Here is a 57,671-nt window from a genome sequence, read left to right on the forward strand (position 1 = left end):
GCAGCGTGTCGCGATAATTGAGCAATCCCTACCCAATTGACCCAGTAATCTGACTCGGCGGGCGGCGGGGTGCGGCGATTGTGGCGGGATTCCTCAATTTTCGGGGCAGCGTGTCGCGATAATTGAGGAATCCCTACCCAATTGACCCAGTAATCTGACTCGGCGGGCGGCGGGGTACGGCGATTGTGGCGGGATTCCTCAATTTTCGGGGCAGCGTGTCGCGATAATTGAGGAATCCCTACCCAATTGACCCGGTAATCTGACTCGGCGGGCGGCGGGGTGCGGCGATTGTGGCGGGATTCCTCAATTTTCGGGGCAGCGTGTCGCGATAATTGAGGAATCCCTACCCAATTGACCGGTAATCTGACTCGGCGGGCGGCGGGGTGCGGCGGTTGTGCGATGAATACCTTAGTCCTTTTCTTGTTTCTGATCCGGGGGGATGTACCCTGTGACATAACGGTTCGAGTATATGGCGGCGAGATCCCCCTCAGTAACCATTCTCTTTAGCCATCTTGATGCAGTTTTCCGGTCAATTCCATACCGCTTTGCTATTCGGGTCGCTCTGACAGCACCTTTCAAGCTTGCAATTGCAACAATCTCCCCCTTCTTCTTCAGCCATAATTGCTCGGGGTTAGAAATGTTATCCCTCCCGGAGATGACGAGGCTTTTCCCCACTGCTTGCATCAATTGTCTTCTGCAGAGCATTGGCTTTTTGAGGATCATACCTGCGGTAAAGCGAACCATCATCCATCCTCCGCTGATGATCAAGTCGTTTTGGCGTTCTTGGTGATCATCATATTGTTGGGTAGTGATCCCCTCAACATGGTATCGATACCCGTCAATTTCGATAATGAGTCGAACAGGTCCCGACTCGTAGTAAAAATCAATGAATCGGTTGGAATCAGTATAATCTTTAACTGGCAGTTGGGCGGTCAGCCCGCTGAAATGGAAAGCGAACTCAGGTCCAAAAACGTGCTGAAGAAACATCGTCTCAATTTCATTAATTCTTACGTTTTTATTAACCCGCTCCATTTTAGAATTGAATGAATCGATAAACTTCTTTACTTCCGTATGCACATTCTGTCCCCCTAATGGAAAATAAAAAAGCACACATGGCTCGAGAGACCATGTGTGCTTCACATATGTTGATTTTACACTGAAATATTATGAATCGTCTAATATTTTCTTTCGGGTGGCGGGTTCGCAACAATTGGGGAGTCCCCAGTAATTTGTCATGGCGGGCGGCGTGGGTGCGGCGGTTGTGGCGGGATTCCTCAATTTTTGGTGCGGCGTGGTGCAATAATTGGGGAGCCCCTCCCCAATTGGGGCAGTAATTTGACTTGGCGGGCGGCGGGTGTGCGGCGGTTGTGGCGGGATTCCTCAATATTTGGTGCAGCGTGGCGCAATAATTGGGGAATCCCTCCCCAATTGGCATAGTAATATGTATGTCTTGGCGGGCGGCGGTGGTGCGGCGATTTGTGGCGGGAATCCTCAATGTTTGGTGCAGCGTGTCGCGATAATTGGGGAATTCCTCCCCAATTGGGGCAGTAATTTGCCTTGGCGGGCGGCGAGGGTGCGGCGATTGTGGCGGGATTCCTCAATGTTTGGTGCAGCGTGTCGCGATAATTGGGAAGTCCCTCCCCAATTGACCCAGTAATTTGACTTGGCGGGCGGCAGGGGCGTGGCGGTTGTGGCGGGATTCCTCAATGTTTGGTGCAGCGTGGCGCAATAATTGGGGAATCCCTCCCCCCAACCCCCCCGATCTTCCCATCTCGGGGGGCGGGGTGGCGGCGATTTTGGGCGGGATTCCTCAATATTTGGTGCAGCGTGTCGCGATAATTGGGGAATTCCTCCCCAATTGGGCAGTAATTTGCCTTGGCGGGCGGCGAGGGTGCGGCGGTTGTGGCGGGATTCCTCAATTGTCGGGGCAGCGTGACGCGATAATTGAGGAATCCCTACCCAATTGACCCGGTAATCTGACTCGGCGGGCGGCGTGGGTGCGGCGGTTGTGGCGGGACTCCTGAATTATTGGTGCAGCGTGGCGCAATAATTGGGGAATCCCTCCCCAATTGACCCAGTAATTTAACTTGGCAGGTGGCGGGGGTGCGGCGGTTGTGGCGGGATTCCTCAATTGTCGGTGCGGCGTGGTGCAATAATTGGGGAGCCCCTCCCCAATTGACCCAGTACTACTTCCCCTTGGCGGGCGGCGGGGGCGGGCGGAACGACGAAAAACCGCCCCCAACACGGCCGAGAGCCGATTGGGGACGGTTGGAGCACCTGCTGCGGTCCGTTCCTCCTAATCCAATAGCCGAAAGCTGCCGGTGCCGATCGTGCCGAGCTTGCCGCTCGCGTCCTCCACCGACGCCTCGACCGTCAGCGTCGTGCGCGTCTCGTGCAGCACCTTAGCGGTCGTCCGGAGCGGGCCGGGGCCGAGCGACGCCACGAAGTGCACGTTCAAGTTCGTCGTCACCGTGCGCTTGTCCGGATAGGCGCTCATGACGGCGAGGCCCATGGCGTTGTCGAGCAGCGACGCCAAGACGCCCCCGTGCACGATGCCCATCGCGTTCAGATGCCGCTTCTCGGCGACGAGCGCGATGACGGTCCGCTCCGGGGACACGGCCTCCGCCTTGCAGCCGAGCAGCTCCCAAAACGTCCCCTGCGCGCGCTCCTCCAGCTTCTTCATCCATAAGCTCATATCCATGCGAAATCCCTCCGTTCGCCACCATTGTACCGCCACGGCGACCGATTTCCAAAAACGGCGAAGGACGCCCCGAGCGCATGCGCACGCGCGGGACGTCCTCGCCTTAGGCTTGCGGCGGCGACGGCGGCGGCCGCCCCTCGGCGGAGCCCTCGTCCGCGCCGGACGCGGCGCCCGAAGCCGCCTCCCCTCCGGCGGCCGCCTTCGCCTGCTCTTCCTCGATCAGCGCGCGGCGCAGCACCTTGCCGATCATCGTCTTCGGCAGCTCTTCGCGAAACTCGAAGTACCGCGGCACTTTATAAGCGGCCAGATGCTCGCGGCAGTACGCCTCGAGCGCCGGACCGTTCACCGACGCGCCCTCCTTCAGCACGATGTAAGCCTTCACCGTCTCGCCCCGATACTTGTCGGGCATGCCGACGGCGACGGCCTCCTTGACGGCCGGATGTTCGTATAACACCTCTTCGATTTCGCGCGGGTACACATTGTAGCCGCTGGCGATGATCATATCTTTCTTCCGGTCGACGATCGCGAAGTAGCCTTCCTCGTCCATCGTCCCCATATCGCCCGTGAACAGCCAGCCGTCCCGAAGCACCTTCGCCGTCTCTTCCGGACGGTTCCAATACCCTTTCATGACCTGAGGGCCGCGCACCGCGACCTCGCCGATCTGGCCGACGGGCAACTCCTCGCCCGTCTCCGAGTCGACGATGCGCGCCTCCGTATCGGGGAACGGGATGCCGACGCGCCCGATCTTCCGCTTCCCCCAGATCGGGTTCGCGTGCGTCACCGGCGACGCCTCCGTCATGCCGTAGCCTTCGATCAACCGCGCGCCGGAGAGCGCCTCGAACCGCTCCTGCACCTCGACCGGCAGCGATGCCGAGCCGCTGACGCACGCGCGGATCGACGTCATGTCGTATTCCTTGATGCGCGGGTGGTTGATCAAGGCGATATACATCGTCGGCGCGCCGGGGAACACGGTCGGCCGCCGCTTGTGGATCGTCTTCAGCACCGTCTCGGCCTCGAAGCGCGGCAGCAAGATGAGCTCGCCCGCCGTCAGCGCCGCTTGGCTCATCAGCACCGTCAGGCCGAACACGTGGAAGAGCGGAAGCGCCGCCAAGAACTTCTCTTGCCCTTCCCGGCATTTATGAAACCAAAGCTTATTCTGATACGTGTTCGCCGTCATGTTGAAGTGCGTCAGCATAACGCCCTTCGCCACGCCCGTCGTGCCGCCCGTATACTGCAGCACTGCGACGTCTTCCTTGGCGTCGACCGGCTCCAGGACCGGAGCGGCCGGCGCCGAAGCGAGGAACGTCTTCCACGGCGTCACCGTCTCCGTCCAATTCACCTTCACGAACTGCTTGCTTCGCTTCAGCTTCAAGGGATAGAGCCAGCTCTTCGGCCAAGGCAGCTGCTCGGCGACGGATGTCACGATCATGCGTTCCAGCAACGTATATTCGCGAATCGCCTCCACTCGCGGAACGAGCTGATCCAGCGTCACGATCGCCTTCGCGCCGGAATCGCCGAGCTGATGTTTCAACTCGTGCGGCTTATACAGCGGGTTCGTCTGCACGACGATGGCCCCCGTCAGTAGCGTGCCGTAATAAGCGATGACGGCCGCCGGGCAATTCGGCAGCATGATCGCGACGCGGTCGCCCTTCGCGATGCCGTGCGCGCGCAAGGCGTTCGCGAACCGGTAAGCGGCGTCGCGGAGCTCGGCATACGTATACCGGGTGCCGAGAAACTCGACGGCGGGATGCGACGGGTAACGGTCGGCGCTGTCCACGAGCAGCCGAGCCAGATTCATAGCCGGATAATCGTACGTCGGTGGAACTTCTGCAGGGTAGCTCTCGAGCCAACGTTTCGGTGTAGGCATATCGCTTTTCATCCCTTTCGCTTCGAATGAGCGTAAGCGATTCTCTCCCTCGCGCGGAAGTTCGGCCGCCAGGAGGCCGTTCCCGTCAGTCTACGTACTTCTCGCTATCGATGACCCTTGCCGCGATCTCGCGCTTGAGCGCCGTCGCGTTGATCGGCTGATGGCGCGCCAGTTTCTTCAGCGCCGACAGCATCGTCCGCAGCGCGTCGCCTTCCTCCATCGCCGCGAGCTGTCGCTTCGCGAGCCCCTCGATCGCGTCGAACGCCTCCTGGGCGTACACCCGCGTCATGGCGATCGCTTGTTGCGCTTTCGCCTCGCCGGCGGCGGCGATCCGCTTCTTCGTCCGCAGCAGCGCGCTCTCGGCCGCATACGTCAAAATCATCATGTCGGCGAGGGCGCTCAGCGCCTCCTGCTCCTTTTCCAAATGCATGCCGTACTTCTGCACCGCCGCGCCGCCGACGAGCAGGAACAGCTTCTTCATCGTACGGACGAGATGCGCCTCTTGCTCGAGCGCGCCCTCGAACGACGCCGGCGGCGAGTACGACAGCAGCTCGCTCTGGAATTGCTGCGCCTTCTGCAGCAGAGCAAGCTCGCCCTTCAGCGCTTTCTTCAGCAGCGTGCCGGGGATGAGCATCCGGTTAATTTCGTTCGTTCCTTCGAAAATGCGATTGATGCGGCTGTCCCGATAGATCCGCTCGATCTTGTACTCCTGCACGTAGCCGTAGCCGCCGTGAATTTGGACGCCCTCGTCCGCGACGAAATCGAGCGCCTCGGAGGCGAACACCTTGTTGATCGAGCATTCGATCGCGTATTCGGCGATGCCGCGCGCGGACTCCCGGCCGGCGTCGGGCGCGTTGTAATCGAGGTCCGCCAGGCTGTCGTGAATGAGCCCGGCCGTGCGATATACCATGCTCTCGAGCGCGTACGTGCGGACGTTCATGTCCGCAAGCTTCGCCCCGATAAGCGGGAAGCTCGAGATCGGGCGTCCGAACTGTTGGCGCGTATTCGCGTACGCGGCCGACAGCGCGATCGACTCCTTGCACGCGCCGACCGTGCCCGCCGCCAGCTTGAACCGGCCGATGTTCAGGATGTTGAAGGCGATTACGTGGCCGCGACCGCGTTCGCCGAGCAAATTTTCCACGGGGACAGGCACGTCTTCGAAATACAGCGGCACGGTCGACGAGCCCTTGATGCCCATCTTCTTCTCCTCGGGCCCGGTCGTGAAGCCTTCCATGCCGCGCTCGAGGATGAACGCCGAGAAGTCGGTGCCGTCGATCTTCGCGTAGACGATGTAGACGTCCGCGAAGCCGCCGTTCGTAATGTAGATCTTGCTCCCGTTCAGGATGTAGTGCTTCCCGTCGCTAGATAAGCGCGCCGTCGTCTTCGCGCCGAGCGCGTCGGAGCCGGAGGCCGGCTCGGTGAGGCAGTACGCCGCGATTTTCTCGCCGGTCGCGAGCGCGGGCAAATACCGTTCCTTCTGTTCCTTGCTGCCGAAAAAGACGATCGGCAGCGTGCCGATCCCGACGTGCGCGCCGATCGACAGCGCGAAGGAGCTCGCCTTGGCGAGGTGTTCGTTGATGATCGTGGAGCTGATCTTATCTAGGCCCAGCCCGCCGTACGCCTCGGGCACGTCGGCGCCGAGGAGGCCGATTTCGCCCGCCTTGCGCATCAGCTGGACGGTCAGCTCGTAGTTCAGCTTCTCGAGTCTCTCGTCGTGCGGCAGCACTTCGCTCTCGACGAAGTCGCGCGTCGTCTCGGCGAACATGCGCTGCTCCTCGGTGAAATCCTCCGGCGTCGCGACCGCTTCGGGCGGCGCGTCGTCGATGATGAAGCCGCCGCCCGCGAGATAAGGCTTGAGATTGCGTTCGGATACGGACATGGTCTTACCTCCTTGTTTGGTGAGATGAGGCTCCCGCTTCTCCGGCAAGCTCCCTATTCGTCTTCCGCGCTACGGCGCGTGCACCTCGAACACGCCGGCCGCGCCCATGCCGCCGCCGATGCACATCGACACGACGCCGATGCCGCCGCCGCGGCGGCGCAGCTCGTGGACCAGCGTCGCCGACAGCTTCGTGCCGGTGCAGCCGAGCGGATGGCCGAGCGCGATGGCGCCGCCGTTCGCGTTGACGCGGGCCGGATCGAGCTCGAGCGCGCGTACGACCTGAACGGCCTGAGCGGCGAACGCTTCGTTAATTTCGAACAGATCGACGTCCGCGATCGACAGGCCCGCCATGCGGAGCGCCTTCGGGATCGCCTCGACCGGGCCGACGCCCATGATCTCGGGGTCGACGCCGGCGAGCGCGAAGGCGCGGAACGTCGCGAGCGGCGGGAGGCCGAGCGCCTCGGCGCGTTCGCGGCTCATCGCGAGCGCGGCGGCGGCGCCGTCGCTCGTCTGCGACGCGTTGCCCGCGGTGACGGTGCCGCCGGCGGCGAACGCGGGACGCAGCACGGCGAGCGCCTCGAGCGACGTGTCCGGGCGGACGCCCTCGTCGACGTCGAAGACGAACTCGCGGCTGTACGGCCGGCCGTCGTCGCCGACGCCGCCGAGGCGCGCCGTCACCGGGACGATTTCGTCCCGGAACGCGCCGCGGGCGATCGCCGCCGCCGCCTTCGCGTGCGATTCGACCGCGAACCGGTCTTGATCTTCGCGCGAGACGCCGAACCGGCGGGCGACCTCCTCGGCGGTATGGCCCATACTCATGTAGGCGGCGGGCATCGCCTCGACGATCGCGGGATGCGGCGCGGGCTTGAAGCCGGCCATCGGCACGTGGCTCATGCTCTCGACGCCGCCGGCGATGACGACGTCCGCCGCGCCGAGCCTAATGCGCTCCGCCGCGAAGGCGATCGACTGGAGGCCCGACGAGCAAAACCGGTTGATCGTGATCGCCGGCACCGTCGTCGGGAACCCTGCGTACAGCGACATGATGCGGGCGAAGTTGAGCCCTTGCTCGCCCTCGGGCATGGCGCAGCCGATGAGGATATCCTCGACGTCGGCCTTGGCGACGCCCGGCGCGCGGTCGATGACGGCGTCAAGCGCGGCGACGCCGAGATCCTCGGCCCTCGTTTGGGCGAGGCTGCCCTTCTTCGCGCGGCCGACCGCGGTGCGGGCGATGGAGACGATGACGGCGTCGCGGCTTCGTGGAATAGCGTAGGTCATGTTCGGATCCAGCCTCCCTCTCGGATTAATTGCGCAGCGGCTTGCCGGTCGCCAAAATATGCTGCATGCGCGCCTGCGTCTTCGGCTCCCCGGTCAGGCTGAGGAACGCCTCGCGCTCGAGGTCGAGCAAGTATTGCTCGGTGACGAGCGCGCCCGCCGGCACGTCGCCGCCCGCCAGCACGTGGGCGAGCTTCTTCGCGATCAACAGATCGTGATCGCTGATGTACCCGCCTTGGCGCATCTGCAGCGCGCCCATCTTGAGCACCGCGGCGCCGTCCCGGCCGACGACGCGGATGCGCTGCCGCGGCTTGGGCGCATAGCCGGCTTCGTCTAAGGCGAGCGCGAGGCGCTTCGCCTCGTAGATGCGATGGTCGACGTTCATGACGACCCGATCCGTCGCGCGCATGTAACCGAGGTCGCGCGCGTTCGGGCCGCTCGTCGACGTCTTCGCGAGCGCGATCGTCTCGAACGCCGCGTTGATCGCCGGCTGCAGATCCGCCTCGGGCGAAGCCGCATCGGCGGAGATGCGCAGCGCCATCTCCTTGCAGCCGCCGCCCGCCGGGATGAGGCCGACGCCGGTCTCGACGAGGCCGAAGTACGTCTCGGACGAGAACAGGACGACGTCCGCCGGCATGCACGCTTCGACGCCGCCGCCGAGCGTCATCCGGTGCGGCGCCGCGACGACCGGCTTCTCGAGCGCCTTCAGCGACATCATCGCGTTCTGGAACATGCGGATGATGCGGTCGACCTCATCCCACTCTTCGTCCTGCGCCTCCATGAGCAGCAGCATCAGGTTGGCGCCGACGCAGAAGTTGCGCCCTTCGTTCGCGACGACGAGCCCGCGCCAATTCCGCCGCACCTCCTCGACGCTGCGCTCGATCATCGTCAGAATGTCGCCGCCGATCGCGTTGTTCGGCGAGTGGAACTCGAGACAGGCGATGCCGTCGCCGATGTCGACGAGGCTCGCGCCGGGGTTGGAGAGGACGACGCTGCCGGGCCGCTCCTTCAGCGCGCGCAACGAGATTTCTTCCTTAGGCGTCTCGACTTCCGCGTAGGCCCCGGCGTTCGCGTAGAACCGCTTGCCCGCGTCGGATGTGTAGAACGTCTCGTTCCCGGCCGCGAGCCACGCCTCCACCCATGCGGGAATCGCGCGCCCCTCCCCGCGCATCCGCTCGACGGAGCGGCGGACGCCGATCGCGTCCCACGTCTCGAACGGACCGAGGTCCCAGTTGAAGCCCCATTTCATGGCGTTGTCGATGTCCAAGGCGGTGTCCGCGATCTCGCCCAGCTTATCGGCCGCGTACAGCAGCACCGGCGCGAGAATGTTCCAAGCGAGCTGCGAGTATCGGTCGTTCGCGCCGAGCAGCGCTTTGATTTTCCCGCGCGCGCCCTTCGCCTGCTTCGCCGCTTCGATCGCCGCTCCCGCGGGCTTCCGCCCGACGCCGTACTCGAGCGTCTTCAAGTCGAGCGACTGGATGACGCTCTTCCCGTCGGCTCCCTTGATCTTCTTATAGAAGCCCTGCCCGGACTTCTCCCCGAGCCAGCCGCGCTCGACGAGCGTCCGAAGCGGCCCCGGCGCGTCGAAGACGTCCCGCTCCGCCGGATCGTTCGTTCCGCCGTGCACGTTCCCCGCCACGTGGACGAACGTATCGAGTCCGACGAGGTCGAGCGTGCGGAACGTCGCGCTCTTCGGCCGGCCCATCGCGGGGCCGGTAATCGCGTCGACCTCGTCGACGGTGTAGCCGCCCTTCTCCATCTCGCGAAGGGTGACCAGCAAGCCGTACGTGCCGATCCGGTTCGCGACGAAGTTCGGCGTGTCTTTGGCGACGACGACGCCCTTGCCGAGTCGGCGCTCGCAGAACGCGCGCATCGCGGCGACGACCTCCGGTTCGGTGTCCGCCGTCGGAACGATCTCCAGCAGCTTCATGTAGCGCGGCGGATTGAAGAAGTGCGTCCCAAGAAAATGCTTCCGAAACCCCTCGCTCCGCCCCTTGCTCATCGCGTTCACCGAGATGCCGGACGTGTTCGTGGAGACGATCGTTCGCGGCCCGCGAACCGCGTCGATCCGCTCGAGCAGCTGCCGCTTGACGTCGAGCTTCTCGGTGACGACCTCGATGATCCAGTCGACCTGCGCGAGCTTCCCTAGATCGTCGTCGATGGACCCGGGGGCGATGAGCTGGGCGTTGACGCTTCGAAACAGCGGGGCGGGATTCGTCTTCGGAAGCTTGGCGACGGCCGAAACCGCGTATTCCCGCTTCACGTCCAGCAGCAGCGTCGGAATGCCGGCGTTCGCGAGATGCGCCGCGATGCCGGAGCCCATGACGCCCGAGCCGATGACCGCCGCCTTCGAGAGGGTGAATGCCATAGTGGATAATTACCTCCTATAGATAAGTTCAATCGTCGAACACGGCCGCCTCCAGCAGCTCCGCCACGTCGCGCGCCTTCACGCGGTCCTCGGCGTTCATCAGCTTCGTGCCGTCCTCCACCATCGTCAGGCAATACGGGCACGCCGACGCGACGACGGTCGGGTCGACCGCGAGCGCCTGCTCCGTACGGGCGAGGTTGACGCGCTTCCCCTGCGTCTCCTCCATCCACATGCGCCCGCCGCCGGCGCCGCAGCACATCCCGTTCGACCGGTTGCGCTCCATCTCGACCAGCTCGACGCCCGGGATCGCCCGAAGCACGTCGCGCGGCGGCTCGTAAACTTCGTTATATCGCCCTAAGTAACAAGAATCGTGGTAGGTGACGCGTTCCTTCACCTCGTGCTTCGCCTGCAATCGGCCCTCCGCCACGAGCCGCGCCAGCAGCTCCGCGTGATGCAGCACTTCGACGTCCGGCGCCAGCCCGAACTCCGGATACTCGTTCTTCAGCGCGTTGTACGTATGCGGGCAGGCGGTGACGATGCGGCGGACGCCGTACTTTTCGAAAGTCGCGATGTTTTCCCCCGCCAGCTGCTGAAACAGCATCTCGTTGCCGAGACGCCGCGGCGTGTCGCCGGAGCCCTTCTCCTCGTTGCCGAGCACCGCGAAGTTGACGCCCGCTTCGTGCAGGAGCCGCGCCACGGCGCGCGACACCTTCTTCGTCCGGTTGTCGTACGAGCCCATAGACCCGACGAAAAACAGGATGTCGAAGTTCGGGTTCTCCTTGACGGTCGGCACGCGCGGCAGCGGGTCCGCCGACGCCGGCTGCGGCAACTTCAGCTCGTCGATCCACTTCGCCCGGTCGCTGCGGGAGAGCCCCCACGGGTTGCCCTGGCGCTCGATGTTTTGCATCGCGCGCTGCCCGTCGTGCGGCAGGCTGCCCTCCATCAGCACGAGATGCCGCCGCAGATCGACGATCTTGTCGACGTGCTCGTTGCCGACCGGGCATTGATCCTCGCAGTTGCGGCACGTCGTGCACGCCCAAATTTCCTCCTCCGTCATGACGCCGCCGACGAGCGCGACCTCCTCCGGCTTCGCGTCGGGTCGCAGCGTCCAGCCCGCCTGCTGCGCCTCCATCGTAGGGCCGATATCCGTCATCGGCGGCGGCGAGCCGGCGATCGCGGCCGGAACGGCCTCCGTCATGACGTGCGCGCCGCCCCCCGCCCCGCCGAACGCGGGCACCCAGGGGGATTTGGAGGTGACGGCGGAACCCTTTTCGATCAGGTGGTCCCTTAGCTTTACGATCATATGCATCGGCGACAGCAGCTTGCCGGTGTTCGACGCGGGGCACACGTTCGTGCAGCGCCCGCACTCGACGCATGCGTAGAAATCAAGCATCTGCTTCTGCGTGAAATGCTCCACCGTCCCGACCCCGAACGTCTCCGCGGTTTCGTCCTCCAGATCCAGCTTCGTCAGTCGCCCGACCGGCTCCGTCCGCTTCAGCAGCAAATTGAGCGGCGCGGTCAAGATATGGAAGTGTTTCGATTGCGGCACATACACGAGGAACGACAGCAGAATGAGCAGATGCGCCCACCAGGAGACGTAAAAACCGATCGACGCGCCGAGCTCGCCGACGCCGCCGAACGCCGACGCCAGCGCCGAGCTGATCGGCGCCGTCCAGGCCGCCTCCTCGCCGTGCCGCAGCCGGTCGAACGCGAGCGTGAAAACCACCGAGGCCATGAGCGAGTAGATGAACCAGGTCACGACGCTCGGCTTCCAGCCCCGCTTCAGCCGCTTCAACTTCTCCCCGTACCGGCGGTACGTCGCGTACCCCATCGCCAGCAGGACGAGCGCGACCGTCGTCTCCTGGAGCAGCTCGAAGACGGCGTAGCCGGGCAGCGGCGGCGGTCCGCCGAACAGTCCGCGAACGACGATGTCGAGCGCGCCGAACTGGAGAAGGATGAAGCCGTAGAAAATGACGATATGCATGACCCCGCTCCGCGCGTCCTTCAGCAGCTTCTTCTGCCCGAACACCTCGGCGGCGAACCGTTTCGTCCCACGGGCGGCTGCCTCGCGCAGCGCCTCGGTCAGCTCGCGCCCGCCGATCTTCCGGCCGAGCCGCAAATATTCGTACCTATGACGGACGACGCGAATAAACAACGCGAGCGCGCCTGCCGTCACCGCCAAAAACGCCAACCCATTGACCGTTGTCCAAATCATGGCGTACGCCTCCCCCTCTCCGTCGCGACTGTCCGGGACAAGCGTTGAAGCGCTTACATAAATCGCTTGCATCTCCGCGTAACCAATATACGCGCCCCCGCTGTCCCATTAGACCGGGAAATGTTCCTCGCGAACTGAATGAGCATTCATTCACTCGCCGGTACCAGCATATGATCAGCCAAGGAGGTTTCATTCATGACAAAACCCAATAACGATAAATATTCCAGCATCCTCCAAGGCGCCCTCCGCACCTTCGCCGAGCACGGATTTCACAAGTCGCAGGTGTCGAAGATCGCCAAGGCGGCGGGCGTCGCCGACGGGACCATCTATCTTTATTTCAAAGGCAAGGAACATATTTTGATCGCGCTGTTCCGGGAGAAGCTAGGCGAGCTCGTGGGCAAATTCCGCGAAAGCCTCGACGAGAACGCCGACCCGTTCGACAGCTTGCGGAAGCTGTGCGAGATCCATTACGGCGAGTTGGAACAGGACGTCGACTTCGCGGTCGTCACCCAGCTCGAGCTTCGTCAGAGCTCTCTCGAGCTCCGGAGAGAAATAGGCGACTCCTTCAAGCCATATATTGTATTGATCGAGGATATTCTCCGGCGCGGCGTCGAGTCAGGCGCCTTCCGGGCGGATCTCGACGTGAAGCTGACGCGGCTGCTCGTCTTCGGCGCCATGGACGAGGTCGTGACGAGCTGGCTCATCTCCGGGCGGAAGTATTCGCTCCGCGCGCAGGCGAAGGGGACGGCGGACTTTATCCTAAGAGGCTTGCAGGCGTAACGCATCGACGGTTGTAGAAAATGATGACGGGAGGCGCAACGCATGAACATCGTGGTGTTGGTGAAGCAAACGTTCGATACGGAGGAGCGAATCGTCCTGACGGACGGCGTCGTGTCCGAGGACGGAGTAAAGTTCGTCATTAACCCTTATGACGAATACGCCGTGGAGCAGGGCATTTTGATGCGCGACGCGGCCGGGGGCGGCAAGGTAACGGTGCTGTCGGTCGGCCCCGCCCGCGTCGCCGAGGCGCTGCGCGCCGCGCTCGCCATGGGTGCCGACGAGGCGGTATTGATCGACGACCCGCGCATCGGGACCGACGAGCACGCGGTATCGCTCGCCCTCGCGGCGGCGCTCGGGGGCGCCGACGGCGCCGGCGCTCCGACGCTCGGCGGCGCGCCGGTCGACGTACTGCTCGGCGGCAACTTCAGCGTCGACAACGGCGCGGGCCAGGTCGCGGTGCGGCTGGCGGCGCTGCTCGGCGTGCCGCACGTCGCGTCCGTCACGGCGCTCGAGGCGTCCGGCGGCGCGGCCCGCGCGGAGCGCGACGCGGAAGGCGACGTCGAGGTCGTCGAGGTGCCGCTGCCGGCGCTGTTCACCGCGCAGCAGGGGCTCAACGAGCCGCGCTATCCGTCCTTGCCGGGCATTATGAAGGCGAAGAAGAAGCCGTTCGCGACGCTGACGCTCGACGATCTCGGGCTGTCGCCGGACGACGTCGCCCCGAAGACGGCGCGCGTCGGCCTCGCGCTGCCCCCCGCCCGCGCGGCCGGCCGCCTGCTCGCCGGCGACCCGGCGGCGCAGGCGGCGGAGCTGGCGCGGCTGCTGCGCGACGAGGCGAAGGTGCTGTAGGCGAGGGTTTAAGCGCATTTTTGTGCATATCTCCGGGGGTTCCTGTAAGGACGGAAATATACGAATGACGAGGGGGAGTTATCATGGCAGCACCGAAAACTTGGCTCGTGCTCGCGGAGGCGCGCGACGGCGCGCTGCGCCAGGTGTCGTTCGAGGCGCTGGGCGCGGCCCGCGCCGCGGCGGCGGACGGCGACGCGATCGTCGCCGCGCTCATCGGCAGCGGCGTCGCGGCGCACGCCGACGCCTTGGCCGCGCGCGGGGCGTCGCGCGTGTACGTCGTCGACCGCCCTGCGCTGGCGGTCTATCACCCCGAGGCGTACCTCGCCGCCGCCCTGCGCATCGTGCAGGCCGCGTCGCCTGCGGGGGTGTTCCTCGGCCACACGGCGACGGGCCGGGATCTCGCGCCGCAGCTGGCGGCGGCGCTGCGCTGCGGCGCGGTCACCGACGTGACCGCGGTGGAGCCCGGCGGCGGCGAAGGCGCGCCGCCGGTGTTCGCGCGCCCGCTGTACGCGGGCAAAGCGGTGGAGCGGCGAACGGCGGCGGAGCCGTTCGTCGTGACGGTGCGCCCGAACAACGTGCGGGCGCCGGACCCCGCCGACGGCGCCGGGCCGGCCGACGTCGTCGCCGTCGAGCCCGAAGGCGCGTCGCTCCGGGCGATCGTGAAGGACGTCGTGAAGAAGACGTCCGGCAAGATCGACCTGAGCGAGGCGAAGGTCGTCGTCTCCGGCGGGCGCGGCGTGAAGAGCGCCGACGGATTCGCGCCGCTCCAGGCGCTGGCCGACGCGCTCGGCGGCGCGGTGGGCGCGTCCCGCGGCGCCTGCGACGCGGGCTACTGCGACTACGCGCTGCAGATCGGGCAGACGGGCAAGGTCGTGACGCCCGAGCTGTACATCGCCTGCGGCATCTCCGGCGCCATCCAGCATCTCGCCGGCATGAGCGGCTCGCGCGTCATCGTCGCGATCAACAAGGACCCCGAAGCGCCGATCTTCAAGGTCGCGGATTACGGCATCGTCGGCGACCTGTTCGACGTCGTGCCGCTGCTGACCGAGGCGTTCCGAGCCCGCTGACGGCAAGGGAAGCGAACGAAGAACGGCCCCCGGAGCCGCCGCCGTTGGGCGAGGCCGGGGGCCGTTCTTCGTTCGTCACGCCGCGCTCCGCGCGCGAGACGGCCAGTTCAGCATCGTCATGCCGACCGCCACGACGACCGCGCCGCCCGCGATGTACGCCGTCACCGGCTCGCGGTAAAACACGACCGCCCATAGCACGGTGAACAGGACGGGCAAATTGAAGACGATCGCCGCGACGGAAAACTTCACCGAGCGCATCCCCTTCGAGGACAGGAGGAAGCTTAGTCCCGTAATCAAGCCTAAGGCGACGGCGGCCGCCCACGCGCCGGGGACGAACGTCCCGCTCCAATCGGCGGCGGCGGGCAGCGGCAGCGCGCACAAAATCGCGGCCCAGAGAAATATCGAATAGTTCATCGACACGTCCTTCATCGCGTCGAGCAGCATCTTCTGGCTGAACAAGTGGAGCGCGGCCCCGACGCCGGAGGCGATGAAGACGACGGCCAGCCAGCCCTGTTCGCCCAAGGGCGCCGACAGCGGGCGCCCGTTCCACGTAATCAGCAGAACGCCCGCGACGACGATGGCCGCCGCCGTCCAGCTCCTCCCGGACAACTTCTCCTTGAACAAGAAGATGCCGAGCAGCAGCAGCACGACCGTTTGCGTCGGAAACACGAGCACGTTGCCGTACGCGAACCCTTGCGAGACGCCGACATTTTCGAACAAATAATTGACGCTCTTCCCGATCGCCCCGACCCAAATCCAGCGGTTCAGGACGGCGGGCTTCAGCGAATGCCGCGCCGCCAGCGCGAACCCCGCCAGCGCCAGCACGCCGATCGAGAAGCGCGCGAACGTAATCGTATAAGGATCGAACTGGAAGGCCGCCGTCTTGACGAGGACGCCGACCAAGCTCCAACTGAGTGACGCGATAACGAGATAGATCATTCCCAAGACAGTACACGTCCCTTTCGTTCCAGTCGCTTGCGGTCCAAGCCGATGTTACCACCCGATGGCCGCGCCGTCCGCCCGCGGATCGGTACCCCCGCGGCGGAAGCCTTCGTCGTCGATCAGAATCGCATGCGCGTGACCGACCTTGCCGTCGAACGCCGGCAGCTCGACGACGCGATGCCCCGCCCGGGCCAATGCCTCGCGAACGGCTTCGTCGATCCGGCGTTCCGTCTTCAGCTCCTGCGTCGCTTCGCCCCAGGTGCGGCCCCATACGAAGCGAGGCGCGGACACCGCGCTTTGCGGATCGAAGCCGTAGTCGAGCATGCGCGTGAGCAGCGCCGTCTGCGTCTGCGGCTGCCCTTCCCCGCCTTGCGTGCCGTACAGCACATGCGGCTTCCCATCCTTGCAAACCATGGCCGGCATGAGCGTGTGGAAGGTGCGTTTCCTCGGCTCTAACGTATTGACGTGATTCGGGTCCAGCGAAAAGTAAGAGCCGCGGTTCTGCAGCAAGATGCCGGTCGAACCCGCCGTCACGGCGGAGCCGAACTCGAAATACAAGCTCTGGATGAACGAAACCGCGTTCCCTTCCCGATCGACGACCGCGGCGTACGCCGTATCGTTGCCGATCGGCTCGGCGTTCGCTTCCCGGGCGAGATCCATGCGAATCTCCGCCGCGAGCTCGGCCGCGTACGTCTTCGAGAGCAGCCGATCCAGCGGAATCCGGGCGAAGGCCGGATCCGTCAAGTACGCGTCGCGGTCCCGGAAGCTCAGCTTGAGCGCCTCGACGAGCAAGTGGTAATACTCGAACGAGCCCTCTTCGACGGCGCCGGCAAGATCGAAGCGCTCCAGCAGGTTCAGCGTCATGATGCCCGTGAAGCCTTGCGAATTCGGAGGCGCTTGGTAGACGTCGTATCCTCTATAGGTACCGGACAGCGGCTCGGCCCAATCGCCTCGGTGATCGGCGAAGTCGTCCAGGGTCAACAGCCCCCCGTTCCGCTGCAAATACGCGACGATCTCCTGGGCGATCGAACCTTCGTAGAAGGCTTCCCTTCCCCTCTGCGCGATCTCCCGCAGACTATCTCCCAATGCCCGCTGCACGAACCGGCTCCCCTTCGGCGGCACGCGCCCCCCGGGCGCGTAGATGGCGTTCGTCACGGGCGAGACCGACAGCAGGTCGAACCGCGCGGCCGTATTTTCGTATTGATCGCCGGACAACGGGAACCCTCCCGTCGCATAGCGGATGGCGGGCTCTAACACTTCGCCGAAGGACAAGCGGCCGTACCGATCCAGCATGGCCGCCCAGGCGTCGACCGTCCCGGGCACCGTGACGACGCTCCGCGGGCCTCGCGCCGGGATCGCGGTCTCCCCTTCGAAGGCGGCCCGCGTCGCGTTCCGTCCGGATCGCCCGCTCCCGTTGTAAGCCCGAACCTTCCCCTCCGACGGGGTATACGACAGCCAGAACGAGTCGCCTCCGAGCCCCGTCATATGCGGATACACGACGGCGAGGCACGCGCTGACCGCCACGGCGGCGTCGAACGCGTTGCCGCCCCGCTGCAGCGTCGCCGCGCCCGCGGCGGAAGCCAACGCATGCGGGCTGACGACCATCGTTTCGGTACCGATCATCGATTTGAGCATTCCGATCGACTCCCTTCCCGTTTCCGAATGCATGCGCGAAGCCAAGGCCGGGGCCTTGGCTTACTCTATTTTATCGACTCTACCATGAAGTTCTGCTTTCGACTAGAGTTCGCGAACGATCGGATTCGCGAGCGGCGTCAATCCGTCGATGCTGCATTCCACCGTATCGCCGGCTCGAATGACGAGCGCACCGGGGGTGCCGGTCATGATGACGTCTCCCGGCAGCAGCGTCATGACGTTGGAATGGAAGGCCACCGTCTGCCACGGCCGGAACCGCATGTTGCGGACGACGTTGCGATGCATCGTCTCGCCGTTCAACGCCGCGCGAACCTCGATGTCCAACACGTCCGGATATTCGTCCGGCGTGACCAGCTCCGAGCCGAAGCTGAAGAACGTGTCGAAGCTCTTCGCTCGCGTCAAGAACCGGGGGTTCCGCCGGTGAATATCGTCCGCGGACATGTCGAACACGGCGGCGAACCCGGCGACGTACCGCTCCGCCTCTTCCTCCGGCACGTTCTTGCACGGCCTCCCGATGACGATCGCCAGCTCCGCCTCCGCGACCGTTCGCTCGGATTGAGCGGGGAGCCGAATCGGATCGCCCGGACCGATGAGCGCCGTATCGGGCTTTAAGAACCCGACCGGCTCCGCGTCCGGGTCCGTCTGCCGCAGCTCCTCTTCGTTCGCCGCGTAGTTAAAGCCGATACCCCAGATTTTCCGCGGCCGGCGATACAAGGGCGCGTACGCCGCCCGATCGAACGGGACGGCGTCCATCGCCGCGAGCGTCTCCGCGCCGCCCGCGCGGTGCCAAGCGGCCAGCTCGTTCAGCTGGCCCGATTCGATCAGATCGAACGGATCCGTGCGCCATCGAGCGCCCAGCTCGCGATTGATGCGGTCGACCAAGACGAATCCGCGGGGAGCGGCGATTGCGGCCTTCTCCGCGCCGTCGATCTTTAGAGTGGTTAGTTTCATGTAGAGCTCCTTATGGATTTCCTCGCGTCTCGGGCGGACAGCAGCGCTTCCGAATCGGCGACGAAGCCGTAGCATTGCTTGACGTTGTAGATCGTAGCCTCCATGCAGTAAGCCGGCGACGTCGTCGCGCTGCAATCCTGCAGCAGGATGCTGTCGTAGCCGAGGCAGACCGCGTCCTGGAGCGTCGCCATGACGCATTGGTCCGCGTTCACGCCGGCGAACAGCACCGTGTCGACGCGCAGATTGCGCAGAATGCTGTCCAGCGGCGTATCCCAGAAGCCGCTCATTCGGTATTTATCGACGTGAATATCGGTCGGCGCGACCGCGAGCTCGTCGACGATGGCGGCCCCCCAGCTTCCCTTCTCCAACACCTTCGACCCGTGGCCCGGCAACGAACCGCCGATCCCTATGTCGTCGCCCGCGGCATCGTACACGTGAAGGACGGACGGACTTAAATTCATACGGTCCGGCCGGTTGCCCCAATTCAGCCATACGATCGGCACGCCGTCCTCCCGAAGCGCCTTCGCGAGCCGATTGATCGGCTCGATGGGCCTGCGGGCAGGCGTATAATCCGCCCCGATATAATCGAGCCACCCCGACGGGCTGCAAAAGTCGTTCTGCATATCCACGATCACGAGCGCGCTTCTCGACAAGTCCAAGAAGAGCCACTGCGGCTCGGCCGCAAATTCGACGTGTATCGGATCTCGCGCCGTTCTTCGGAGATCGACATACTCCTTGGACACGGTCCAATGGTTCGCTGCATTCCCAAGTCTGTTCATTCGCGCTCCTCTCCGCCGATCGCATCGGCTGTGGTTTTATTGAAATGTCGTCGCGCCCTCGAAGGCGGGTCACGTCGACACCGTAATCGGCAGAAGCGCGGGCGCGATCGATTCCGCCCACGCCAGAAGGCGAGCGTCTTGCCCGGGTCCCGCGAGGAACGAGACGCCTACCGGAAGCCCGTTCCATTCGACGAGCGGCATCGTCAGCTGCGGCAAGCCCGCGAGGCCCGCCGCGCAGCACATCTGAAGCGTAGCCGTCCGCCGCTTCTCCAGCTCGGGACCGACCGTGTTGCGCAAGGGCGGTCCGGCCGGAGCCGTCGGCATGACGAGGATGCCGTCCCCGCCGAGCAGCGCCGCCATGCGCTGCCGGATGCGTTCCCGGAGCTCGAGCTCCGGCTCCGTCTCTTCAGGGCGAATCGTGCGCGCCCAGGCGAACCGTTCGGCGACGCCGGGACCGAAGCGGGGCTTGACGCGCTCCACCCAAGCGCCGTGCGTCCGCCAAATTTCCGAGCCCTGGAGCAGCCGGAAGCAGTTCATCCATCGCTCCAGCCCTTCCTCGGATACGGTGACGCCGACGGCCGGTTCGCGGAGCGCCTCGACCTGCTTCAGGACCGCTCTCGCGGCGTTCGCGACGGCCGGGTCGGCGGCGGCGAACGCATCCTCCGCCGCGAGCAGCCGCCGGAAGCCCGTCGGCGCTTCCGGCGGCGCGGGCAGCAAGGCGCCGCCGACGCGGCGAAGCGCCGAGGCGTCCCGCGCCAGCCAGCCGACCGTGTCGAACGACGGCGCGAGCGGCACCATGCCCGCGTCGGGAACGGCGCCGTGCGTCGGCCGAAAGCCGAAGATCCCGCAGTAGCTCGCCGGGATGCGGACCGATCCGCCGGTGTCGCTCCCGAGCGCGAAGTCGGCCTCTCCCGCGGCTACGGCGACGGCCGATCCGCTGGAGGAGCCGCCCGGAATATGGCGCGGCGCCTTCGGGTTCAAGGGCGTCCCGTAGTGGTAATTTTCACCGTTCAAGCTGTACATTAACTCGTCGGTGTGCGTCGTCCCGATCAGCTCGGCGCCCGATCGCAGCAGCCGTTCGACGGCTTCGGCGTGGTTCGCCGCCGGCTCGTGCGTGCTTCTCCATTCGGGGCTGCCCGCGCCGGCGACGTACCCGCGCAGCGCGAAAATATCTTTCGCCGCGAAGCGCATCCCGGACAACGGGCCTTCCGAAGTCGGCGCCAGCGTCATGCCGCGGTCGAAGAAAGCGTTCCACGCATCCCTCATGGCGGCTCCTTACGTTCCTGCGATCGCGCCGGACAACACCCGCTTGTCTTCTTCGTCCAACTCGGCTTTCGGACCCGCCTTGATCAGATCGGAGAAGTCCTCGTCCGGCACCATCGTCGTTAACGTGTACAGCCGGCTCGCGCCCGTATTCACCACTTGGTGCGTGGATTGCGGCGGAACGACCATGAAGGAACCCTGCTTCAGAGGTATGCGCGCGTCGTCGACGATCGCCACGCCTTCGCCGTACAGCACGTAAAAGTACTCTTGCGCCTCTTTATGAATATTCGGGGGCGTCTGACCGCCCGGCTCGAAAATTTCGATCACGGATACGAAGCCGGCCTGCGCTCCGTCGCACAAGAGCACGAATTTATTCGTGTCCGACGCCGAAATTTTATGCACCGCGCACGTCTCGAACGTTCCTGCCGTCATCTCTTTCATCGTCATCGCTCCTCAATTCGTATTGGATCTCGGGCGCGAGCGGAAGCTCCAGATAGGAGGATGTTCCGTTCGCGTAGACGGCGACCGTCGCCATGTGGAGCTGCTCCGGACCGAGGCCGAACTGCTCCGCGAGGCGCACGCCGTTCATATGTCTGGCGAAGAGGGGGAAGGCGCTGCCCGTCAGCTCCAGCCGCAGCCTCGCGCCCGCGGGCAGCCGCGCCGCGGTCATGCGCATCGGGACCGTCGCCTCGCAAGGTCCGTCGTCGGCCGGGCACGCGCCCGAATCGATCTCCGCGCGGCCGACCGACAACAAGCGCGCCTTGCCGTCCGCGTCGACCGCCGTCAGGACGGCCACGAGGTCCGTCGGTCCGCCCAGCGCTTGGCAGCGCACGGTCGCGATCGGCGCCCCGAGCAGCGAGATCGCCTCGGCCAGCGGCTCCCCGGTGTACACGAGAATTTCGTAACGTTCCTGCGCCTGGCTTCGATCGACGGGTAGATACGACTCCACCCGCATCGGAAGCCTGGCGTCGTAGACGAACACGTCGGGAGTATCGACCGACGGCGCGCCCTTCTCCGCATTCAGCCTGCCGCCGCCGAGCGCTCCGTTCGCCGGTCGCCCGTCGTTCCCTAAGTACAACGTGCGCTTCCCTGCGGTTACCGCGGCCGTCCCAGGCAGCGCGTCCGCCCGGCGCCAGACGCCGCTTCCGGGCTCGTAATACAGTACCCGAGGTTCGTTCGCGGGCAGAGCGTCTTCCTTGCCCTTGAGCCAGTAGTCGAACCACTTCAGCTGCTCGCGATGTACGTTCCCGTCGGCAGACGGCCCGTGATCGACGCCGCCCGCGAAGCGGCCCCACGGGATGTGGTCCCATGGTCCGATCAACAGCCGATCGCAGGGCGCCTCTCCCTTCTCTCCCCGGAGCCCCTGCAGCGTTTCGAAGCTCAGGAGCGTTCCGTCCAATATATAATCGTACCAGCCGCCGATCAGCAGCGCCGGCACCGTCGCGTTCGCACCTGGTTTCAACCAATTGAACTGTTCCCAATACGCATCGTATTCGGGATGTTCGACCCAATCGTAATAAGCCGGAAAATAGCGAGCGAGCGCGTCGTCCGCGTCGGAAATCGGCAGCTGCGAGGCTTCGCCCGCGCTTGCCATCATGCGCGCGCAGTAGGCTTCCGCCTCGGCGTCCCCCGCGCGGCGAGCCGTGTCCCTCGCTAGCTGGAACGCCCACGTCCGCAGCTCGCCGAGCGCGAAGCTCCCCCTCGGGTAGAACGCGCCGCGGTACATATCCGACGCGCACATCGCCGGCGCGATCGCCGCCAAATGCGGAGGCCGGAGCGACGCCGCCGCCCACTGGGTCGCCCCTTGGTACGAAAATCCGTACATGCCCACCTTGCCGTTCGAACGCGGCAGCTTCGCCGCCCACTCGACCGCGTCGTATCCGTCCGAAGCCTCGTGGAGGTAAGGGTAAAACTCGCCCTCGGACTCCCCCCGGCCGCGTACGTCCTGCACGACGACCATGTAGCCCTGGTTCGCGTACCAGACCGGATGCGCGCACACCACCGTCGAAGCCAGCGACTTGCCGTACGGCTGACGCATAAGCAGCACCGGCAGCGGATCCGTCCCGTTCGGACAATACACGTCCGCGTAGAGCTTAACGCCGTCCCTTAGGACGCACGGCACATTGCGCTGCAGCCGAACGCCTCCGAATTGCATAGGCGAATCCTCCTCTCCTGCGAAAATAGATGGGGCCGATCTAACTGTGAATCGGAGCCGGAGCCTCCAATCGGACGCCCGGCAGCAGCTTCGTCGTCCGCGCGTCGAAGACGAGCGTCTTGTCCGGGTCGAACCGCAGCCGCACGCGCTGTCCGACCTGCGGCGCGACCTCGTTCGGCGCGAGACAGCAGAGCGGCGTCTCGGAGAACGCGACGGCGACGTACGTCAGAACGTAAGCGCCTAAGCGCTCCACGATCTTCACGACGCCGGGGACGCCTTCCGTAACGGAGAGTCGAATGTCCTCCGGACGAATGCCGACGACCGCTTCCTTCGGCAGGGTAGACGCCGGCATCCTCTCGGAAGTCAACGCCCGGAACTCTTCGCCCAAGCGCACGCCCGGCCGACCGTCCTCCGTCTCTATCGCCGCGTTCAAGAAGTTGATCGGCGGATCGCCCAGGAACCCGGCGACGAACGCGTTCGCCGGCGCGTTGTACAGCTCCAACGGCGCGCCGTATTGTTGGATGACGCCGTTCTGCAGCACGGCGATCCGGTCTCCGAGCGTCACCGCTTCCTCCTGATCGTGCGTCACCATAATGGTGGTAATGCCGAGCTCCTGCTGCAGCGTCTTCATCTCGATCCGGATTTGCCGGCGAAGCTTCGCGTCCAAGTTGGACAGCGGCTCGTCGAACAACAGCAGCGACGGCTGGAGCGCCACGACTCTCGCGATCGCCACCCGCTGCCGCTGTCCGCCGGACAGCTGCGCCGGGTACCGCTTCTCGAGGCCCGTCAAGCCGACGAGCTTCAGCGCCGATCGGATGCGGTCCTTGACGACGTCGGACGGCAGCTTTCGCGTCTTCAGACCGAACGCGATGTTGCCCTCCACCGTCATGTGCGGAAATAACGCGTAGTCCTGAAAGACGAAGCCGAAGTTGCGCTTGTTCGGCGGCAGCTCTTGAATGTCCCGGCCATCTAGCCGCACCGAGCCCGAATCCGCGTGCTCGAAGCCGCCGACGATCCGCAGAATCGTACTCTTCCCCGATCCGCTCGGGCCGAGCAGGCAGATGAATTCCCCGTCCTTCACGTCCATCCGGATGTCGCTTAACACCTCGACGCCGCGGAACTGCTTCGTAACGGATTCTAACGTCAATTCGCTCATCGCTTCTCGCTCCCCCTGCTCTCCATCGATTAGAAAAACCGCGACCAACGGGCGACCTTCTCGCCCACGAACGACATGACGAAGATAAGCGCCGTGAACACGACCGACCAGGCCAGCACGATCGGATTGAGGCCTTGGATCTGCTCGGAATATACCCGTACCGGGAACGTCGCTTCCCCCGAGCCGGCGATGAACATCGTCAGCGTCACGTCGGTGAACGATACCAGGAAGCCGAAGATCGCCCCGACGAGAATGCCCGGCGCGACGATCGGCAGCGTCACCTTCCGAAACGTCCGCCATTTGCCCGCGCCTAAGCTGTACGCCGCTTCTTCCAGCCACCCGCTCATCTCCCGCATGCTCTGCAGGATGATCCGGAACACGAACGGCATAATCATGACCGTGTGCGCCAGGATGATGGAGAACGACGACCGGGAAAACCCGATCATGCCGTAAAACTGGATCAAGCCGAGCGCCCAGATGACCAAGGGGAAAAAGAGCGGCGCGAGCACGATCGCTTCGATCGTCTGATTCCCGTTCTTCTTGAGCGAAAGCGCCGTCGGCAGCGCCACCCCGACCGAGAGCAGCGTGGACACCGTCGCGATCTCGATGCTGCGCACGACCGATTGGCGGTATCCGGCGTGCGACGCCATCTCATGGAACCAATGCAGACTGAACCCCTTCGGCGGGAAGGAGAAGTATTTCGCCTCGCTGAACGCGGCGAGCACGAGCAGCACCGAAGGCGCGACGATAAATAGGAAGCAGAGGAAGCCCGCAACGACGTAGACGGCTTTGAGCAGCCACCCGAGTCCTTTCTCCGTGCCGGCGCTAAGCATGCTTTCTCCCTCCCATCACCTTCATGAACAATGCGAAGAACAGAACGAGCGACGCCAAGATCAAGATCAGCGCGACCGAGATGACGGAGGCGAACGACCAGTCGAAGATGCGCAGCGCTTGTTGATAAATGACGAGGCCGATCAGCTGCACCTTCGATTGCCCGATGATGACCAAGGTGGAGAAGGAGCCGATGACGCCCCCGAACACGAGGACGGAGCCGGCCATGATGCCCCCGCGCGTCAGCGGCAGCGTCACCTTCACGAACGTCGTCCACGAATCGGCCCCGAGGCTTCTCGAGGCTTCCAGCACGTTCGCCGGAATCGACCGGAGCGAGTTTAAGATGGCGAGCACCATGAACGGCAGGAAACCGTGCACGAGCGAAACGACGACCGCCCCGAAGGTGCCGAGGAAATTGATCGGCGCGTCCAGCCACCCGAGATCCAGCAGGATCGCGTTGACCGGTCCGTATCTCGCGAAGATGATATATAGGCCGAGCGATTGCAGAAGAACGCCGCTGAAGGAAGGCGTCAATACGAGCGTAATCAATCCGGTCTTCATTCCGGACTTCGACCGGTAGATGATGTGAGCGACGAGATACCCGATCGCGATCGTGATCGGGACGACGACGATCCCCGTCCAGATCGTGCGGAGGATCGACTTGACGAAATACGGCTCCGTGAAGAACCGAACGTAATTGTCGAACGTGAACGACTTCTCCCAGATCGACTTCTCGATTTCGTTGACCTGGAAGCTCGTCGTCAGCAAGATCAAGATCGGAATGAAGAAGATCGCGACGAAAAGAACGAGAGCGGGAGAAAGCAGCAGCAGGTTGGACTTGAATTGCCGCCTCGCCAGCCGCTTCGTCATGCTGTGTCGCGCGATAGGAACTTCCACTGGTTTCCCCCTCCTCCGAGAAAAGGTTCTCTCTCTAGTTCGGCGCGGCCCGAACCTTCCGTCCCGGCCGCGCCGCCTCCAACCTATTCAGTCAAGATGCGTTCGTTCCACATTTGCGTCCACTGCGCGCGCTGCTCGATGATGTAGAGCCAGTCGAGCGTCACCAATTGGTCTACGGCGTCTTCCCCGTATACGACCTTGGACGCCAGCTCGTCGTCCAACACGACTTCTTTGTTCGTCGGTCCGTAGAAGCCTATGGACGCCAGGTCCGCGAGCACGGCTTCGTCGAGGAATCGATTCACGAATTCCTTCGCGAGCGCTTCGTTCTTCGTTCCTTCCGCGATGACCATCGTGTTCTTCGCCATGATCGGACCCGGGTTTTCCGGATAGACGAACTCGATCGGCGCGCCTTGCGCGATCAGCAGGTTGGCGATGTAGTTGAACGTCGGCGCCGCCGCGACCGTGCCGTTCGTCATCTCGAGCGCCAGCTCGTCGACGTTGAAGTACGACATCGGGATCGGCTTCAGCTCTTCCAGCTTGGCGAAGTTGTCCTCGTAGTCCTGCTCCGTCTTGCCGAAGGCGAGGCCCGCCACCGACAGGAACGATTCCGCTTCGAAGCCCGGGAACTGCGGGAACGCGATCTTGCCCTTCAATTCCTCGGTCCACAGGTCGCTCCACTGCGTAATCGGCTTCGACACCATCTCCGGGTTGTACGCGATGCCGAGCGCCATAAAGCTGGAGCCGTACCCGTATTCCTGCGCCTTCGGGTACAGCTTCGCGAAATTCGGGATCGTCGGATCCACGTCCTGCGCGACGCCGTCTTCGATGACTTGTCTTGCTTCATATAGATTCAGGAAGGCGATATCCATGGTCGGGTTCCCCTTCTCCGCATACAATCTTGCGAAGCGGTCGCCGGTTCCGCCCAAGACCAATTCGATTTCGGCGCCCATTTCTTTCAGAGGTCCTTCGATGTGCTTCTTGATCACTTCTTCGTGCGGGCCGCCCCATACGCCGACGACGAGCTTCTGTCCGTCGAAGGGGCGATCGGTTTCCGCCGCGTCCGTCGTCCCGGTCGTCTCCGCCGGTTCAGGCGTCTCCGCCGGCTCGGGCGTTTCGTTCGTCGCCGCGCCGCCGCATGCCGACACTGCCAGCGCTAAAATCGTAGTCATTGCGAATCCAAAGTAACGTTTCCCTTTCATGGTTTCTTTCCCTCCCGATAATGGTTTTTTCTCTGTATCAATACGTCAATACATGATCATGCCGCCGGTCACGTTCACGGCTTGCCCCGTCATATACCGGGCTTCGTGCGTCGACAAGAAATACGCGACGTCCGCGACGTCGTCCGGTCGGCCCAGCCGGCCGAGCGGCGTCTTCTCGAGCCAGAATTCGTCGGCATGAGGCGCGTCGTGACCCATGTTCGTCTTGATGATGCCCGGACACAGGCTGTTCGCCCGAACGCGATACGGACCGAATTCCATCGCCATGATCTTCGTCAGCTCGATGACGGCCGCCTTGCTTGCGCAATAGGCGGATTCGAGCGGTTGGCCCCACTTCCCTCCCATAGACGCCGTGTTCAGAATCACCCCTTTCTTCGCGGCCATCATCGATCCGGCGATCGGACGGGTCACGTTGTAGATCCCTTTGACGTTCACGTTGAAAATCGCGTCGATGTCTTCTTCCGTCGTGTCGAGGAACGATCGCCAGCGGGAGATGCCCGCGTTGTTCAGCAGCACGTCGATGAAGCCGAAGGTTTCGAGCGCTTCGCGGACGGCGCGCTCGGCATCCGCCTGCTTCGCCACGTCGCAGGCGAAATATGCGCCGCCGCTCTCCGCCGTCACCCGGCTCGCCTCCTCGCTCGGCTCGGCCGAAAGATCCAGGATGACGACGCGGTCGCCCTCCTTCGCGAATTTGTTCGCCATCGCGAGGCCGATGCCTCGGTTGCCGCCCGTCACGAGCGCCGTTCTCTGATTCATCTCGTTTACGCTCCTTCCGTCCGGAGCTTCCCCGGATTCAATAACCCCAACGGGTCGTTCTCCCGCTTCTTCCGCTGCATGACGTTCGCCTCTCCCCGGCCGCCGTCTTCCAGGATCCAAGTGTGCGGATCGTAAATGACGACGCCGATCGATTCGCAGAACGCGATGATGTCGTACAATCGGCTCTCCGTCGTGTATCGGACGAGCGGCAGCGCGGTCGGGACGAGCTCGCCGGAGACGCGGATCCATTCGAGGTGAAGCAGCACCTCGTCGCCGAACGCGTCCTTCAGACGCCGCGCCTGCTCCGTGACGCGTTCCAACGCGAAGTCCGCTTGCAAATACGTGATCGTCGGTTCCGACTTCAGCGCCCATAACGTCGTATGATTCCATGTAAAATCGGACAGCCCGATGCCCTGCCGATACCGCTCCGGCGGGATGACGTGCGCCACCGCTCCGCCGCATACCGCCGCCAAGGAGCTCACCGCTTCCTCCGAGCCGGCTTCCGTCTCGAGCAGCGCGGCGGCGGCTCCTTGCCGGAGCGCCTTCGCGAGCGGCTTGAAGTAGGCGGGGATCGGCCATTCCACCGTTGACACGAGCCGCTTACGGATCGAGCCCTCGCCGGCCAGCGCTTGGGAGAAGGCTAACGCGTCGTCGAAGCGTTCGAACGAGACGACCGACTGCACCCACTCCGCCCGCGGCGCGAGCGGAATGACCACCTCCGTCACGATGCCCGTCGTGCCGTAGTTGTGAATATACGGGAGCAATTCCTCGCCCTTCACCGTCAGCCGCCGCGGCCGCTCCTCCAGCGTGTACACGGTCGCTTCGAGCACGTTGCCGTCCCACAGATTGCCCCAGGAGATGGACCCGATGCCGCCCGACCCGCCGCAGACGAAGCCGCCGACCGTCGCCTTCATGAACGTGCTCGGGTAGATGCGCAGCTCCTGCCCCTGCTCCCGGGCCTGCTTCTCCAATGCGCCCATGCGGACGCCGCATTGGACCCGCGCGTACCCGGGACCGATCTCGAGCACGCGGTTCAATCCGCTCGCGTCGAGCACGATGCCGCCCTCGAGCGGAACCGCTTGCCCGTAATTGCCCGTCCCCGCGCCGCGGACGGTGACCGGCAGCCGATGCCGGTACGCGAAAGCCAGCGCCGCCGCAAGCTCCCGTTCGTCCGTCGGCGCCGCGATCCCGTCCGCCAGCTTCTCCCGCAGCAGCGGCTCGAGCACCGGCGAATACCAGTAGTAATCCTTCGACAGCTTCTCGCGCGACGCCGGATCGAGCAGGAACCGCTCCTCGCCCAAGACGTCGACGGCTTCCTTCCGCCATTCCGTCGCCATGCCGCTCGCTCCCCTCGCGTATGCTAGTCTCCGGAGCGGATGCTCTTCATGTCGAAGGCCGCCATCTCGAGCAGCGCCTCGGCGATCATCCGCCCGCCCTGCGTCAGGAGCCGATCCCCCTTCTCCTCGGTCGCGATCGTCGCGTCACCCGTAATGCCGCTCGCGGACAGATCGTCCATCACCCAGGAGTACGCTTTGTTTTTCAAATCGAGATACCCTGTCGGGAAGTTCGGCACTTCGCGCGGAGCAAGCTCCATATTCACCCAAGCGCTCTTAATGCCGAGAACCAGAGAGGTTTCCAGATCGCCGCCGTGGAGACCGATGCGCCGTTCTTCCTCGTCGATGACGCCTTCGCCCATCTTGAGGCCGCCCGCGTCCATGCGGAACACCGTAAGCCCGCAATCGACCCGGATTTCCCGCGCCATCATGTTCAACAAATCCGCGTTGCCGCCGTGCGTATTGAACAGGAGCAGCTTCGCGAAGCCGGCCCGGCTCACGCTTCGGGCGACGTCGAGCAGCACGCGCATGAGCGTCTCCGCGGAGAGCGTGATCGTGCCGGGGTGGTTCGCGTGCTCGTTGCTCTTCCCGAACGGAATCGGGGGCAGCAGCCAGATGCGGGCGTCCTCCGGCAGCCGCTCGAACGCCTCCGTGAGCAGCGCTTCGCCGATCAACGTGTCGGTGAAGGACGGCAGATGCGGTCCGTGCTGCTCCGTCGCGCCGACCGGCAGCACGACGAGCGCCCCTTCCTTCGGCAGCTTCGGTACCTCGAGTCTGCTCAGCCGCGGCAAGAAGCGGGTATCCCACGCTTTGCCCGTGTAACGCGTCATTTTCGTAGACATGTCTCTTCCTCCTGTAGGTTCTAATTGAAATTCAATCTATGAAACCCCGCGCTTTCAACGCATCCGCGACATTCGCCACTCGCCCGCCTAACCGGGAAGCGATCGTCAGCTCTCTCGCGTCCGGCGTCAGCGAGCTGTCCGGCCCCGCCAAGGTGGAGGCGCCGTACGGAGAACCGCCGATCGCGTCCGCCGTGAGAAATTCGGGATTTTCGGAATAGGGCAGCCCTACGAAGATCATGCCGAAGTGCAGCAGCGGCACGATGGAGGTCAGGATCGTCGCTTCGTGACCGGTATGGATCGAGCCTGCGCTCGTGAAGACGCCGGCGGGCTTCCCTTCGAGCGCGCCTTCGGCGGATACTTCCCCCGCGAACTCCAAGAACAGCTTCACTTGGGCCGGCATCATGCCGTAATACGTCGGGAACCCCCATACGACGCCGTCGGCCCAGCGCAGATCGTCGTTGGTCGCGATCGGGACGTCTCGTTGAGCGGCGAGCGCCGCCTCGTATTTCTGAAACCGTTCGTCGGTCTTGAACCGCCGCTGCAGCGAGCTCAACGCTTCGCCCGGGTTCGGTTTATCCAAATACGGCGTCCGGTCGTTCGGAGACTCCATCTCGGGGATGCGAACCGTCCGCACCGCCGCCCCGGCGGCTTCCGCGCCGGCGGCGCAAGCCTCCGCCATTCGAAACACGTGGCCGTAAGCACTGTAGTACACTACCAGTAGGTTCGTCATCGGCGATGCCCGCCTCCTTTCCTTGCCTCTCAGTGTAGTCCCCTGCCGGAAGTTGAGTCAACATACCTAACACATCTTTGGAATACACCATAAGAAGATGGTTGGTTTTTTAGATATTAACCAAAGTTGAACCCCATTTATAACCATTTTCCCTTTTATTTGCGCAATACTGAGTGATATTGTGTTATGTTTTCTAACATGCATTTGACCAAACCTTAGAAGTAGTTTTATATTTCTTTAATATAGTGAAACGCTATGGAAGGGAGACGGGAGCATGCGCTTAACGGTCGAGGAAGCCCTGACCATCTACCCCTTGTCGAAAGCCAAGCTCGTGGCCGGTTCGAAGGGGATCGGACGAATCATCACGTCGCTCAATACGATGGACGCCCCCGACGTCTTCGATTGGATCAAATCCGGGGAGATGTTGTTTACGACCGCCTTCGCCATCAAGGATACGCCGGACAGCTTCCTCCAGATGCTGCGGAAGCTGGACGAACGAGGAGCGGCGGGGATCGGCATCAAGCTCGGCAGGTATTGGTCGGAGATTCCGGACATCGTTCTGGAAGAGGCCGACCGCATGCATTTTCCGATTCTGGAGCTGCCTTACGAATTTACCTTCTCCGACCAGATGAACGCCCTCTTCCACGCGGAGTTTCAACGCAGCACCGAGAAGCTCCACGACGCGCTCGAGAAGCAGAAGCAGCTTGTCCGGTTCGCGCTGCAAACGCAAAGCTTCGCCGATCCGTTCCAGAAGGTCGCCGACATTCTGGCGCGCCCTCTCGCCGTCGTGAACGCGCGGGGGCAAATTTTATTGAATGCGAGCGGATGGCCGGAGGCGGAATTGCTCGCGTCTTGGCCTTGGCCTCCGAAGCTGAGCCGCATCGAGAGCGAACGCGGCTGGACGAGTCGCATTCCGCTGACGAAGGAAGCCGACTGCTACGGCTTCTTGCTGGTGATGTCCGACGATCCGGACGCGCTTCAAGAAGAAGAGGGGCTGCTGCATCAAGCGGCCGAAATTTTATCCCATCACATGAGCCGCCTCGACGACGATCAACAGACGATCGCCAGCTACCAATGGGGGACGTTGATCGAACGGTACGTGCAGCGGCAAATTCCGAGGGATACGTTCCAGGAACAAGCGAGGACGATCGGATCGCCCGGACCCGCCGGCCCGTTCGTGTGCGTCGTCACCATCCCGTCCGCGGATTCGTCTCCGGAGTCCGCCCGCGATCGATTCCACGATTTTCGCAGGGAAATCAAATACCACTTGCATCTGGGAACGTTGGAGTCGCGGCAGCACGTCCTGTTCCGCGACCGCCTGCTGTCCGTGTTTCAGATGAACGACGGCGCAAGCTCCGGGGAGGCGTTCATGAATCTCGTCGTGAAGAGCTTCGACGACATCCATCGAACGCAAGCCGGCGACCCCTTGCGAAGCTACGTGAGCAAGGTCAAGCTCGAGCTGCCCGAGCTGTTGGAAGCGTACGAGGAATGCACGGAAGCGAAGAAGATCGCGGACGCGCTCTCCTTCCACTCCCCGGTCGTCCCTTTCGCCAACCTGGAGCTGTCGTATGTGTTTCGGTACATTCCCAACGACATCATGAAGCGATACTGCGACAACGTGCTGCGTCCGCTCCAATCGAAAGACGAAGAGTACCGGACGTACATGCTGAGCACGCTGGAATGTTATTTCGCCAACGAAGGGCAAATCAATGAGGTCGCCAAGCAAATGTTCATTCATCGGAATACGGTGTTGTACCGTTTGGAGAAGATGAGCGAGCTGCTGGGGCTGGACTTGAGGAAAATGGGGGATTTACTGAAGCTGAAGCTGCTGTTCATGTTCAAGCGCTTAATGACGACGAACGATTACAACGCTTGACGGTTCATCGAGCGATGGTTCCCCGCCGTCATACGACCGCAAAGGCCCGGCGCGCTTCCTCGCCGATCGGTTCGCGCGGCTCGGCGTTCCGCTCGCGGCGTTCCACCTCGCCCTCGGTCCGCTCGTCGAGTTCATCGCCGGCCGCACCGGGTACGATCGCTTCGGCGCCTATAATCGAGCGGAAGTGCCTTCTTTCCGTTCCGACCACTTCGGGCCGCTCCGGTTCGTCGAGACGCTGCTCTATTTCGCGCTCGTCTACGCGGCATGGCGCGTCTTCGCCGCCCGCCGCAGCCGCAGCGCCGGGGCCGCCGGCATCGCCGCGAAGCGGTCCGGATGGCTCGACCGGCTCGATCCCGACGTCCGCGGGTCAACCGCAGTCCTGCTCGATCCGTTCCGCTATGGCGTATTCGCTCGGGTATATCGCCATATATTCGGTTAACCCGACCATCCGGAACAACTTCTGATAATGCCCGCTTACCCCGAATGCGAACGTGCGGTACCCCGCCTTCAGGCCCGAGCGGACGATCCGGATCAGCAGGGCGATGCCTGCGCTGTTAATATAAGGGACATCGGCGAAGTCGATGACGAGGTTCGTCTTCCCGCCGTCGAGCCCTTCCTGCCACGACCGCAGGCCGAGCAGCGTCTCCTCGGCTTGCTTCGTCAGGTCCCCGTGCAGCGTCAGCGCCGTATAATGCTGCGTTTCCCGCAGCGTCGCGCGGCAATCGCGGTTCATCGTCCCTCCTCCTTCCTTAGCATGAAAGTCAATGCCGTGCAAAACCCGCGTCCCCCCCGAAAATGCTCTACCCTGTCCGCCAGCTCCGACATGAGCAGAATGCCCCACCCGCGTTCGCTGCCTTCGTTCGCGGGCGCGGTCCGCTTCGACAGCTTCGCTTCGTCGGCCCCGGGGCCTTCGTCGTATACGCGGAACCGCGCCTCGCCGCCCGCGTACTCGAACTCTACGAGCACCCACCGTTCCGGATTCATGCCGTTGCCGTGCTCCGCCGCGTTGAGGCACGCCTCCGCCACGGCGCTGGCCATATCCTCTATGCGATCGGCCGGAAACCCGCAGCCGAGGGACAATGTCCTCAGGTCGGCCAGCACCCGCTTCTCTTCCCCGTAGCGGCTGGGGTACCGCCACGTTCGGCGGACTTCGCCGCCGGTCAGCTCCGTCATCCGCTCACCGTCTTCCTCTAGTTCCGGTCGTGTTTCTTTAAGTGTAACCAAGCTCGCTTACATTTTCCTTACAGAAGCGGATGCGCCGAGCAGCCGTCTCGTCTCCGGCGACGGCTTCGCGCCGAGCTCGTCCCGCAGCCGACGTTCGAACGCCTCGTATAGACTCTCGGCCTCCGACTTCCGCCCCGCGTCCGTCAGCAGCTCCAACAGCGCCTGCAGCGGTTCCTCCCGATGCGGGTCCAGCTCCGACCACGCTCTCGCGTACCGCTCGGCCCGCGCCATGTCCGATCGGCGAAGCGCCGCGCGATACAGCCGCTCCAGCACACGGCTTTGCAGCCGCTCGAGCTCGTCGCGCTGCCGGTCCAGCCATTCGAGGTAAGGCTTATTGGGCAAGAGCGGCCCGTATAACTCGGCCGCCGTCTCGTACAGTTCTTCGGACAGCTCCGGCTGATCCAGCTGCAGCCGATCGGCCACGCGCACCAGCGTGACGTACTTCTCCGCGTCGACCTCTTCGATCGATGCCTCCGGCAGCGACACGACGCCGTCCCGAAGCACGGCGCCCTCGCCCCAGCCGAGCGCCTCCTTCAACGCGCGCCGGATTTCGTGAATCGCCACGTACAGCTGATTGGCCGCCTTGACGGGTTCCGCGTCGCTGCCGAACAACGCGTCGATCGCATGCTCCTTCGGCATCGCGTGACCGGGACGAAGCAGCAGCAAGAGGAACAGCTCCTGCGCCTTCTTCCGCTTCCAGCGCGGCGCCGCGATCGGCTCCCCCGCGCGCTCCAGCGCGAGTTCCCCGAAGCAGCGCACGCGCACCGGAGCGCCTTCCCGAGGCGCCGCCGTCGGCCCTTCGACGAGCGCGGCCGCGCGAGAGATCGCGCGGCGGTACTCCGGCGGAAGCCCGAGCGGCAGCAGCGCCTCGGCGTCCGCAAGCGCCGCCTTCGCTTCCCCGGCGCGTCCCGCGCGAGCATGCCTCGACGCAGTGCGCAGCAGTTCCTCGGCCTGCAGCTCGAGGTCGCCGGGGAACCGCTCGCGCCGCGCCGCTTCCGCCCGCTCCGCCTCGCGATCCAGCTCCGCGCCCCCGAGCGTCGACAGCCTCAGTCGCAGCCGCAGCGCCTCGGCCAGCGCCCGATAGTAGTCGCTCGCGCCGAACGCCTCCTCCAAGGCGGACGCGTCGAGACCGACCTCGAGCAGCTTCGCGTGCGGCAGGTACGCCGGATGCCACGCCGCCTTCTGGCGCATCGTTCGGATGATCGGAGCCCCCGCTTCGGCCGGGATCTCCGCCGCCTCCGACAGGCGCTTCCATTCGAAGGCGGCCGCCAGCGCCCGCTCCCTCCGGTCCGCCCCGGCGAACCCGATCGCCGCCTCTTCGAAGCGTCGCAGCCGCTCCTCGACGGAGAGGCCGAGCAGGAACCCGCCCCGGCCCAGCGCGAACCAGACGTCCGGGCGACTGTCGCCGCCGTCGTCCGGAAGCTCTGTCTCCTCCTGCAAAAATCGCAGCCCCGTCTCCGCTTCCGCGACGTCCCCCAGATGCAAGCCGACGTCGGCGAGCCAGGCGATGCCCGCTCGGAGCGCACCCGCCGCGCCCGATCGGGCGAAGCCCCGCACCGCGAAAGCGAGAAGCGGCTTCGCCTCCCCGAATCGTCCGTCCCGCGCGAGACGCCTCGCGTAGGCGGCGGCGACGGTCGGCGATCGCGCCAGCCATTCCTCCGGCGGCGGAGCCGTCGCTTCTTCCGGCCAATCGCCGGCGTTGTCCGCGATGATGCATTCCAGCGCGAACCGTTCCTCATGATCCCGCAATGCGATCCGCCTCCTCTCCGGCAACGGGAAGTCGAAGCAGCAGCAGCGTCCGATCGTCATCGTACGCCCCTTGGCCGGGCGGCGGCAGCAGCTCGATCAGACGCCGAAGCGCCTGCTCGGCGGAGCCCCCTTCCGAGATCCGCTCCAACGCCCGTTCCAGCCGGGCGAAGCCGAACAGCTCCCCGTCCTCGGCGGTCGCCTCTACGATGCCGTCCGTGTAGAGCAGCAGCGCGTCGCCTGCCTCCAGCCGTTCGATCGTCTCCGCATAGTCTTCCTCGGCATCGATCCCGAGCGGCAACGACGGCAGCGCCTTCGCTTCCTCTGCCCGCCGCCCCCGAACGAGCAGCGGCGAGACGTGTCCGGCCGAAGCGTACCGCCAGGACGACGACGCCGCATCCCAGAACCCGACGCCCATCGTGACGTACATGCGCCCCTGCAGCGTCTCCGCGATCGCCATATTAAGCCGCCGCAGGAGCTCCGCCGGGGAGTCCGCGGCGCGCGCTTCCTTCCGAAACAAAGCGAGCGTCGCCGTCATCAGCATCGATGCGGATACGCCCTTGCCGGACACGTCGCCGATCATGACGACGAGTCCGCCGTCCGGCCGCTCGACGATATCGAACAGATCGCCGCCGACCTCCCGGCTCGGCGCGGACAACGCCGCCAGCTCGAGTCCGCCGCGGCTTCGCGCCGCCGCCGGCAGCAAACTCTTCTGCACCTGATAGGCGAGACGAAGCTCCTGCCTCGTCTCTTCGTACGACCTGCCCATATGACGCTGCAGCCGGTTGAACGCTTCGGCCAGTTCCCCGAATTCGTCGCCGGACACGACCGGAATCGGGCGATGCGCGGAAGCGCCTCCGCCCTGCTGCAACGCTTTCACCTCGGCCGACGCCGTCCGGATGTCCTGCCGGATTTCCGCGACCAGCAAGTAAAACACCGTCATGCCGAACGCGAGCCGAATCGCCGCCGCGACCGCGATATTGCCGATCTCGATCGGCCGGTGCGACGTCCCGGACAAGTACTCGAACCCTGCCGTGGACACGACGAAAAAGCAGCTAAGCGTCGCGACGCTCATCGGCAGTAGAAGGCTGGCGAGCGGGGCCGGGCGCGACTCCTTCGTTCCCAGGGATAAGAGCACCGGGCGCACCGCCCTGCGGGATAGGGCGTACTGCAGCGTGCCGATCACGAGAGCGACCGTCATCTCGCTGACGAACGAGCCCGCCAGATCGGCCCAATCGGATGCGGTCAGCTCGAGCACCGATCCGCCTCTCCTCCGGATGCTTGCGACATCGTATAATGCCGACAAGGCGATCGACAGAAGCAAGAGTCCCGACAGCATCTTCCCCGGCAGCCGCATGAGCCGCAGGCGGAGGTCTTCCGGATCGTCGCCCGACCCGATCCAGCGGTACGAGAAGACCGACAAGACGATCAGGATGAAGAGGTCCCCTGCAAGAATGGCCGGAATATTGAATTCGAGCAACCGCCGGAGCGGAATATGGTTCAAGAACACGTTGTCGACCGTCAGCATCGTCGTGCCGACCGCGACGGCCAAGGCGAAGACGGCCGCGAGTTTGGTCAGAAGCCGCAGCTTCAGCTTACGCATATCGCCGTTCCTCCTTGGCCGGGACGACGGTCGCCTCCGCGATCAGCAGCGCCCTGTCCGCATCGCGATTCCCGGCCTCCGCTCCTCCGAACGCCCAGATCCGGTCCAGCGCTTCCTCCGGATCGCTTCCGGCGGGGAGCGTCTCCGCGAAGTCGCGGAATGCCGCGAAGCCGTTCTCCTGCCCGTCCGCACGGAATCGTTCCGCCACTCCGCCGTTGTATAGGATAAGCCGTTGTCCCGGCCGCAACGTCCACTCTCCTTCGATGTAGGCCGTATCCGGCAGCGCGCCGATCGGCAGTCCGCTCGACGGGACGAGCTCGATCGAGCCGCCCTCCCATCGAAAGGGGGCGGTATGCCCCGCTCCCGCATACCTGGCCGTTCCGTCGCCCGGATCCAGAACGACGAGGCCGAGAGAGACGAGCGGATCGCCGCCGGCCGTGTCGTGCATCGAAGCGTTCAGCCTCGTCAACACCTCGCCCGGCGTACCGCCCGCGCGAAGCTCCGTCCGCAGCAGCATAACGGCCGCAGTCATCATCAACGCGCCCGAGGCGCCTGCGCTCGACACCTCGCCGAGCGCGATCGCGATGCGCCCATCGGGCAGCGCCATGTAATCGTAGAAGGCGCCGCCGACCGCCTTCGCGGACTGCAAGCGGCATCGGATGCGAAGCCCGTCCGCCTCGTGGCGCTCCGCGGGGAGCAGCATCCGCTGCAGCGAAGCCGCCAACGCCAAGTCTTCGCGCTGCTCCTCGCGGGCTGCGGCGGCTTTCGCGTGCAGCTCGCCGATCGCTTGCGCCAGCTCCCCGATCTCGTCCCGGACCGTCGCGGGCAGCGCGCGGGGACGGCGCTCGGCTGCGCCGCTCAGCGCGCGCATCGAGGCGGAGAGGGTGCGGAGTTCCCTTCGCAAGTAGAAGAACAGCAGAAACATGACCGCGCTGGCGATCGCCATCGCGACGAGCGCGATTCCGATCGTCGCCGACGCGGACGGCTGTTCTCCCCGCAGCGTCATGTTCCGGATGAACCACAGCTGCGGAATCGCGATGAAAAACAAGCCCGCCGCGAACGCCCCCGTCCAGAGACGGACGAACGAGCGCGGGGGCACCGCCGACGCACGCGCGCCGCGGTAGAATCGGAAATACGGCCGCAAGAGCCAGCGCGCGACCGACATATATACGAACGCCAGCGTCCATGCGAACGCCTGCTCGACCGCGAGATGACGAAGGACCAATTCGTCGAACGGACGAATACGGAACCCGTACACCTCGAGTCCATGGTACGCCGCGGAACCGATCGCGCCGGCCAGCGCGACGAAGCGGAACACCTCGCCGGGGAACCTCGTCAGCCGGTCGAACGCCAGCCGCGTTGCGTCCTCGCCTCGCCGCTCCCGGAACGACGTTTGCCTGACGGGATCGAGCCGGACCGTCGTATACCGATGCAGCGCGAACGTAAACAGCAGCATCGTTCCCGTCACGAAATAGAAATCGAATCGGAAAATATGCGCCCACGTCGATCGGTCGATGCCTACGTTATAGCCGTTCATACAGACGACGGCAAGAACGGCGGCCGCATAGTAAAATCGAATTAGGGATCGGTACATGAAGCGGACTCCCCTTCTCGCGAACGTAATTCTTAAGAACTATATTCGCGCAGGCGGGGCGTATTCCTCCATAAAAGTTCGTGAACTGGAGCGCGCGAAGGGATGGGGTGACTGCATATTCCTTCCATAACGTGAACAAAGCGCACCTGCGTCGGGTTTCGCCGATACAGGTGCGCTTTGCTTTCATTCCTATCGCTGCCGTCAGGGTGCCGTGACGAGATCGGAAAACACGCTCGTGTTGAACATCGACTTGTAGGCGACCCGGATCGCGTCGCCCGACGCCAAGCCGCCCGGAACCGGGATTTCCGGATCTCCGATCTCGGTTCGAATCGCCTCCGACGTGACGCCGTTCTTCGAAATATAGACGTACATGATGTTCCCATAGGCGTTCTTTATCCGAATGCTCCCGCTGTCAGCCAACAGTTCGAATTGTCCGTCGACATCCGTTCCGGCTGTCGGTCCGGCTTGAACGGTTGCGGATGCATAGGCGCTCGTATTCCCATGAAGGTTCATGAGGCCTACGTTCACGACATCCCCCGGGGACAAGCCGCCCTCGATCACGATGTCCGTATTCGCATCCTCCTGCAGCGCGTACTCCCGTTCCGGCTCGCCGTTGATCGCAATGATGGCTTTATACCCGTTAACGCTGTTCCATTCCCCTAGACCGTTCATGATTCTCACTTTGCCTTCATGACCGAGGACGATGAATTCTCCATTCATCATTTCGTCATTCGGAGGAGCGTAGGACAAGGTCCCGTCTTGCATCCATACGGTTCTCGCCCCTTCGGAGTCCGACAGCCGATACCAGATGTTGCTGCCGAACGAATCGCCGACCCCTTCGATCACAGCCGATCCCTTCGCAACGGTTTCGGCAACTTCGGAAGAGTACGTATCCAGGCCGAACATCTCGTTCGGATCGGTGTTCCCGATATACAATTCGAGCTTAGAGTAATGGTAGAGTTCCGACCTCGTAATATCGGATAGGGCTACAACCTCCTTCCTCTCTTGATGAAAGCCGAGCTTTCCGAGAAGATCGGTCAAAATTTGTTCATCCGAAGGGGCGGTGTTGACCGTATTGGAATACATCGCATACGAGCCTTGAATCATAGCCAGTCGGATGAAATACGTCTTCTCAGCACTCAGACCGTTCACGACCGCCGATCGGGAAGCCGCGTTCAACGGGTCCGACGCGGACGACTTGCTCCAACTCTTCCCGCCGTCCTCCGACTGCTGAAGCTCAATCGCCGCATCCTCAGCCAGTACCGGCAACGTGAATCCAAGCTCGACCGAAGCGCCGTGATTGGCCGTCACCGTCAAGTCTGCTGTGGGAGCAAGCTCCGCTCTCGCGGCCATCCCCCATACGACGGTCTCGTTCGGCAGCGACTGCCCGGTCAGATTCACGACTGCCGGTTGCGCGAGCACTGGGAACGCGGTTTTCGCGACTTCCATAAATTCGCTTCGATGCGTCCATGGATGCATCGGAACGACGATGTTCGGCTGCAGCGTTCGAATCGCCTGGATCACCTTATCGGCCGGAATCGGCCCGCCCATGGAATCGCCGATCGGGATCATCAAGAAGTCAATCCCGTCTTCCCCTTGAAGCGCATCCACCATGGTTTGATCCGTAAATCCGTCGAACACCGGCCCCATTCCGTCGCCAAGGTGAACGATTCGCAATCCGGCGACTTCATAGATAAAGGCTGCGTTCGCTCCGATCTTGCCGAGATTCATGCCGCTTTGGAAATGAGGCACGTTCACGTTGCTGATCTTGATGTCGCCATGATCGGCAGTTACCGGATGGAGGGCGTATTCCCACTCCCAAGGCGGTTGATCCGGATTCGATACGACGGTTCCTCGGAACACTTGGCCCGCGGCGGCGGCAGTGGGCGCAGCGCCGAGGTAGTTATGGTCCTCATGATCGTGGCTCATCGTGATCAGCGTAATGTCTGCTTCGTTCGTCAGCTCGTAGGCAGGCAAGCCGAACAGCCGCGGCGTCCACGGATCGATCAACACCTTCTTCCCCGAGGCTGCCAGCACGAAGCTCGAATGTCCCAGATATTCCAGCGTCACGCTTTGCGCCGCGGGCGGCTTCGGTTGGACGATCAGCTTGAATGCGACAAGAACGGCCGCGCCATTGCTATCCTGTACGGTAGCCGTGATCGTCGTTGTCCCGGCGGCAAGCGGAACGGCATGCAGCGATCCGCCCTCGAGCGTCAAGCCGGCGATTCCGCTGTCGCTTGCGAGGACTTCCGTCACGGTCAAGCTGTTTCCGTCCGGGTCATCCGCCAGCGCGGAGGCGCTGAGCGTCAAGGCCGGACCTCCAAGCTCGATCAGCCGATCCTCGACGGTTTTGGCGACGGGCGGACGGTTTGCCGCGGATGGCAGCGCCTTTACGGTGACTTTGAATAACTTCGTAAGAGCGGCATCCCCTTTGCTTAAACGGGCGGTTATCGAAACCAAGGCATCGTTGTCGGGCGCGACGGGCCGATAGACGCTTCCGGTCACGCTGACGACGTCGGGTCTGTCGGGCGTCCATGAGATCGCAATGCCGTTCGAACCGCCGACGGGCAAGACCAACGATTTCGTTACGGACGCTTCGGAATCCCCTTCCTGGAAGCCGATGGCCAACCCGGCGCTTGCGGCCTTCAATTCCTCCAGATGCCGAAGCTTCGCTAGGCCCCGTTCGATGGCGCCGGTCCAATCTCCGTCTTCGTTCATCTCCTCCGCGGCTGCGCCCAGCTGATGCGCCGCGTTCAACAAGCCCTTGGCCTCCGCCAGCAACGGCTCATGCTCGGGACCGAGCTCTGCGATGGAAGGAAGCTTCCGCGCTGCCGCAACGACGTTATTCACGGCCGCCCGCCGGAACGCGTCCAGCGCCGCAGGCTCCAGCTTCCCGGTATCGATCCGCGCGCCGTCGCCGGCGACGACCGCCAGTTCGCCGGGATGGCCTTCGAGGACGATGTCGGCGTTAGCGACGATCGTGCCGACGGACGCTCCGTTTCGGAAGGAAAGACTTGCCTTCGAGTGGAACCGGATCTTGTTCACGTTCGCGTCCTTGTCCAGTTGAATGACGGACCCTTCCGCGAAGACGGCGACGTCGGCGTCGACCGTCCCTCGAATGACGACCGTTTGCTCCGATGCGGTTTCCCTCACCTCGATGCTTCCCAACGAACCGTTTTTATTTTCCAAGATGGCCTTGGATCGCACCTCCGTCTTCGCAATCTCCGTACCTGCATTCGTCTCGATGCGAACCGGACTATTTTGTTTGGAGACGTCGACGCGAAGCGTTCCGGTTACCTTCACTCCGTTAAGCACGATCGAATCGGAGGATCCGGACAATACGACCAGATTGGCCGCCGTGATGTTCCGAAGCGTCACTTCCCCCTGCGATCCGGGGTCGACGGTCAACGTCCCGGCAACCGTGACGGAGCCCGTTGCAGGTCCATACGTCCTGCCTCCATCGGTAATCGTGAAATTCGCGAGCGTTTGTCCCGCGCTGTTGATCGCCGGTTCGGGCGGAGCGCCTCCTCCCCCTCCGACGCTAGGTCCGGGAGCGGAGGACGGTGCAGGTGCAGGCGCGGGTTTCGGCTTCGGCTGCGGCGTCGACGCTTTCTTCGCCGACTCGAGTTCATTGGCTTTCTGTCGATACGCTTCGCCGTTGACTTTGAACTCGAATGCCAGCCTTGCCAACGCTTGTCGCTCGGCTTTCCCTGCGGGATCGAAGCGAACGGTGCCGTCGCCGTTCTCGATGCCGTTCATAAACCCGATCCGATAGGCAAGGGCGACATGCGGTTTCGCCCAGTCCGACACTAGGTCGAAATCGGAGAGCTCCGCAACGGCCGACTGCTTTTCGGCCATGGATACAAGCCCCATCGCACGTACGAAAAAGACAACCAACTGTTCTCTTGTAACCGGCTCTTCCGGAGAAAATTGAGCCGGCCCTGTCCCCTGCACGACGCCGGCGGAGGACAATGCCCCCACAAAACCGGCATACCAGCTGTCCGCCGGCACATCTTTGTAGCGCGCCGACGCCTCCCGGTCCTCCTTAAGCGCCATGCCGAGCGATAGGATCTTCGACATTTCCGCGCGCGTGATCGATTGCGTCGGACGGAACGTGCCGTCTTCATAGCCGGATACGATCCCCTCGTCGGCCAGTCGCAATATTTCGGAGCGGGCATAGGAATCGCCGAGATCCCGGAGCCCCCGCCCTCCCTGTCCCGGTTCGGCGCTCCCGAAGACTTGACCGGGCAAGGTCATCCCTCCTAGCAGCAGCACCCAGACCATCACTACATGAATACAGCCACGCATCGTGTTCCGTATCAAAGCTTCACCCTCCAATGTCGTTGTCGTCGGATCCCGACACCGACATTATAAAAGGAACGTTCTTACGAATTTCTTACAAAAGAAAAACCGCAAGAAGGGGAAGTCGAACGCTTCCTTCTCGCGGCTGCAGCTTCCTGCCGATTTAATTAAACACGACCGTCTTATTCTCGTGCACGAGAATGCGATCCTCGAGATGCCACTTCACGGCGCGGGCAAGGACGGTGCGCTCGATCATGCGGCCGATGCGCTTCAAGTCCTCGACGTTATCGCGATGCGTCACGCGCTGCACGTCCTGCTCGATGATCGGACCGCCGTCGAGCTCCTCCGTTACGTAATGCGCGGTCGCGCCGATGATTTTCACGCCGCGGCCGTGCGCTTGACGATACGGGTTGCCGCCGATGAACGCCGGCAGGAACGAGTGATGAATGTTGATGATACGGTTGCGGTACACGTCGATGAACTTCGGCGAGACGATCTGCATGTACCGGGCGAGCACGATCATGTCGGCGCCGTAGCGCTCCACCGCTTCGACTTGGCGGCGCTCCGCCTCCGGCTTCGTGTCCGGCGTAACCGGAATGTGCACGTACGGAATGCCGAACGGATCGACGAGCCGCTTCATGTCGGGGTGATTGCTGACGACGACGGCGATGTCGGCGTACAGGTCGCCCGACTGCCACGACCAGAGCAGCTCGAGCAGGCAGTGGTCTTCCTTCGAGACGAACACGGCGACCCGCTTCTTCACGGAAGCGAGGAAAAACCGGCAATCCATGCGGAACTTCTCCGCAATCGGCGCGAAGTCGGATTCCAGCTCGCTCAGCCGGCCGGCGAGGCCTTCCAGGTCGAACTCGACGCGCATGAAGAACATGCCGCCTTCCGGATCGGCGGAATATTGATCGGACTGCACGATATTCGCGCCGTGCTCGAACAGAAACTTCGAGACGGTGGCGACGATGCCCGGACCGTCGGGGCACGCGATCAGCATGCGCCCGCGGTCGGGACTGACGACTTTCTTCGGGGTTTGCAATGGGATCATCATAACGGCGTCTTGCTCCTTCTGCTTCTGCTTGTGCTTATGCTGCTGTTACGCCAGCTTCGCGACGTCGACGCCCGCGAGCCACGCCGTCAGGCGGTGGTTGATTTGCTCTTCGGTCAAGTTCGCGAACAGCTTGTCTTCGAGAATCATATCGTACAACCGGTCCATCGGCTCGCGCGGGTCGGCCTTCTTCGCCTTCGCGTCGGACTTGAGCGTGTCCCACGTACTGACGATGAAATTCCGGTGATGCACGTCCTTCTCGCCGAAGAACGCGCCGAGCTTCTCGACGTGCTCGAGGAATTCATCGCCGAACCGCGCGCGATGGTCGCCGCGCAAGAGCGCGATCTCGGCTTCGTACATCGGCCGCTGCGTCGCGTCGTCCTTGCCGATCCACGGCGTCTCGAGAATCATCGGCAGGTGCTGCAGCTTCTCGTGGTCGACGATGCGCTTCATCGCCTCGAAGCCGATCCAGCCCGCGCCGACCGGCGCGTGGCGGTCCTTGCCGGCGCCGCGCGGATTTTTGCTGTCGTTCAAGTGAAGGACCGCGAGCTTGTTCAAGCCGACCGTCTTGTCGAACTGCTCGAGCACGCCGTCCAGGTCGTTCACGATGTCGTAGCCGGCGTCGTGCACGTGGCACGTATCGAAGCATACCGTCAGACGATCGTTGTCTTCGACGCCTTCCATAATGCGGGCGATCTCTTCGAACGTGCGGCCGATTTCCGTCCCCTTGCCGGCCATCGTCTCGAGCGCGATCTTCACGTCCGTCTCGGAGGTACCCTTCAGCACCTCGTTCAGACCTTCGCCGATGCGCGCGATGCCATAGTCCAGATCCTTTTCCGTATAAGCCCCCGGATGTAACACGATATTCTTCACGCCGAGCGTGTGCGTGCGACGAATTTCTTCCTGCAGGAAATCTACCGCCAAATCGAACGTATTCCCCTTGTAGGAGCCCAAATTGATGATGTACGGCGCGTGGACGACGATCTCGTCGATGCCGTGCGCTTGCATAATGCCGCGGCCCTCTTCGATGTGTTTCTCTTCGAGCGGCTTGCGGCGCGTGTTTTGCGGCGCCCCCGTGTAAATCATGAACGTGCTGGAGCCGTAGCTGACGGCTTCGTTCGCGGCATTGACCAGCTGCTTGTCCGAAAACGACACATGCGATCCGATTTTCTTCGCCATTTATAATGAACTCCTTTCGGCTGTTAGCTCCGATAGATAGACAATCTCTACTATTGTACTTGATTTCATTCCGCTTTGGAACCGCTTGAGAGCGGCTCCCTTGCCTCGGTTCGCGGGAGATGGTACCATTTTCGGTAGAGGTGAGCGTGACATGCCCCAATGGATGGCGTGGATGATCTTTTTTTGGGTGTTTATTATGGTCGGCTTTATGGCCATTGGCGGTTATTTTATGTTCCGAAAATTTCTGAAGGTGCTGCCGAAGGAGGACGGGAAGTCGACCCTCGACTGGCAAAACCATTGGGTCGAATCGTCGCGCCACTTGTGGACGGAAGAGAGCAAGGCGTTCCTCTCGCAGCTCGTCGATCCGGTGCCGGCGGCGTTCCGCGACATCGCGAAGCATTCGATCGCGGCGCGCATCGGCCAGCTTGCGCTCGAACGCGGCGCGCCGGAGGTCACGAAGGAGCTGTGCGTCGAGGGGTACATCCTCGCCACGCCGCGGCGGGATTATAAGTTTCTGCGCAAGTTTCTGGACGACGCGGGAATCGATTACGAGCGCTACCTCCCGATGCTGGAGGGGCAAGCGGAAAGCCGTGCCTGAGAGGCGCGGCTTTCTTTCTGGCACGCCGCTCTAATCATACCATTAGAGAATGTATGTTCGCAATATAAGTCCGCTGCGGTTGCACCTAAAACAAAAGCGTCGGCAAGTGCAAGCAAGGCACTGCCGGCGCTTTTTTCGTCAAGTTTGCAACGGATCATTACAATCGGGTTGCGTTGTTCCATTAGGCTCGGGCTGGGATGGTTCAGTAGATGGAATCGGCTCGGTAGATTGCATCGGTTCCGTTGACGGCGTCGGCTCGGTAGACTCGGCTGGCTCCGGCGTCTCTGCAGTCGCTTCGTATGCGCTTAAGCAAGGCGAACTTCACTCCATTTTCGTCTCCCCCGCCGATCGCGCTGCCGAAGCCCTCGCACAATATTCCGCCTCCCCCTTGACAGAAGGTCGAAAATGCGGTTAACTATTTAATAGTTAGATAATTATCTAAATATCTTACAGAAAGGAGACCCCAACCGGATGTCGCTGAACGACGCGTTCAAAGCGCTGGCCGACCCGAACCGACGCAAGATTCTCGACTTATTGAAGAAAGGCGACCTCGCCGCGGGCGAAATCGCCGAACACTTCGATATGACGAAGCCGAGCATCTCCAACCATTTGAATTTGCTCAAACAGGCGGACCTCGTCCGGGACGAACGGAGAGGCCAGCATATCGTGTATTCGCTGAATACGACGGTGTTCCAAGACGTAATGAAATGGATCTTAGACCTGCAAAACGCAGGAGGAAAGGATGATCAGACATGATGATGAAACGTTGGGGTATTCCCGCCGCGGCCGCGCTGCTTGCCGTCGCCGCAAGTCTGTATTTCTACGCCGAGCTGCCGGAGATGATGGCGATCCACTTCGGTCCGTCGGACGATCCCGACCGGTACGCCAGTAAGGCTGTCGGCGCGTTCCTGCTGCCCGCCGTCATCTTCCTCGTATCCGCCGTCACGAACCTGAGCGGCAAGCTCGAGCGCGACGAGAGCAAGCGCAAGCGATTCGCCGACGTCAACGACACGGTGAACGTCGTGATTGCCCTCTTGCTGCTCGCCGTGCATCTCATAACGCTCGCGTTCAACCTCGGTTACGAGATCAGCCCGTCGATGTTCGCGCCGCTGGCCGTCGGCATCGTGTTCATTGCCATCGGCAACGTAATGCCCCGGGCCCCGCAAGGCACGCTGAAGCTGTTCCGCTTGAAGGAAGAAAACTACGCGAGATACGCCCGCTTCCACGGCCGATTCATGGTCTTGGCCGGCTTCCTGATCGTCCTCTCCACCTTGCTTCCGGGGATGTTCGGCATGTACTTCATGTTTCTGGTCATCGCGGCGCTCGTCGTATCGGTGATCGGCAGCGCCGCTTACTTCAACCGATAACGCGACGCGAACGGCTGGCCGTCCCAGACGATGCTGGATGCCGTGCGCCGCGAACGAATCGCTTCTTCCTCGAGCATGAGGAAGAAGTTTTTCGTCGGCAAGTACCCGAGCCCGTGCTTCTCGCTCAGCTTGTCCAGGTACGGTCGCATCGCGTCCTGCTTGTTCGACTGGTTGTCTCCGCCCGCGGAAGCGAACGCGTAGAGGGTGCCGGCCCGCGGCACCTTCTTCACGCGGTACCCCGCTTCCACGACGCGCAGGATCCAGTCCCAATCCCAATAATTCCGCATCTCGGGATCGAACGGACCGAGCGCATCGTGCAGATCCCTCCGGTAGAGCGAGCCGGAAGCTACATAGGTATTGAAGCGGCGAAGCAGCTCCAGATCGTGCTCGTAGGCGAACAAGAACCGAGCTGTCGGCAGACGAGTTCCCGCTTTCGTCGTGTAATCGAAAATTTCCACGTCCCCGTACACGAGATCCGCGTTTCGCGCCTCATCCAGCATCGTCTTCATATGATCCGGCACGATCAAGTCGTCGTCGTCGATCGGCATGATCCATTGGCCCTTCACATGCGGCAGCGCCGCATTCCTCGCCCAAACATGATACGAGTTGACCGGCAAGTCGATGACCTGGATCCGAAGAGACGGATATAACGCGACGACGTCGTCGATCCGCTTCCCCGCGTCGTTGACGATCAATATCTCGAAGTCCGTGAACGTCTGACGCGACAACGCTTCCAACAGTTCCGCGATCGTTTGCGGTCGATTATAGGTCGGTGTAATGACGCTGATGGTCGTCATTCGGGTACGCCCCCATTTTATAATTCTTTAGGATTATAGATTCATTCTATACAATTCGATGACAGTTGCCAACTTTTTCTAAATATGATAAAGAACCCGAGCCGAAAGGCGCGGGTTTCTCTTCTCGCATTCGTTACGCTATAGGACCGAGGACCTCATACAGCTTGACCGCAACCGTCTTCCCCTTCATCATCCGATCCCCGACGTAATTGAAGTCGAACCGGTCCTTCGTGAGTTCGTACGTCGCTTCGGAGACGAGAATTTGCCCCGCCGTCGTCTGCGATTCGATGCGCGCCGCCGTGTTGACGTTGTCGCCGATGCAGGTATAGTCGACGCGCAGGTAGGAGCCGATGTTGCCGACGACGACCTCTCCCGTATGCACGCCGATGCCGCAGTTGACGGTGACGCCGTGGCGCGCCTCGATGCGCTCGCGCACCTCGATCATTCCCTGCTGAATGTCCCAAGCCGTCTTCACCGCGTAATACGGATGGTTATCGACGTCGAGCGGCGCGTTGTAGATAAGCATCGCGGCGTCGCCGATGAACTTGTCGATCGTCCCCTTATTCTCGAGCGCCTTGTTCGTGATCAGGTCGAACATCTCGTTCAAGAAGTCGACGACCTCCTCCGGCTTCAGCTTCTCCGACAGCGTCGTAAAGCCGCGAATATCGAGGAACAGGATCGATAGCTCCTTGTTGATGCCGCCGAGCTTGATTTCGTGGTTCGTCGTCGCGATCTCCTTCACGAGATCCGGCGAGATGTAGCGGCCGAACTGCTTCGTGATGAAGTTTTTTTGCTTATTTTCCAAATAAGACTTGACCGCGATGTTCAGGATGTACGCCAGCACGAGCACGAGCCCCGGATAGACGACGTCGACGTACAAGCTGATTTGCTTGTAAATCAGGTACTGCGCACCGAATAAGCCGCCCAGCCCGAGGGCGAACAATACGACGCTGTAAGTCGTCTTGAGGCGCCATGCGGCCCACCACGTCAGCGCCAGCAGCGCCGCCAGCAGCGCCAGAGTCACGTACCATTCGGACTTCGTCGTGACGGTGCCCTCGATCAACTGATTGACGATGTTGGCGTGGGCGTAGACGAGTCTCATGTCCCGCTCGACGGTCGTGTTGCTGTGGTCGAACTCGAAGCCGACCGCGTTGATGCCGATGAGCACGATCGCGTCCTGGAACATGACCGGATCGATCTCGCCGGCGACGACGTACAGGAACGGAACGGTGATGAACTCGTCGCTCATGGCGTCGAAGTCGATGAATACCTCGCCCTTCATGCTGTCGCCGGCCATGTAGTCGTTTTCCAAATATTTATTCACGTCATAGCCGGCCATCTGCACGGCGTTGAGCCCGAGCGACGGATAGACGGTGCCGTCCGGACCTTGAATCGCGAGCGCCGTGCGGCGAATGGCTCCGTCCTCGTCGACCAGCGCGTTAATATGCGCGGTCTTGACGTGTTCGGCGAACGGTTCGTACGGCGTGCGCACGTCGTACGCTTCTAGATATCCGCCCTTCGTGACCGTCACCTCGCGGCGCACGTCTTCCGTAATGCCCGTAACCGGAAAGACGACGTTGTCGTACATGGCGAGCGCTTCGGCGAAGGCGGCGTCCGCTTCCGGATCCGACGCTTCGTCGAAGCTGATATCGAAGCTGATCGAGTTCGGCTCGTAGCCGGGCTGGTTCAGGACATGGAGCAAATCCGCGTACACGCGGCGGTCCCAGGGGAATCGTCCGATCGCTTCGAGCGACTCGTCGTCGATGCCGATGACCACGATGCGCTCGTTCGGCGCGTGGGTCATGTTTTCCGTCATGTGGTAATTGAAGAGCGTGCGGTTCAGCACCTCCAATTGCCCGAATAAATAAAACGTCAAAGACAACAACAACACCGCCGCGTTCGCGACCGTCAACCAAATCTTCAGCTTCCGGTTCATCCGTTTCCCCCGCCCAAGAAAGTAGTTCCTATGTACAATTTATGACGTAAACGATCATATCACAAAACCAAGCGCGTCGGGGGAAAAAAGTCGCAGTCCGCGTTCGGATTCCCCCTCCCTCGGCAGGGCAAAATACCGGGGAAAGGAGCGTGTCTTCCATTGCGAAACGACTATGCGTTCGCGAGCCTGCCGGATCGCGCGGTCCGCGAATTGAAACAGTTGGAGTCGAGGCTGTACGAGGAGCTCGGGGAAGAAATTACGTTGATCGCTTATGAAAAAGAACCGCCCGGCGCGGACTCCACCGCCTGCCGAGCGGATCTGAAGGGAGAGTGAATTTCCGATGACGAAACAGGAGAAAGCGCCGCGCGGCGACGTTCGATTCCAACGGCCGCCGGCCCAGCTCGTCGCGGCGCGCGCGGACGATAAAGACATCGACGCCGAAAATAAAAAGCTGCAAGCGGACCGTCCGTATCCGCATTCGTGCGGAGGCTTATAGGAAGCTTATAAAAGCACCTTAATGCCTTTGTACACGTTCCAAATCGCCACGGCGAGCGACGCGAGCGCGGCCGCGCCGAACAATAGGAACATGCCGATCAAGGCGCCCATGCCCGCCGCCTCGGCGCTCCCGCCGATCCCGAAGGCGCCGACGCCGGTGGCGATCATGCCGACGAACGCGACGATGACCGCGACGACCGGAATGCAATGCGAGAGGAATGCCGCCTTCGCGTGGTCCTTCACGTATCGATCGTCCGAGATGAAATACAGCACGGCGGGCAAAATGAAGCCCATAAAGAAAATGCTGAAGTAAGCCAATGCGGCTAACAGTTTACGCGTATCCATGGGAATCCTCCTCGATGTTCATTACAGCTTAATACGTTCAAGGCCGGCATGGGATGCAACAACTTCATCGTCCGGCGCGAGTAAGCCGCCCGGACGCTGCGCATACTACCTTACGACGGCGATCAAGAGAAAGGTCGTGGTGGCGTTGGACGACGTAAGGAATTCAACGAAACAAGACAGTTCGGGAGGTTCTCACTCAATTTAGAGGGCGAGGGATGTGTCGGACGCTAGTTAGCGGCTTTACACGTCATCGATAGCGAAGAGCGTTATCGAATTTGCTTTCTTTGAAGATGGGATATCACCAACGGCGCCGTCGGAAGACCCGGGAAACCGGGTCTTTTCCTTTTCGAAAGAATCTTAAGTCCTATACCAGAAAAAAACGAGTTCCTACTTATTGACTATCTCTTAATAGAATTTTATAATCGTCTTACAACATTCGACAAATTTACTTATATTCACCCAACTTCATACTTATTCTGCTTGGACAAGCGGCAAACTCTCCGAAAGGCGAGGACGCAAAGCCACGGGCCTAAAGGCGATACGATTTCGCCAACGGCAGCCGGGTTACCGAAAAGGAGGAATTCGACGAAAGAAGACTGTTCCCTATCGGTGGGGAGAGTCTATTTTTATTTTGAAAGGAGACGACGATAATGGCCTTATCTGAAATCGAAATTTTAAAATTAATTCACTCGCTTCCCTTGGACGATGCGGAACCGAACGGGCCGCCGCTCCCGCCGAAGAGTGACGTCGACGTCCTTTCGTGGGCGAAAATCGACGGACGGCGAGTCTCGATTTGCCCGGACGCCGTTTATCCTCTGTTTTTAGAGACGGCGCCGGAAGTACGGATCACCGTGAACGGACAAAGCAAGTCGGGCCGGATCGCCGTTACGCCGGAGGATCTGATCGAATGGGATGCCCCTCTTCCCCCGATGTTTGCCATCGATATCTCCGAAGACCGGATGATCGCGTGGTTCAAGCTGTTCGCCACGTCGCAGCATGCTTGGCGGCCGATCTTCGCGTCCCCGGAACCCAACGTCGTCCGCCTCGAGGTCGAGGAAGACCCCGATAAGGTGGAGCGCACGCTGGACATACGCGACGTCCAGATCGTACTGCATAACAAAAAACTGTTCACATACAACCTTAAGAAGATCGAAGCGGAGCTCCGTGCGCCGACGTTCGAACGAATTCCGATCGCGGAAGGCATTCCTCCGGTGCCCAGCGTCGACGCCTTCTTAGAGTTGTTATTCAAAGAGACCGTCGAAAGCAGCTATGAAGAGATTAACGGGCAAGTCGACTTTCGAAATCATCTGAAAATCCCCTCGGCGAAAGCCGGAGAAGTCATCGCCCGTAAAATCCCTGCGAAGACGGGCACCCGCGGGTGCGATATTTTCGGATCGATCGTCGAGCCCGCCCCGCCCAGAGAGATCGTCCTAGTGCCGAAACAGCATGTTTATATCACCCCCGCGGGGGATGTGGTCGCGCTCAAGGAAGGCCGGCCTCGAATTACCGGCGAACGCGTGAAGTTCATCAGCGTCAATCCCGAATACGTCGTCTCGACCGATGTCGATCTGAAGACCGGCAACATCTTCTTCTCCGGGGACGTTACCGTGTACGGCAATGTAACGGAAGGCATGACGATCGAAGCGCTGGGCAACGTATACGTCTCCGGCAGCGTTTACAATGCGACGATTACGGCGACGGGCAGCATTCTCGTGAAGGGCAACGTCATCGGCGCCAAGATGTACTCCGGCCATTTCGGCGTTGTATACAATCGGCTGTTCAACCACTCCAAGAAGCTTAACGAATGCTTGCAAAATCTTAGAAACGGAGCGAACCGGCTGCTATCCGCCTTGGAGAAGCAAGGAAAGAGCGTGCCCGAAGGCCAAGCGTACCAGCTGTTGGCGGATACGAAGTTCAAAGAAATTCCGGCGGCGGCGAAAGAAATCCTGGGCAGCATCGTCACGATCCAAAACATTCAACACGGGCAAATGGAGGAGTTGAAGCAACATTTGGTAAAGCTGCTTCAGCCCTCCTGTTTTACGCGGTCGGAGCCGCTGGCCTTCATCAACGCTTTGCAGTATATATTGATCGAAACCTCGGAATCCATTCAACGATGCGAGGAAACCAATGTCTTGTTGGACATCCCGAAGTGTCAATTATCCACCCTGATGTCGAACGGAGACATCTTGATCCGGCAAGAGGGGGTCGTCCAAAGCGACTTGTACTCGAAGCATAACATTGTCTTTTACTTGAAGCATTCCGTATGTAAAGGTTCCACTTTGGAGGCGGGACATACGATTTCCGCCATGACCGTAGGGGGGACCTCCGGAGGCGCATGCGTCTTGAAAGCCGGGGTGAAAATTATGGTCGCCAAGATGTTCGACGGCCGAATCTTCATCCAACGATTTTCCAAAGAAATTTTGGAATCGCTGGAGCGCACCCTCTTCCACGTTCAAGACAACCGATTGCTTGTGGAGCGTATCGATCTATGACGATGGGAGGCTCGACGACATTGATGAATCGGGAACGAACAGGGAGCGTCTCCCGATTCATCGGGAAACGGCTGAACAAAAATATCGTGGGGCCTACAGGGGTTCTATACCTTCCGCAAGATACCGTCCTGAACGAAAGACATCTCGCTCTGCTTCTAGAGGCCGGTATCCGGATTACCGATGCGGACGTCTACGAATCGGTCCCCGTAACCGTCATCATCCGAGAGGCGGCCGAAGAGTGGAAGAGCATCTTCGAAGCCGCGAAAAACGCGGATCGAATTATCGCGCGGAACATCACGGAGCACGTCGTCCCCTTGCTCTTGGAGCTCGTGAGCAACTACGATTTGCATACCGTCCTGGACGGGCTGTACGAGATCGACGATTATACGTACCGACACAGCGTCGCGGTCGCCGCGCTCTCCACGCTCATCGGCAAGTGGCTGGGGTTTCCTTCCGCCCGGCTCCGCGTTCTGACGGCCGCCGCGCTGCTTCACGATATCGGGAAGACGAAGATCCCCTCGTCCATTTTATTGAAAGCCGGACGCCTTACGCCCGAAGAGTACGAGATCGTAAAGAAGCATACGGTTTTCGGCTATGAAATGATTCGGAACGCGGATGGGTTGTCAGAGCTCCATGCGCAAGTGGCGCTGCAGCATCATGAACGGCTCGACGGAAGCGGATACCCGAATCGATTAACGGAAGAAACCTTCCTCGAGAGCAGGATCGTAGCCGTCGCGGACGTCTTTCATGCGATGCTGTCCAAGAGGCCTTATAAAGAAGCCTCCCCCTTCTTTCAGGTCATGAAAGAGATGTACTCCGGCGCTTTCGGGGCATTCGATCCGGTGGTCGTCACGAAGTTCACGCAGCGTGCGATGGAAGCGTTGATCGGCAACGACGTGCTTCTTTCGAACGGCCAGACGGGGACAATCGTGCGGATCGACGCGCATAACCCATGGAAGCCATTGATATTGCTAAATCGTCGCTTCGTAAATTTGGCGAACCACCCGTCATTGGACATCAAGGATATTTAGCGTTATGTTTCCCATCGAAACAAACATGTAATGCAGCCATTTCCGCCAGGCTCTACCGCCTGACGGTTTTTTTTTTGAAAAGTGGCATAATAAAAAAGGAAGCTTCGCGGAAGCTTCCCTTGATTGTATGTATGGTGCGGTCGAGAGGATTTGAACCTCCACGAGCTTGCGCTCACTGCCGCCTGAAGACAGCGTGTCTGCCGTTCCACCACGACCGCGTTTTTGAAGACAAGAATGATAATATCACGCCCGCGGACAAAAGTAAAGTGTTTTTGCCCGATCCATTATTTCCCTGCAGCTGCTCCCGCGGATATCGTCCTTGCGACGAGCAGCAGCGCGAAGCCGATCGCCGCGATCGCGGCGCACCACGCCCACGCCCTAGCGTCGTCCCCGCTCTCGACGGCGAGGTAGATCGCGGTCGGCAGCGTCAGCGTCCGCCCCGGAATGGCGCCCGCGAACATGAGCGTCGCGCCGAATTCGCCGAGCGCGCGGGCGAAGCCGAGGATGAAGCCCGCGACCAGGGCGCGCCCGGCGAGCGGCGCGGCGACGTACCGCAGCAGCTGCCATTCGCCCGCGCCGATCGAGCGCGCCGCGTCGGTCAGGTCGCGGTCCACGGAGGCGAAGCCCGCTTTCGCCGTCTGGTATACAAGCGGGAACGCGACGACGGCGGACGCGAGCGCGGCGGCGGCGGCGGAGAAGACGATCGGCTGGCCGAAGAGCCATTCGTAAGCGGCGCCCGCCCAGCTGCGCCGGCCGAACACGACGAGCAGGACGAAGCCGACGACGGTCGGCGGCAGCACGAGAGGCAGCAGGATCAGCGCCTCGAGCAACGTTCGGCCGCGAACGCGGGCGAGCTGCATGCGCCAAGCCGCGAGGGTGCCGAGGACGAAGGCGATCGCGCTTGCGACGGCGGCCGTCGCGAGCGACAGCCGCACCGGCTCGAACCACGTCAGCTCGCTCATGGCGCCCGCGCCCCCGGACCGAAGCCGTATTCGGCGAAGACGGCCATCGCTTCGTCGCTTCTAAGGAAGTTATAGAACGCTTCCGCTTCCTCCGGGTTTTCCGTCGTCGCGACGACGCCGATCGGGTACACGATCGGCGAATGCCGCTCCGGCGGCACCTCGAACGCGACGCGCACCTTGCCGGACGACATCGCGTCCGTCGCGTACACGAAGCCCGCGTCCGCATTGCCGGTCTCCACCGAGGCGAGCACCTGCCGCACGTCCTTGCCGAACGCGGCTTTCACGAACGCCTTGTCCCATATGCCAACGGCCTCGAGCGCTTCCTTGGCGTATCCTCCCGCCGGCACCGTCTCCGGGACGCCGATCGCGAGCTTGTCCCAGGCATCGTCCGCGAGCTCCTCGAGTCCATGGAGCGAGGACGTTCGATCGGAGGGAACGACGACGACGAGCCGATTCGTAAGCAGCGTATCGTTCAACTCCGGATCGATCCACCCCTGCTCGAGCAGCTGTTCCATCGGCTTCCTTCCCGCGCCTAGGAAGAGGTCCGCCGGCAAGCCCATCTCGATCTGCTTCTGCAATCCGCCGGTAGACCCGTAATTGATCAGCACCTTCGTCTCCGGCGCTCGTTCTTCGTACATGGCTTGAAGCTCGTCGAGCGGAAGCGCCAGACTTGCCGCCGCCGAGACGGTGAGCTCGGGCGGCCTGGCTTCGTTCGGGCTCGGCGCGCAGCCCGCCGCCCCCGTTGCCGCCAGCGCCGCCGCCGCGAGCGTTGCGAGGATCCTTGTCCCCATCCGACTCCCTCCTTCCGCTCCCCTTAATTTCTGTATTCTACCATGATATACTACCATTGTTTCACAAGCGAGACGAAGGAAGGAGCGGATCCTCTATGACCGCCGCGATCGAACATATATCGTATTTCGGCGAGCCCGCCGTCAAGGTGACGACGGAGAAGCTCGAGGGCATCGTCGTCCCCGGTTGGGGGAGCAACCTGATCAGCTTGACCTGGCGCCCGACCGGCACCGCGTTGCTGCGCTCGCCGGCGTCCGCCGAAGCGTACCATGCGCGGACGACGCTGCACGGCATTCCCGTGCTGTTCCCGCCGAGCCGCATCGAAGGCGGCGCGTTCACGTTCCGCGGGCGGGAGTATCGCTTCCCCGTCGATCCCGCGCGGGGCTATCACATTCACGGCGTGCTGATGCGCACGGCTTGGAAGCTGTCCGCGGCGGAGACGTCGGACGACGGCACGGCTTGGGTCGAGACGACCGTCGTCTCCGAGGAGACGCCCGCCGTCTACGAGGCGCTGCCGCATCGGTTCACGGTTCGCCATGGGTTCCGCTTCGCCGCCGACAGCGTCGAGCTGCGCTTTACGCTCGAGAGCCGCGACGAGGCGGCGATGCCGTGGGGGCTCGGCTATCACACGACGTTCGTGCTGCCGCTCGGGGGGCCGGAAGGCGATCTCTCGAAGTGCACGCTTCGGTTGCGCGCCGACAAGACGTGGGAGCTGAACGATCGGCTGCTGCCGACGGGCGCGCTGCTGGACAACCCGCTGCGCGACGCGTTGGCCGCGGGGCTGCCGCTCGATCGCGTCGAGTTCGACGACTGCTTCCAGGCGTCCCCGGACGCGCCGGTCGAGGCGACGCTGGAAGACCGCGGCGCGGGACTCTCCATTCGCTACGAGGCCGATCAGACGTTCACGCAATGGGTGCTCTACAACGGCAAGGGCAAACCGGATCGCGGCTTCTTCTGCCCCGAGCCGCTGACGTGGGTGCCGAACGCGCCGAACGTCGACGCGCCGGCGGCGCTGACCGGCCTGCAGGCGCTGGAGCCCGGCGCGACGGCCGAAGCGGTGACGCGGCTGACGATCGCGGCGCTGTAGGAGAGGTGCTGTAGGGCGGCGCTATTGGTGCGGCGCTGTCGGTGCGGCATTGCCGCGCTGCGGCGGCATCTTTGCCGTTGCGGCCTGGGGCTCTCCGGCTTTGCACCGATTGAGGCGGCATTCCCCAATTTTTGGGGCAGCGTACGCCAATTATTGGGGAGCTCCTCCCCAATTCAAGAAGGTATTGTGTCTCCTCAGACGGCGCCGGGGGGCATTTGTGGCGGTGTTCCGCAATTATTGGGGCAGCGTGCCCCGATTATTGGGGAACTCCTCCCCAATTCAGATACGAAATGAGAGACAGCCTCCTCCCTCATAAAAAAACTCGCCCTCCCCATGACTCCGAAGGTCAAAGGGAGGGCGAGCTGCGTTTCTACGTTTTCGCGGCGGAGGCGGCTTCGGCGCGGCGCTCGTTCAGCAACGCTTCGATGCGCCGGCAGGCGTCCTCCGGCGTCTCCATGTTCGCCCACAGCAGATTCAGTTCCTTCTGCACGAGCTCCACCTCCGACTGACGCAGCGACAAGTCGCGAAGCGACGACGCGTGCGGCAGCGCCTCAAGGAAGACGTTATAGCATTCCGGATGAATGTCCGGGTCGAGCAGCCGGTTGTCCTCGGCGACTTCGCGCAGCATCGGAATCGTGCAGCCCTGCTGCTTCAGCATCGTCTGCGCCGGCTTATCGGTCAGGAAGTCGATGA

At 62.5% G+C, this 57,671-nt stretch carries 50 protein-coding genes, 1 tRNA gene and 1 riboswitch (1 of these 52 running past the window's edge); of the genes, 12 read left to right on the forward strand and 39 right to left on the reverse strand.

The genetic code is table 11. From position 1 onward, the window contains the following. Positions 1 to 408: 408 nt before the first annotated feature. The 7 genes from RIN49_RS13635 to RIN49_RS13665 form a co-directional block, all read right to left on the reverse strand. On the reverse strand, positions 409 to 1,077 hold the full coding sequence (locus RIN49_RS13635) for a helix-turn-helix domain-containing protein (protein WP_309120722.1): 669 nt from the start codon (positions 1,075 to 1,077) through the stop codon (positions 409 to 411). Between the two features lie 1,219 nt (positions 1,078 to 2,296). Then, the gene (locus tag RIN49_RS13640; RefSeq protein ID WP_138194346.1) at positions 2,297 to 2,701 is read right to left on the reverse strand and encodes a PaaI family thioesterase; all 405 of its coding nucleotides are present in this window, start codon (positions 2,699 to 2,701) and stop codon (positions 2,297 to 2,299) included. A gap of 103 nt (positions 2,702 to 2,804) precedes the next feature. Then, complete coding sequence (locus tag RIN49_RS13645; RefSeq protein WP_309120723.1) at positions 2,805 to 4,568, reverse strand: long-chain-fatty-acid--CoA ligase; 1,764 nt, start codon at positions 4,566 to 4,568, stop codon at positions 2,805 to 2,807. Positions 4,569 to 4,653: 85 nt separating this feature from the next. Next, positions 4,654 to 6,447, reverse strand: coding sequence for an acyl-CoA dehydrogenase family protein (locus RIN49_RS13650; protein ID WP_309120724.1), 1,794 nt, complete (start codon positions 6,445 to 6,447; stop codon positions 4,654 to 4,656). A gap of 69 nt (positions 6,448 to 6,516) precedes the next feature. Next, complete coding sequence (locus tag RIN49_RS13655) at positions 6,517 to 7,722, reverse strand: acetyl-CoA C-acyltransferase (protein ID WP_309120725.1); 1,206 nt, start codon at positions 7,720 to 7,722, stop codon at positions 6,517 to 6,519. A 25-nt stretch (positions 7,723 to 7,747) separates the two neighbouring features. Then, positions 7,748 to 10,087, reverse strand: coding sequence for a 3-hydroxyacyl-CoA dehydrogenase/enoyl-CoA hydratase family protein (locus tag RIN49_RS13660; RefSeq protein ID WP_309120726.1), 2,340 nt, complete (start codon positions 10,085 to 10,087; stop codon positions 7,748 to 7,750). Between the two features lie 28 nt (positions 10,088 to 10,115). After that, a complete protein-coding gene (locus RIN49_RS13665; RefSeq protein ID WP_309120727.1) occupies positions 10,116 to 12,302 on the reverse strand; it encodes a (Fe-S)-binding protein in 2,187 nt (728 codons plus the stop codon). A gap of 195 nt (positions 12,303 to 12,497) precedes the next feature. On the opposite strand from RIN49_RS13665, the gene RIN49_RS13670 reads away from it, so the two are divergent. The 3 genes from RIN49_RS13670 to RIN49_RS13680 all read left to right on the forward strand — a co-directional run bounded on the left by RIN49_RS13670 (position 12,498) and on the right by RIN49_RS13680 (position 14,995). After that, on the forward strand, positions 12,498 to 13,082 hold the full coding sequence (locus RIN49_RS13670; protein ID WP_309120728.1) for a fatty acid metabolism transcriptional regulator FadR: 585 nt from the start codon (positions 12,498 to 12,500) through the stop codon (positions 13,080 to 13,082). Positions 13,083 to 13,124: 42 nt separating this feature from the next. Next, entirely contained in the window at positions 13,125 to 13,928 is an 804-nt protein-coding gene (locus tag RIN49_RS13675; protein ID WP_309120729.1) for an electron transfer flavoprotein subunit beta/FixA family protein, read from the forward strand. Between the two features lie 83 nt (positions 13,929 to 14,011). Further along, on the forward strand, positions 14,012 to 14,995 hold the full coding sequence (locus RIN49_RS13680; protein ID WP_309120730.1) for an electron transfer flavoprotein subunit alpha/FixB family protein: 984 nt from the start codon (positions 14,012 to 14,014) through the stop codon (positions 14,993 to 14,995). A gap of 75 nt (positions 14,996 to 15,070) precedes the next feature. Here RIN49_RS13680 and RIN49_RS13685 read toward each other — a convergent pair whose 3' ends face one another. From RIN49_RS13685 to RIN49_RS13755, 15 genes are all read right to left on the reverse strand, one after another. Further along, positions 15,071 to 15,934, reverse strand: a complete 864-nt coding sequence (locus RIN49_RS13685; protein ID WP_309120853.1) for a DMT family transporter — start codon at positions 15,932 to 15,934, stop codon at positions 15,071 to 15,073. A gap of 54 nt (positions 15,935 to 15,988) precedes the next feature. Further along, on the reverse strand, positions 15,989 to 17,572 hold the full coding sequence (gene ggt, locus RIN49_RS13690; protein WP_309120731.1) for a gamma-glutamyltransferase: 1,584 nt from the start codon (positions 17,570 to 17,572) through the stop codon (positions 15,989 to 15,991). A 102-nt stretch (positions 17,573 to 17,674) separates the two neighbouring features. Beyond that, on the reverse strand, positions 17,675 to 18,541 hold the full coding sequence (locus RIN49_RS13695) for a fumarylacetoacetate hydrolase family protein (protein ID WP_309120732.1): 867 nt from the start codon (positions 18,539 to 18,541) through the stop codon (positions 17,675 to 17,677). Beyond that, a complete protein-coding gene (locus tag RIN49_RS13700) occupies positions 18,538 to 19,320 on the reverse strand; it encodes a cysteine hydrolase family protein (RefSeq protein ID WP_309120733.1) in 783 nt (260 codons plus the stop codon). The genes RIN49_RS13695 and RIN49_RS13700 overlap by 4 nt, the downstream gene beginning before the upstream one ends. Positions 19,321 to 19,389: 69 nt before the next feature. After that, positions 19,390 to 20,586: an amidase gene (locus RIN49_RS13705; protein WP_309120734.1), complete on the reverse strand. Its 1,197-nt coding sequence runs from the start codon at positions 20,584 to 20,586 to the stop codon at positions 19,390 to 19,392. Between the two features lie 9 nt (positions 20,587 to 20,595). Beyond that, complete coding sequence (locus RIN49_RS13710) at positions 20,596 to 21,024, reverse strand: cupin domain-containing protein (RefSeq protein WP_309120735.1); 429 nt, start codon at positions 21,022 to 21,024, stop codon at positions 20,596 to 20,598. Continuing rightward, positions 20,978 to 22,738, reverse strand: a complete 1,761-nt coding sequence (locus RIN49_RS13715; protein WP_309120736.1) for a CocE/NonD family hydrolase — start codon at positions 22,736 to 22,738, stop codon at positions 20,978 to 20,980. The genes RIN49_RS13710 and RIN49_RS13715 overlap by 47 nt, the downstream gene beginning before the upstream one ends. A gap of 40 nt (positions 22,739 to 22,778) precedes the next feature. Next, the gene (locus tag RIN49_RS13720; protein ID WP_309120737.1) at positions 22,779 to 23,894 is read right to left on the reverse strand and encodes an ABC transporter ATP-binding protein; all 1,116 of its coding nucleotides are present in this window, start codon (positions 23,892 to 23,894) and stop codon (positions 22,779 to 22,781) included. Positions 23,895 to 23,923: 29 nt separating this feature from the next. Continuing rightward, entirely contained in the window at positions 23,924 to 24,727 is an 804-nt protein-coding gene (locus RIN49_RS13725) for an ABC transporter permease (protein ID WP_309120738.1), read from the reverse strand. Next, the gene (locus tag RIN49_RS13730) at positions 24,720 to 25,622 is read right to left on the reverse strand and encodes an ABC transporter permease (protein WP_309120739.1); all 903 of its coding nucleotides are present in this window, start codon (positions 25,620 to 25,622) and stop codon (positions 24,720 to 24,722) included. The genes RIN49_RS13725 and RIN49_RS13730 overlap by 8 nt, the downstream gene beginning before the upstream one ends. Positions 25,623 to 25,705: 83 nt before the next feature. After that, a complete protein-coding gene (locus RIN49_RS13735; RefSeq protein WP_309120740.1) occupies positions 25,706 to 26,821 on the reverse strand; it encodes an extracellular solute-binding protein in 1,116 nt (371 codons plus the stop codon). 45 nt (positions 26,822 to 26,866) lie between these two features. Continuing rightward, on the reverse strand, positions 26,867 to 27,595 hold the full coding sequence (locus RIN49_RS13740) for an SDR family NAD(P)-dependent oxidoreductase (RefSeq protein WP_309120741.1): 729 nt from the start codon (positions 27,593 to 27,595) through the stop codon (positions 26,867 to 26,869). A 5-nt stretch (positions 27,596 to 27,600) separates the two neighbouring features. Then, positions 27,601 to 28,932, reverse strand: coding sequence for an FAD-binding oxidoreductase (locus RIN49_RS13745; protein WP_309120742.1), 1,332 nt, complete (start codon positions 28,930 to 28,932; stop codon positions 27,601 to 27,603). A 23-nt stretch (positions 28,933 to 28,955) separates the two neighbouring features. Then, positions 28,956 to 29,771, reverse strand: a complete 816-nt coding sequence (locus RIN49_RS13750; RefSeq protein WP_309120743.1) for a creatininase family protein — start codon at positions 29,769 to 29,771, stop codon at positions 28,956 to 28,958. A 31-nt stretch (positions 29,772 to 29,802) separates the two neighbouring features. Next, positions 29,803 to 30,501, reverse strand: coding sequence for an NAD(P)H-dependent oxidoreductase (locus tag RIN49_RS13755; protein ID WP_309120744.1), 699 nt, complete (start codon positions 30,499 to 30,501; stop codon positions 29,803 to 29,805). Between the two features lie 274 nt (positions 30,502 to 30,775). On the opposite strand from RIN49_RS13755, the gene RIN49_RS13760 reads away from it, so the two are divergent. Next, positions 30,776 to 32,377, forward strand: coding sequence for a PucR family transcriptional regulator (locus RIN49_RS13760; RefSeq protein WP_309120745.1), 1,602 nt, complete (start codon positions 30,776 to 30,778; stop codon positions 32,375 to 32,377). Positions 32,378 to 32,405: 28 nt separating this feature from the next. Here RIN49_RS13760 and RIN49_RS13765 read toward each other — a convergent pair whose 3' ends face one another. From RIN49_RS13765 to RIN49_RS13805, 9 genes are all read right to left on the reverse strand, one after another. After that, positions 32,406 to 32,585, reverse strand: coding sequence for a hypothetical protein (locus RIN49_RS13765; RefSeq protein ID WP_309120746.1), 180 nt, complete (start codon positions 32,583 to 32,585; stop codon positions 32,406 to 32,408). A 159-nt stretch (positions 32,586 to 32,744) separates the two neighbouring features. Further along, positions 32,745 to 33,110, reverse strand: coding sequence for an STAS domain-containing protein (locus tag RIN49_RS13770; protein ID WP_309120747.1), 366 nt, complete (start codon positions 33,108 to 33,110; stop codon positions 32,745 to 32,747). Next, positions 33,107 to 33,550, reverse strand: coding sequence for an ATP-binding protein (locus RIN49_RS13775; RefSeq protein WP_309120748.1), 444 nt, complete (start codon positions 33,548 to 33,550; stop codon positions 33,107 to 33,109). The genes RIN49_RS13770 and RIN49_RS13775 overlap by 4 nt, the downstream gene beginning before the upstream one ends. Positions 33,551 to 33,607: 57 nt before the next feature. Continuing rightward, positions 33,608 to 35,410, reverse strand: coding sequence for an AfsR/SARP family transcriptional regulator (locus RIN49_RS13780; protein ID WP_309120749.1), 1,803 nt, complete (start codon positions 35,408 to 35,410; stop codon positions 33,608 to 33,610). Then, positions 35,337 to 36,950, reverse strand: coding sequence for a PP2C family protein-serine/threonine phosphatase (locus RIN49_RS13785; RefSeq protein ID WP_309120750.1), 1,614 nt, complete (start codon positions 36,948 to 36,950; stop codon positions 35,337 to 35,339). The genes RIN49_RS13780 and RIN49_RS13785 overlap by 74 nt, the downstream gene beginning before the upstream one ends. Further along, positions 36,943 to 38,544 carry a PP2C family protein-serine/threonine phosphatase gene (locus RIN49_RS13790; protein ID WP_309120751.1) on the reverse strand — a complete coding sequence of 534 codons (1,602 nt, stop codon included), beginning with the start codon at positions 38,542 to 38,544 and terminating at the stop codon, positions 36,943 to 36,945. The genes RIN49_RS13785 and RIN49_RS13790 overlap by 8 nt, the downstream gene beginning before the upstream one ends. Before the next feature lie 201 nt (positions 38,545 to 38,745). Then, a complete protein-coding gene (locus RIN49_RS13795; protein ID WP_309120752.1) occupies positions 38,746 to 42,867 on the reverse strand; it encodes an S-layer homology domain-containing protein in 4,122 nt (1,373 codons plus the stop codon). A gap of 142 nt (positions 42,868 to 43,009) precedes the next feature. After that, positions 43,010 to 43,900: a formyltetrahydrofolate deformylase gene (purU, locus tag RIN49_RS13800; RefSeq protein ID WP_138194428.1), complete on the reverse strand. Its 891-nt coding sequence runs from the start codon at positions 43,898 to 43,900 to the stop codon at positions 43,010 to 43,012. Between the two features lie 48 nt (positions 43,901 to 43,948). Then, positions 43,949 to 45,079 (reverse strand): deoxyribonuclease IV, encoded by a 1,131-nt coding sequence (locus RIN49_RS13805; RefSeq protein WP_309120753.1) that lies wholly within the window; start codon positions 45,077 to 45,079, stop codon positions 43,949 to 43,951. A gap of 151 nt (positions 45,080 to 45,230) precedes the next feature. On the opposite strand from RIN49_RS13805, the gene RIN49_RS13810 reads away from it, so the two are divergent. After that, positions 45,231 to 45,677: a DUF2621 family protein gene (locus tag RIN49_RS13810; protein ID WP_309120754.1), complete on the forward strand. Its 447-nt coding sequence runs from the start codon at positions 45,231 to 45,233 to the stop codon at positions 45,675 to 45,677. A gap of 202 nt (positions 45,678 to 45,879) precedes the next feature. Here RIN49_RS13810 and RIN49_RS13815 read toward each other — a convergent pair whose 3' ends face one another. Further along, positions 45,880 to 46,050 carry a hypothetical protein gene (locus RIN49_RS13815; RefSeq protein WP_309120755.1) on the reverse strand — a complete coding sequence of 57 codons (171 nt, stop codon included), beginning with the start codon at positions 46,048 to 46,050 and terminating at the stop codon, positions 45,880 to 45,882. 98 nt (positions 46,051 to 46,148) lie between these two features. Here RIN49_RS13815 and RIN49_RS13820 point away from each other — a divergent pair, with 98 nt between their 5' ends. Both RIN49_RS13820 and RIN49_RS13825 read left to right on the forward strand, forming a co-directional pair. Then, on the forward strand, positions 46,149 to 46,433 hold the full coding sequence (locus RIN49_RS13820) for an autorepressor SdpR family transcription factor (protein WP_309120756.1): 285 nt from the start codon (positions 46,149 to 46,151) through the stop codon (positions 46,431 to 46,433). Continuing rightward, a complete protein-coding gene (locus RIN49_RS13825; protein WP_309120757.1) occupies positions 46,430 to 47,044 on the forward strand; it encodes a DUF1648 domain-containing protein in 615 nt (204 codons plus the stop codon). Before RIN49_RS13820 ends, RIN49_RS13825 begins: the two co-directional genes overlap by 4 nt. Here RIN49_RS13825 and RIN49_RS13830 read toward each other — a convergent pair. Both RIN49_RS13830 and RIN49_RS13835 read right to left on the reverse strand, forming a co-directional pair. Next, entirely contained in the window at positions 47,029 to 47,841 is an 813-nt protein-coding gene (locus RIN49_RS13830; protein WP_309120758.1) for a glycosyltransferase family 2 protein, read from the reverse strand. The two genes, RIN49_RS13825 and RIN49_RS13830, sit on opposite strands and share 16 nt — an antisense overlap. A gap of 133 nt (positions 47,842 to 47,974) precedes the next feature. Continuing rightward, positions 47,975 to 49,777 (reverse strand): CHASE2 domain-containing protein, encoded by a 1,803-nt coding sequence (locus RIN49_RS13835; RefSeq protein ID WP_309120759.1) that lies wholly within the window; start codon positions 49,775 to 49,777, stop codon positions 47,975 to 47,977. A gap of 159 nt (positions 49,778 to 49,936) precedes the next feature. On the opposite strand from RIN49_RS13835, the gene RIN49_RS13840 reads away from it, so the two are divergent. Beyond that, positions 49,937 to 50,110, forward strand: coding sequence for a hypothetical protein (locus RIN49_RS13840; RefSeq protein ID WP_309120760.1), 174 nt, complete (start codon positions 49,937 to 49,939; stop codon positions 50,108 to 50,110). 7 nt (positions 50,111 to 50,117) lie between these two features. Then, entirely contained in the window at positions 50,118 to 50,273 is a 156-nt protein-coding gene (locus tag RIN49_RS13845) for a hypothetical protein (RefSeq protein WP_309120761.1), read from the forward strand. Positions 50,274 to 50,278: 5 nt separating this feature from the next. On the opposite strand, the gene RIN49_RS13850 is transcribed toward RIN49_RS13845, so the two are convergent. After that, a complete protein-coding gene (locus tag RIN49_RS13850) occupies positions 50,279 to 50,617 on the reverse strand; it encodes a magnetosome magnetite crystal formation protein family (protein ID WP_309120762.1) in 339 nt (112 codons plus the stop codon). A 480-nt stretch (positions 50,618 to 51,097) separates the two neighbouring features. Further along, positions 51,098 to 51,189, forward strand: a riboswitch (cyclic di-GMP riboswitch). A 78-nt stretch (positions 51,190 to 51,267) separates the two neighbouring features. Between RIN49_RS13850 and RIN49_RS13855 the strand changes: the two genes are divergently transcribed. Beyond that, positions 51,268 to 53,109: a flagellar assembly protein A gene (locus RIN49_RS13855; RefSeq protein ID WP_309120763.1), complete on the forward strand. Its 1,842-nt coding sequence runs from the start codon at positions 51,268 to 51,270 to the stop codon at positions 53,107 to 53,109. Between the two features lie 23 nt (positions 53,110 to 53,132). After that, positions 53,133 to 54,140, forward strand: coding sequence for an HD-GYP domain-containing protein (locus tag RIN49_RS13860; protein WP_309120764.1), 1,008 nt, complete (start codon positions 53,133 to 53,135; stop codon positions 54,138 to 54,140). Between the two features lie 132 nt (positions 54,141 to 54,272). On the opposite strand, the gene RIN49_RS13865 is transcribed toward RIN49_RS13860, so the two are convergent. From RIN49_RS13865 to modA, 3 genes are all read right to left on the reverse strand, one after another. Continuing rightward, positions 54,273 to 54,358, reverse strand: a tRNA-Leu gene (locus RIN49_RS13865). 66 nt (positions 54,359 to 54,424) lie between these two features. After that, positions 54,425 to 55,102, reverse strand: a complete 678-nt coding sequence (gene modB, locus RIN49_RS13870) for a molybdate ABC transporter permease subunit (RefSeq protein ID WP_309120765.1) — start codon at positions 55,100 to 55,102, stop codon at positions 54,425 to 54,427. Beyond that, positions 55,099 to 55,893 (reverse strand): molybdate ABC transporter substrate-binding protein, encoded by a 795-nt coding sequence (modA, locus tag RIN49_RS13875; protein ID WP_309120766.1) that lies wholly within the window; start codon positions 55,891 to 55,893, stop codon positions 55,099 to 55,101. The genes modB and modA overlap by 4 nt, the downstream gene beginning before the upstream one ends. A gap of 95 nt (positions 55,894 to 55,988) precedes the next feature. Here modA and RIN49_RS13880 point away from each other — a divergent pair, with 95 nt between their 5' ends. Continuing rightward, a complete protein-coding gene (locus RIN49_RS13880) occupies positions 55,989 to 56,978 on the forward strand; it encodes an aldose 1-epimerase (protein ID WP_309120767.1) in 990 nt (329 codons plus the stop codon). 370 nt (positions 56,979 to 57,348) lie between these two features. On the opposite strand, the gene RIN49_RS13885 is transcribed toward RIN49_RS13880, so the two are convergent. Continuing rightward, positions 57,349 to 57,671: the end of an extracellular solute-binding protein gene (locus tag RIN49_RS13885; protein WP_309120768.1), read on the reverse strand. It continues 1,123 nt past the right edge of the window; only the last 323 of its 1,446 coding nucleotides appear in the window; its start codon lies off the right edge, out of view — the gene reads right to left on this strand; it ends in the stop codon at positions 57,349 to 57,351.

Origin of the sequence: Paenibacillus sp. (genome assembly GCF_031177825.1) — a bacterium.
Classification (GTDB): domain Bacteria; phylum Bacillota; class Bacilli; order Paenibacillales; family YIM-B00363; genus Paenibacillus_AE.

Bases quoted from the DNA above. Each gene is read 5' to 3' on its own strand.
- RIN49_RS13695 (WP_309120732.1), bottom strand. From the start codon at position 18,541: ATGAAACTAACCACTCTAAAGATCGACGGCGCGGAGAAGGCCGCAATC.
- RIN49_RS13645 (WP_309120723.1), bottom strand. From the start codon at position 4,568: ATGCCTACACCGAAACGTTGGCTCGAGAGCTACCCTGCAGAAGTTCCA.
- RIN49_RS13660 (WP_309120726.1), bottom strand. From the start codon at position 10,087: ATGGCATTCACCCTCTCGAAGGCGGCGGTCATCGGCTCGGGCGTCATG.
- RIN49_RS13820 (WP_309120756.1), top strand. From the start codon at position 46,149: ATGTCGCTGAACGACGCGTTCAAAGCGCTGGCCGACCCGAACCGACGC.
- modB (WP_309120765.1), bottom strand. From the start codon at position 55,102: ATGAGCGAGCTGACGTGGTTCGAGCCGGTGCGGCTGTCGCTCGCGACG.
- RIN49_RS13825 (WP_309120757.1), top strand. From the start codon at position 46,430: ATGATGATGAAACGTTGGGGTATTCCCGCCGCGGCCGCGCTGCTTGCC.
- RIN49_RS13725 (WP_309120738.1), bottom strand. From the start codon at position 24,727: ATGCTTAGCGCCGGCACGGAGAAAGGACTCGGGTGGCTGCTCAAAGCC.
- RIN49_RS13675 (WP_309120729.1), top strand. From the start codon at position 13,125: ATGAACATCGTGGTGTTGGTGAAGCAAACGTTCGATACGGAGGAGCGA.
- RIN49_RS13720 (WP_309120737.1), bottom strand. From the start codon at position 23,894: ATGAGCGAATTGACGTTAGAATCCGTTACGAAGCAGTTCCGCGGCGTC.
- RIN49_RS13770 (WP_309120747.1), bottom strand. From the start codon at position 33,110: ATGAACCGCGATTGCCGCGCGACGCTGCGGGAAACGCAGCATTATACG.
- RIN49_RS13830 (WP_309120758.1), bottom strand. From the start codon at position 47,841: ATGACGACCATCAGCGTCATTACACCGACCTATAATCGACCGCAAACG.
- RIN49_RS13880 (WP_309120767.1), top strand. From the start codon at position 55,989: ATGACCGCCGCGATCGAACATATATCGTATTTCGGCGAGCCCGCCGTC.
- RIN49_RS13760 (WP_309120745.1), top strand. From the start codon at position 30,776: ATGCGCTTAACGGTCGAGGAAGCCCTGACCATCTACCCCTTGTCGAAA.
- RIN49_RS13700 (WP_309120733.1), bottom strand. From the start codon at position 19,320: ATGAACAGACTTGGGAATGCAGCGAACCATTGGACCGTGTCCAAGGAG.
- RIN49_RS13775 (WP_309120748.1), bottom strand. From the start codon at position 33,550: ATGACGGAGCTGACCGGCGGCGAAGTCCGCCGAACGTGGCGGTACCCC.
- RIN49_RS13680 (WP_309120730.1), top strand. From the start codon at position 14,012: ATGGCAGCACCGAAAACTTGGCTCGTGCTCGCGGAGGCGCGCGACGGC.
- RIN49_RS13740 (WP_309120741.1), bottom strand. From the start codon at position 27,595: ATGAATCAGAGAACGGCGCTCGTGACGGGCGGCAACCGAGGCATCGGC.
- RIN49_RS13855 (WP_309120763.1), top strand. From the start codon at position 51,268: ATGGCCTTATCTGAAATCGAAATTTTAAAATTAATTCACTCGCTTCCC.
- RIN49_RS13665 (WP_309120727.1), bottom strand. From the start codon at position 12,302: ATGATTTGGACAACGGTCAATGGGTTGGCGTTTTTGGCGGTGACGGCA.
- RIN49_RS13835 (WP_309120759.1), bottom strand. From the start codon at position 49,777: ATGAACCGGAAGCTGAAGATTTGGTTGACGGTCGCGAACGCGGCGGTG.
- RIN49_RS13710 (WP_309120735.1), bottom strand. From the start codon at position 21,024: ATGAAAGAGATGACGGCAGGAACGTTCGAGACGTGCGCGGTGCATAAA.
- ggt (WP_309120731.1), bottom strand. From the start codon at position 17,572: ATGCTCAAATCGATGATCGGTACCGAAACGATGGTCGTCAGCCCGCAT.
- RIN49_RS13705 (WP_309120734.1), bottom strand. From the start codon at position 20,586: ATGAGGGATGCGTGGAACGCTTTCTTCGACCGCGGCATGACGCTGGCG.
- RIN49_RS13755 (WP_309120744.1), bottom strand. From the start codon at position 30,501: ATGACGAACCTACTGGTAGTGTACTACAGTGCTTACGGCCACGTGTTT.
- RIN49_RS13810 (WP_309120754.1), top strand. From the start codon at position 45,231: ATGCCCCAATGGATGGCGTGGATGATCTTTTTTTGGGTGTTTATTATG.
- RIN49_RS13685 (WP_309120853.1), bottom strand. From the start codon at position 15,934: ATGATCTATCTCGTTATCGCGTCACTCAGTTGGAGCTTGGTCGGCGTC.
- RIN49_RS13745 (WP_309120742.1), bottom strand. From the start codon at position 28,932: ATGGCGACGGAATGGCGGAAGGAAGCCGTCGACGTCTTGGGCGAGGAG.
- RIN49_RS13805 (WP_309120753.1), bottom strand. From the start codon at position 45,079: ATGGCGAAGAAAATCGGATCGCATGTGTCGTTTTCGGACAAGCAGCTG.
- RIN49_RS13650 (WP_309120724.1), bottom strand. From the start codon at position 6,447: ATGTCCGTATCCGAACGCAATCTCAAGCCTTATCTCGCGGGCGGCGGC.
- RIN49_RS13715 (WP_309120736.1), bottom strand. From the start codon at position 22,738: ATGCAATTCGGAGGCGTTCGGCTGCAGCGCAATGTGCCGTGCGTCCTA.
- RIN49_RS13850 (WP_309120762.1), bottom strand. From the start codon at position 50,617: ATGGATACGCGTAAACTGTTAGCCGCATTGGCTTACTTCAGCATTTTC.
- purU (WP_138194428.1), bottom strand. From the start codon at position 43,900: ATGATCCCATTGCAAACCCCGAAGAAAGTCGTCAGTCCCGACCGCGGG.
- RIN49_RS13780 (WP_309120749.1), bottom strand. From the start codon at position 35,410: ATGACGATCGGACGCTGCTGCTGCTTCGACTTCCCGTTGCCGGAGAGG.
- RIN49_RS13845 (WP_309120761.1), top strand. From the start codon at position 50,118: ATGACGAAACAGGAGAAAGCGCCGCGCGGCGACGTTCGATTCCAACGG.
- RIN49_RS13785 (WP_309120750.1), bottom strand. From the start codon at position 36,950: ATGCGTAAGCTGAAGCTGCGGCTTCTGACCAAACTCGCGGCCGTCTTC.
- RIN49_RS13640 (WP_138194346.1), bottom strand. From the start codon at position 2,701: ATGGATATGAGCTTATGGATGAAGAAGCTGGAGGAGCGCGCGCAGGGG.
- RIN49_RS13735 (WP_309120740.1), bottom strand. From the start codon at position 26,821: ATGAAAGGGAAACGTTACTTTGGATTCGCAATGACTACGATTTTAGCG.
- RIN49_RS13750 (WP_309120743.1), bottom strand. From the start codon at position 29,771: ATGTCTACGAAAATGACGCGTTACACGGGCAAAGCGTGGGATACCCGC.
- RIN49_RS13860 (WP_309120764.1), top strand. From the start codon at position 53,133: ATGAATCGGGAACGAACAGGGAGCGTCTCCCGATTCATCGGGAAACGG.
- RIN49_RS13790 (WP_309120751.1), bottom strand. From the start codon at position 38,544: ATGTACCGATCCCTAATTCGATTTTACTATGCGGCCGCCGTTCTTGCC.
- RIN49_RS13655 (WP_309120725.1), bottom strand. From the start codon at position 7,722: ATGACCTACGCTATTCCACGAAGCCGCGACGCCGTCATCGTCTCCATC.
- RIN49_RS13670 (WP_309120728.1), top strand. From the start codon at position 12,498: ATGACAAAACCCAATAACGATAAATATTCCAGCATCCTCCAAGGCGCC.
- modA (WP_309120766.1), bottom strand. From the start codon at position 55,893: ATGGGGACAAGGATCCTCGCAACGCTCGCGGCGGCGGCGCTGGCGGCA.